Raw genomic sequence first — 57,671 nt, 5'->3', positions numbered from 1 at the left:
ATGTCGCCCCATACAACCGGGGGTTTTACGCAGCGTGTTCCGTAAGACTGCACCCAAGCGTTCTCAGTGAAGATAAAGCCATCCAAGCATTCGCCAAAGTATTCGACCATGTCGTTTCGCTCGAATTCGCCATGAACAATGACATCGATTCCGATTTCTTCCTGCTGCACGATGCATTCTGCGATTCGGTCAAAGTTGAATTGCTTATACTGTTGCTCGGTGATGTTGCCTTTCTTGAAGGCTGCGCGGTTCGCGCGGACGTCAGCCGTCTGAGGGAACGAACCAATCGTCGTCGTAGGTAACGGCGGTAGATTGAATTTCGCTTTCTGAATCGTTTCCCGCTCGGCGAAAGCAGGAAGTCTCGTGAAGTCGGCGTCCGTCAATTCCGCCACTCTCTTTTGTACCGAGTTGTCGTTCGTGAGGCGCGATGCACGGAACAGCTCCTCATTCTCCGTATAAAAAGCGGATGCTTCATGGCTCGCTTGCTCCAGGATCGACTTGAGTTCTGCAAGCTCGCGCAGCTTTTCTTCCGCGAACGCGAAATATTGCTTATTCGCCGCCGTCAGCTTCGTTTCGTGCTTAATCGTGTATGGGACATGAAGCAGCGAGCATGAAGTGCCGAGCACGACTTGGCTTGCATGCTTGCCGATCTCGTGAACGAGGGCAATTGTCTGCTTATATTGGTTTTTCCAGATGTTTTTGCCGTTGATTACGCCGGCGAACAGCACCTTGTCATTTGCGAAGCCATGCTTGCGCACGAGGTCCAAAGACTGCTTGCCCTCGACGAAGTCGATCCCGATCCCGTCAAACGGCAGCGCTTGAAGATCCTGATAGCAGTCGCGAATGTCTCCAAAATACGTTTGCGCGACAACTTTTACGCTACCTTTAGCGGACAGGATACCGTTATAAAGCTCTGTGAACAGCGCGATATCTTCCGCAGTCAAATCCGATACCAGTGCAGGTTCATCCAGTTGAAGCCATGCTGCGCCAAGAGTGTTCAATTGGTTAAGGACAGCCGTATAAGCTTCGATAATCGCAGGCACGAAATCCTTCGCTTTCTTCGAGCCGGTGAATCTCGCGAGCTTGAGCAGGGTGAATGCTCCGATTAGCACAGGCTTGGTTGCGATGCCGAGCTGTTTTGCTTCCGTAAATTCGTCGAACAGCTTCGATCCGGCTAAACGGATGCTTGTCGTGTTATCGATTTCGGGAACCATATAGTGATAGTTCGTGTTGAACCATTTTTTCATCGCCAGCGCTTTAACGTCGCCTTTTTCGCCTTGATAGCCTCTCGCCATTGCGAAATACGTCTCCAGCGGGCTTAGGCCGAGTTCTTGGTATCTTTGCGGAACGATCCCAAGCAAGCAAGCCGTGTCGAGCAGTCCGTCGTAGAAGGAAAAATCGTTGGACGGAATGAAATCGACGCCGTTCTCCTGCTGAAGCTTCCAGTTTGCCGATCTAAGCTGAGCCGCCGTTTGTTGCAGTTCTTCGACGGGAAGTACGCCTTTGAAGTATTTTTCGGATGCGAATTTAAGCTCTCTGAGCGCGCCGACACGTGGATAACCGATAATGGATGTTTTCAATTGTAACAGCTCCTTGAGTAAATGTTGGCTTTAGTATAGAGCGCGGAAGCTGCTATCGGGAAACACAAAAAAACTATGCCTTGGCATAGTTTTTGACTATGGCTAAAACGAAAAGTTTGTTAAATCAATATATTGATTAAAAAGTAAAAAAAGTCCAATAAACAAACTATATCGGCCATAAGGTGTTCGGCGGAGGCGGCGATGTGATCGCGCGGCAGCTGAAAGTCCCGCTCGTGCACAAGATCGACTTGCGCACGAGCGGAAGAATATGAGGCCAAAACAGCATTCCTTAATGGATACTGTTTTTATGAAATATTGAGATGTGCAAGTAAAACTCGAAAAGGAAAGAAGACGACAGATTGAAAAGGTAATCCTATTTGAAAACATCAGGTTAAAACTATTTGACTATGAAACAAGATATGATGATTAAATCTCATTTAATGATGCTAATACAAAGAGATACATGAATAAGCTTGGAAAGACAATCTTCAAAGTAAATAATAGAAAGAAAAAATAATTAGAAATAAGATTTTCAATCTGTCTTTTAGAGAGAATAAGTATTGTCTCAGAAATTCATATAAAATTAAGTGGTTAATCTCAACGAACGATATAAACTGTCTCAAGTTTATGATATAAAAACAGCCTTAAACGGGCTGTTTTTGTTTCAAAAGATGTTATAACTCACAATATGCCCGGATAGGATCAAGAACATTGATCTATCAGGGTTTTTCGCGTTTACAATCAAATGATAATTTATAATCGGCAGCTTGGTTATTTGAATAATAAGATCAAATTCCTGTTGTTCTTTATTCATCCTGTTTATTTGGTTGCTGTGCCATGATTGTAGATATTGCATGTTTGTAGACCACACTCTGGACCCCGTTGTATGCACGAATTAAAACAACATAATTATCAAATAATTGAATTTCCCCTTTAAGATGTACGCCATTCTTTGTGATGATCATGCATTCGAGCTCATTTTTCACAAAGTGATCAAGATGCCAATCTTGACTGCATTCAGTATGCACAGACGCTTTATTCATAAATAATTCCTCTCTCTCTCTTTATATAGAATTCATTACTTTTGAACGTTGATTGTTTTAATATAGCACACTCCTGTCAAGTACCAGCATGAGTAGAGGGTGAAAATCAAGTATTTTATTTTTTTAGAATTTTGTTAAGGATTGAAACATTTTTTTGCCGCTGATGCAGGGCTATGCTTTAAAGAACTAACGGCAAAATTATAGTTCAAAATCGTAAGCTCAATTGATTTAAGTTTCATGATTCATTGGGCTATATACGCAACGATATGTGAATGGAGTCTTTATTTTACCTCGAATCCGTATTTGGATTCGACGGGGATAGTTCGAGCATGAGTTGTAGGGAAATAACGATTTTATTCTTATTTTTGTACAACTAGGACTGAAGTATGTTTTTATCTTTATACTCACTAACAAAAGAAGGTGGAGCAGTATTGGATAAGCCAGTGAAAGGGGTAACTCAGCGTGTTTAACTGACAAATCTCTCTTGCTTCTTTGAGCCAAGGAAGCAATAACCTTAGCTTTGCTGTACAGAACATCTCCAGGATGTTGAAGCTGGGCGGACCATTGGATCAAAATTCAGCAAGTTGACATCATGCTTTCGTCCACTCCATATCATCTCTCATCTCATAATCTATAGTATGTTGAATAAGGAGATGATAGATTATGAGAAAAGTACCTTTGAGAAACAAAAAGGTAGCATTAAAGTCGGGGAAGAAGATCTTAAGCCGTAAAAGTCTCGTTGTAAGTATTAAAAAAGCCGTTCGAATTACGCAGCTTGGCGATGGTTTTGCGCGGTTTACCTTTGCACCAGTGACAATTCCTGCATTTAGTTCTAGAAACTATACGGTTAATGGAAACAGCTACAACATTATTAGTGGTTCTTGGTTTTTAACTGGCACACAACAAGGTTATTTGCTCAATAACTATTCCTCGGGAGAAAGCACATGGTTCTTCACTGCATGGAATCCATCGAACGTAGCCAGATCTGCTTATTACGTTGTTATTGCGAAGCTAAAACCATAATGTTCATTGGCTGTTGAGTATGTTCTATATGACAACCCCCTACCACGCAAATCTACGCGCAGCTCCGCGTTGAGCGTCGGGGAGAATTTTATCGACGATTTTTTTTTTGCCTATTGGCGGCGGGACCCGAGGACAACTTAATAACTAACCTGAACAGTCCCGATGAGCAGCAATATTTAATCGGGACTGTTTTTTATATTGACTACTTTACACGATAGAATGCCGCTGTGTTGTGCAGCTAACGTTCTCTGTTAGCTTAAGTATATGAGTTCACGTCCTTATTCTCTAAACCATGGCATTTAAAGTTATGATTAGGATTTTTCCTAACCTCTTCTTTCTGAAGTTCATACATGGCTATCTTATAGTTTATTTCCTCCAAGCACCTCAAGTCTTCTTCCATTTTCTTTTGCAATTCCAATTTATGCTTCACCAACATTTCTTGTCTTTCCAAGAAAGTAGCATTTCCTGCTCCATAAAGATCCTTATATTCTTTTATCTTAGCAAGAGACATTCCTGTCTCTCTGAGACAACGAATAAAAGAAACCCAATCTAGATGTTGTTCGGAATAAACTCTGCGGCCGTTCTCATTGCGAGATACATTGGGCAGTATTCCTTGCTCTTCATAAAATCTAAGTGTCTTTGCCGTTATATTTAATTTCTCCACTACATATTTCATTGAATACATCATTTATCTGTCCCACCTTTAGCTACAGTTACTGTAACTAGAAAGATATCATAAAGAATTCTGAAAATCCAAAAATCTTGTTTTAATCATATGAAAATTTATTCTTGACTTGCCCTAACGTCAATAGAATACACTGAGTCAGAACTTATGACAGGAGGCGATGGATCAGAAAGGTAGGAAAGCAACTAGACAAAGACGCTGTCGAAAAATATTGAATGGAGAGGTTATTAAAATGAATCAAAAATACAGTAAGCTATTTGAATCCTTCACGTTCAGAAACGGAATTACAATCAAGAATAGAGTCGTTATGGCACCTATGACAACTTGGTCAAGTAATGACGACCTTACCATTTCAGATGAAGAGGTGAAATATTACAAACAGAGAGTAAATGGAGTAGGGCTTGTCATTACTGGCTGTACTCATGTTTCACCTAATGGGCAAGGTTTTACGAATGAATTTGCTGGATACAACGATGAATTTATTCCAAGTTTACGAAAATTAGCGGATGCAGCCAAAAGTGGAGGTTCCCCTGCTTTGCTGCAGATTTTTCATGCAGGGGATAAAGCCTTGCCGGGATTGGATGCAGTCAGTGCGAGTGTCTATCAGCCGGAGGCTACTCCTTTTGGCCCAAGTGCAGAAACAAGAGAGCTATCACATGAGGAAATCCTGTCGACTATACGTGCTTTTGGCGATACAACGAGAAGAGCAATTGAAGCTGGCTTTGATGGCGTCGAAATTCATGGGGCTCATGGATTTTTAATTCAAAACTTCTGGTCTCCTGCAACCAATCAAAGGACAGACCAATGGGGAGGAACCATTGAAAATCGATTGCGTTTTCCATTGGCAATTATCGAAGAAATTAAAAAGGTCATTGAAAAGCATGCTACAAAACCGTTTATGTTAGGCTATCGTTTGTCCCCTGAAGAATCCTCTAAAGTGGACGGATTACGTATGGAGGACACGTATAAATTAATTGATTTCCTTGTTGAACAAAATTTAGATTATATACATGCTTCATTAGATCATGTGTTTTCCAAGCCTATAGATAGTCAAGATGAGAAAACAAAGCTTGAATTGATTCTTGAAAGAGTAAACGGTAAGGTGCCTGTGTTGGCGGCCGGTTCCATAATCTCACCAGATGATGCTCTTAAAACAATGGAATTAGGATTACCGTTATTCGCTATTGGGCATGCGTTAATTATGAACCCCGATTGGATTGAAAAGGTTGAAAATGGACGTGAAGCTGAGGTCGATTCCGTACTAAGCGTTTCAAAACTCGACCAGCTTCATATTCCAGAAAAACTTGGGAATGTTATTCAAGCAGCGCCAGGATGGTTTAATATCGTTGAGTAGAAAAGTGGCCCCATAGGGGCTGCTTTTCTTATTTATCTTGAGCTAATCTATCCGTTAGCTTCTTTTACTTAATTTCTTAAATACCGAGTATTCCTTATTGGACTTAATAAAACTTAATATCTTTTCGGCACATTCTATTGGATTCATTTCTTCTGTATTTACTTCGAGGTCATATTCATTAATGCAATATACTTTACTGAACTGTGAAGCTGCTAGTCCTATATTTCTATCTCCTCTTGCTTGCTCTCTTCTTATGAGTTCTTCTTTCGAGCATATTACACCTATAAATAACGTAGGCTGGTCGAAAAATAGATCAAGAGACTCATTAAACCGCTTGTCATTGTCGATTACAGTATCTACTATTACATTCAAGCCCATTTCTGAAAACAATTTAATTGTCGAATAGTACATTGAGAGTAAGGGATCAAACATGATTTGTGCGATAACTTGCTCATCTACTTCTCTTGCAGGTTCAATATCTGAAAATTTATTTCGAAAAAAATCCTTGATAAAATCATCTATTGATAAATGATGAAAAAGAATCTCTTTCTGATTCATCAGTTCAATAGAAATACTAGTCTTTCCTGAACTTGAAGTTCCGTTCATCAATACAATGATTCCTTGCTTCAAACGAATCACCCTCACATATAAGATTTGCGTATTTTTCAGATAATGTTATATTCACAAAGCACATTGCTCCCGCGCCATCGCTTAGGCTACGACCTCATTATATTCCATTTCCGATCACTGATAAAAGAACGTATACGCCATTTGAAAGTTGGTATTTCTCCAAAGAGACCTTTCTCCTTCCGATTTTACAGCCCAATCCACAAAAATACCCCTGCATAAAACTAAAAATGCCCCTTTGATTAATTGCGATTTTTAACGTATATTTTCGTGTAATTGGATATAAAGCTGTTCCAGTTTTTGTTCAGGTGCTCTTCGGTAGCGTCCATGCACCGCGGCATGTACAATAATAGATAGACAAGGCGTTTGACCTGGAAGGGCTAGGGGATGGAGCATATGAGCTGGATGCGAAGGGTAAGGTTAAAAGTAAAAAACATGAGGTTTCAATACAAATTATTAATGGGCTACTTGCTGGCCTGTGTTATTCCTTTAATATTTGTAAGCGTTATCATATTTCATCAATCGGCGGGAGCGCTGGAGGATTCCTCTCAAGAATTTGCTTCTCTTTACACGTCGCAGCTCAAGACGACATTGAACGAGTTTCTCGAGGAATATGACAAGGTCACCAAGTCGGTATTGGTTGACAATGAATTGATCTACAGAATTGGAGATAAGCGAAGCTTGCCAATGGATGAATTAATCGTTCAAAAAATGGAGGTTCAGCGGCTATTAATGCGCGTGGCCTTGCTCAAGCCAGAAATTAGTACCGTGATGCTAATCAGCCGGGATACCAACGTGTATCAATATACGACTACAACTAGCAGAGTGGTAGAGGATATTTTGTTGTCCTGTGAATGGTATAAACAGCTCAGCAGCACAAAGGATACTTTTTTTATTACCGGGCTGCATGATCGTTCTTATTACGAGGATAAGGGGGCAGGAGCTGTAGTAACGGTCGGACGGGTATTGTTCAGCTCGGACGGAGCCTATGCAGGCCTTCTTCTCATAGATTTGGACCCGTTTACCTTGCTGCGGCTTGATCATGAATTTGTTTTGGCTCGGGACAAATACGGCATGAGCGTCATCATAAGCAATAGCCAAAATGAAATCGTCTATCATTCCGATGCGGCCAGCGGCCGATTATCCTGGCAGCAAGTACTTGAATCCGGTACAGAGCTTCTGCAGGATAATGGCAGCGATGACAGCATTATTTTAACGGGCAGCACCACGCAGGGGAATTTGCTTATTAGAACCGAAATTCCCCGCTCGAAGCTGCTCCACAACATCAATCAAATCAAGGGAGTGACGGTGTCGGTCATTTTGATGAGCTGTCTCGTCATCACTCTTATATCGTTTAGTTTGAGCTATAAGATTACGAAGCCTATTAAAGCCCTCCGCAGAAGCATGAAGCAGGCAGAGGTAGGCCAATATTTGCCCATAGAGAAAGAGCAGGCTAACGATGAGATTGGCAGCTTGGTGCACAGCTACAACAAAATGATTATAACGATTCGAACCTTAATTAATGATGTGTATATTGCGGAGATCAAGCAGCGACAGGCCAAATTCATGGCTCTCCAGAATCAGATCAATCCCCACATTCTTTATAATACGTTGGAATCTATCCGTATGAAGGCGCTCGTTAAAGGGGACGAGGAAACCTCGAATATGATTAAAATTTTGGCGCGCATGTTTCGGCTGGCTTTAAGCAAAGAAGGCAAGCACCACTGCGTGAAGCATGAATTGGAATATACCACTAACTATATAGAGCTGCAAAATATCCGATTCGATAATAGGTTCAGACTGGATATCAGAATGCCCGAAGAGATGCTGAATTGCAGCATCATTCCCCTCATTTTTCAGCCCATTGTTGAAAATAGCATTAATCATGGATTTGAGGACTACAGCCGGATAATCAATATCGAGATTGAAGGCATCTGGACGGACGAAGGAGAAATGCTCATTCGGTTAATGGATGATGCAGCCGGTATTTCATTGGAGAAACAAGAAGAGCTGCGTGCCTTGTTGGAGTATGCTGAATCGGACAAATATAAATTAGGTGGAGCTGATGAATCGGAGGGTAACGGGATAGGCCTCAAAAATATAGCTGAGCGTATTAAACTCCATTATGGCGCTGATTATTATTTAACGATTCGCCAGAGACTTGATCGGGGAACGATCGTCGAAATATTAATTCCTAAACGGTAGGATATTGTTCGGCAGCAAAATAGAAGGAGAGGGGTTTTGGCATGAAGCTGGTGTTGGTTGATGACGAGAAAGGCATTGTGGATGGCATCAAACTCTTAATAAACCGGTATATCCCGGAATGTGAAGTGGTCGGCGTAGCCTATAATGGCTTGGAAGGTGGAAGCTTAATTCAGGAATTGCAGCCGGACATTGTAATTACGGATATTCGGATGCCTCAAGTTAGCGGCCTCGACATGATTAAGCTGCTGAAAGACAAGGGCAGCCAGACTACATTTATTCTCTTAAGCGGATATGCTGAATTTGAATATGCACGGAGAGGTATGCAATTAGGCGTACAAGCCTATATCAATAAACCGGTCGAGGAAGAGGAGCTTCAAAGCTGCGTTCATCAAGCCATGAAAGCGATTCGTGCAGATCGGGCTAAGCGGCAGGAAGTAGCTGACTTGAAGCAGGAGGTCCATCATCTTATTCAAGAGAACGCTCTGCGGGATATCCTAGATGTCGGCAGCGATAATACGGAGCTTATGGAAGAGTGGCTTGAAATGGCGCAAATCCCGACAAAGGGAAACGGGTTCGTGGGGTTTGTACTTGAATTTGATCGTAAATTCGATGCTCTAAAGGAAGTCGGTCTACAGCAGGTGCTCTGTCAAATAGATCTGGCTCTTGAGCAGTATGACGGAGTGTATCGGTTTCGTTATACAGGCGCGCAGGTTGCCGTGGTAGTTGCTCACGGAGGGCCTATCCGCTATACGGAGCTGCTTCGTGCGGTGCAGCGTCTCCAAGAGGAAGTAAACCTAAAGCTGGGGCTTTCTATGACCATCGGTGTTGGAACGATTCAGGAAAGGGCCGCTGGCATCAGCCAGTCTTTTGAAGAAGCCCGCTATGCGCTAAGCTATAAAGTCGTCAAGGGAGCGAACACGGTAATATCATTCACTGATATTACAAATCTGTCAGGAAGGATTCAATCTGTTCCAGAAGAGAGCATCGCCAAGCTGGAAGCGGCCCTTGAGAACATGGATGAAAAGGAATGTGTAAGCATCATACACGATATTTTTCGCTTGATGGATTCCGAACCAAGCATGACCCCCGCTGATTTACAGATGCATTGTGTGAACATACTGTTAGCGAGCATTCGGAAAATGTCCTTTCAGCAGCTGCAGCAAAATGATTTTTTGGGCCGTCATATTTTGTCATTGGACGGTATATCCCGATTTCGGACCTTAGAATGCTTGGAGGAATGGATGGTTCAAGCCATTAGAAAAATAATCGAGTTCAAGCTGGAGCATAACATACCTAAGAAGAAGGATATTATTGCAGAGGTGAAGGAATATGTATCTGCCCATTATAATGAACCGATTACACTTGCGGATTTGTCTGCGCGTTTTTTTATCAGCCCTTATTATTTAAGCCAGTTTTTCAAACAAAAGACGGGAGAAACCTATGTAAGCTTTTTGAGCCGAATTCGCATCGGTAAAGCAAAGGAGCTTCTTGAAAGAACCGATTTAAAGGTGTACGAAATTTGCCAAAGGGTAGGTTACTCGGATACGCAGCATTTTGCACGGCTTTTTGAAAAACTAACGGGCTGCAAACCAAGCGAATATCGCAAGCGGCTGCCAAGCAGCTAGCCTTATTTAGCCACTCCCTGAAGGAGTGGTTTTCTATTTTCCTTAAAAATGCCCTTGTTTATCCTTAAAAATACCCAATTGAGAGACACAACCCCTAGTTGTATATTATTCATGTAAGCGAATACAACAACGAGATATTGGGGGTGATCAGTTGAAAGAAGTTGCATTTTATCGAATGAAGGTGTATTGGCCGTTGTATGTGATGGCGATTCCGGGAATCGTTTTTCTCATTATATTTAAATATATTCCACTGGCTGGTGCTGTAATCGCCTTCAAGGACTATTCGGTGTTTCAAGGGCTGATGGATAGTCCTTGGGTAGGCTTCAAGCACTTTGAGACTTTGCTGGAGCATCCTGACTTTGCCCGAGTGTTCGGAAACACGCTGATATTAGGTTTTCTCAAGCTCACACTGGTTTTCCCGGTGCCGGTTCTTCTGGCGCTGATGATCAATGAAATTCGAAAATCGGCGCTCAAGAAAGGAATACAGACCGCTTTGTATATTCCGCATTTTTTATCTTGGGTTATCGTTGCCGGTATCGTTTTCGATTTTTTTTCATTAAGCGGATTGTTTAACATCGTTATCGGCTGGTTCGGCTTTGAACCTCTGCTGGCGATGCAGGAAAGCGAATACTTCCGGCCCATTTACGTGCTTTCATCCATCTGGAGGGATGCTGGCTGGGGAACCGTTGTGTATATAGCGGCGATCAGTGCGATTGACCCTCAACTGTACGAATCCGCGATGATGGATGGGGCGTCCAAATTCCGACAAATTCGCCATATCACCTTCCCGCTGCTGCTGCCTACCGTACTGGTATTGTTCCTGCTTGAAATCGGCAACTTTTTGGATCTTGGCTTTGATCAAGTCTATAATCTAATCACCCCGATGACCTACAACGTAGGAGATATTTTGGATACGTACGTGTTCCGGACCGGCATTCAGCAAGCGCAGTACAGCTTTGCAACGGCGGTTGGTTTATTCCAATCGATTATCGGACTGATACTGGTGTATATATTCAATCGAATGTCAAAGAAAGTATCGGATGGGGGGCTCTGGTAGACATGTTCGAATCGAGAAGCGAAAAAATATTTGTATCAGGCATTACGATCGTTCTCATCCTCTTGTCCGTCATAGCTCTCATCCCGCTGTTGTCTGTCATATCTACCTCGCTTAGCTCCAAAAACGCTGTGGATATGAATTTGGTCACCTTATGGCCGAAGCAGTTTACCTTCGACTCGTGGAGCTATATTATCGATCGTCCTGACTTATGGAAATCGTTTTTTCTAACTCTGGTCACGACGTTGATTGGAACGGTTTTGGCGCTGCTGATGACCGCGCTGCTTGCTTACCCGCTTTCGAAGTCGGAGTTCCGCTGGGGGCCCGTAATCATGATCAGCGTCGTAATCGCCATGATCTTCAAAGCCCCTATCGTACCTTACTTCCTGACGATTCGCGGCATAGGACTTTATGATAATCCGTTGGTGCTCATCATACCGCATATTCTGAATCCCTTTAATTTGATTATCATGAGAACGTTTTTTAAACAATTTTCGAAGGAGCTGGAGGAGGCGGCCTTGCTTGAAGGCTGTGGATATTTCCGGATGCTGTTTCAATTGGTGCTTCCACTGTCCAAAGCAGTTCTTGCGACACTGGCTTTGTTCTACGGCGTGGTGTTATGGAATCAGTTCCAGCATCCGCTCCTTTTCCTGCAAAATACCGACTGGTTTCCGCTGCAAATCAAGATTCGGCAGTTTATTACAGACGATAACGTCATTATGGCGGGCGCTGCATCAACGGTTGATCTGAACTACAACGAGCGAACCTTAAGAGCGGCCACGGTTATCTTCGCTATCCTTCCGATCATTATGGTGTATCCTTTCTTACAGAAGTATTTTGTTAAAGGGGCAATGATCGGTTCGGTAAAAGGCTAGTCATCCTTTTAGGTTTTTAGGCGAACAGCCTTAAACATATTACGGAAAGATATGGGGGAAAACAAATGAACGTTAAAAAAATGGGATTAACGATAGCGGCGGGAATTTTGGCTGTTACGGTTATAAACGGCTGCGGCGGCAACACGAACACTTCGAATGATGCTGCCCAGAGTCAAACGAGCAGTACAGATGGGGTAGTCGATATTGAAGTATGGGGCACCAACATCGGTTACAAGCCGATCACCAAAGGCAGCCAGCTGTATGAATTTTATAAGGAAAAGCTTGGCGTAGGCGTCATCCATCCTTATGTGGAATGGAACGGTGGAACGAATTACCTGAATCAGCTGAACTTGAAGATTGCGGCGAACGAAATGCCAGATTTGTTTACTCCCCAACAGGGCATGGAAGACAGCTTGGCCAAAAATGGCGCAATTGCCGACCTGACAGAGCTATTGCCGAAATATGCCCCGAATCTTTGGGAAACGATACCTACTGAAATGTGGGATGTTGTCAAGGCTAATGATCCAACCGGTCAGGGGAAAATTTATTACATCCCTGGCTCGGTCGACTACGGAAGATATGCGGGGATGATTCGTCAGGATTGGCTCGACAAGCTGAACCTGCCGATGCCAACAACGCAAGACGAGTACGTCAAAGTACTTGAGGCGTTCCGGGATCAGGACCCTAACGGCAACGGTCAGAAGGATGAGATTCCAACTGGCGGCCGTCAAGATGCTCGCTGGATGGACCACTTGTTCGCGATGTACGGTGTGGCCATGTTTGAAGGGTACCCGGAGTGGGATCTGTACGATGGCGAGCTTACTTATTCAGCCGTAACACCGAATATGAAAGCCGCTTTAGAGTTCATCGCCAAGCTGTATAAGGACGGCTTATTGGATAAGGAGACGCTTCTGAACGACAAGGCAAAGTGGGATGGGAAAATTACGTCCAATAAGGCCGGGAACTACTTCCACTGGGTGGAGCAGCTCAATCTCAATTTGGAAAACCTGCAAAAAAATACGGGTGTGAAAGCAGAATTTTCCGTGCTCCCTGTACCTAAAGTTGAAGGTTATGAGGGCTTTTACACCGGGAAAAGATTTGCTCCCCCGCAATGGGTCGTGAAGAACAATAAAGATGAAGAGAAACTGATGGCTACCTTAAAGCTGCTGAACAATATGTATGACAAAAATAATTTTAAAGCGCTATACCTCGGTGTGGAAGGCATGCACTATACAATGAAGGATGGCAAAGCCGTCAAGCTTCCGGACGATAAGAGTACGCAGGAAAATCTAGTTCTTAATCCATATTCAAGCTCGTCGACACTTGACTTTACCATTGATCTTTTCGAAAGCACCGCATCGGAAGAGAGTAAGTGGATCGTCGATCAGGTGACCAGCAATATGCAGGAAGCTCAAAAATATGCCAAGGTCATCGCCGGCGATGGCATGTCTGCCAGTGTATACGAGGGCTATCCGGATATTAACAATCGGACGCTGTTCGTGGAATATGCAGCCAAAATTATACTTGGACAATATCCAATCAGCAAATTCGATGAATTCGTAGACAAGTGGAACAAATCGGGTGGAGAAGAAGTGACGAAGCGTGCCAGAGACTGGTATGCCAAAGTAAAGAAGTAATCCAGTAAAAAATTAATCCACTAAAGATAAAGGCTTTGAATCAGGAGGGAGGCTAGGATGAGCAATCTTTTGAAGGAAGTGCTTGAGGGTCGAGAACATAATTATATCCTTCCCTTTCTCTGGCAGCATGGCGAGGAGGAGCAAGCGATTCGCGAAGAGATGGCACGTATTCATGAGGCTGGAATCGGTGCTGTTTGTGTAGAGGCACGGCCTCATCCGGATTTCCTTGGGCCGAAGTGGTGGGCGGACATGGACATCATTATGGATGAAGCTCGAAAGCGCGACATGAAGGTGTGGATGCTCGATGACGACCATTTTCCAACCGGACATGCGGCAGGCAAAGTGAAGGAGGCTCCAGAGGAGCTTCATCGCAAGTTCCTGGGTGAACGTTTTATCGATACCATCGGTCCTGCCAAAGGCACCTCTCTGCTGCTGGATACATTACTGATGAGCGGACTTCGGCCCACCATTTCGCAGAGCCAATACGCGACCGGCAAAAACAAGCTCATTTCCGTAGTCGCTGTGCGTCGAGCATCAACCAATGAAACGTTAACCAGTGAATGCATAGACTTAACTGAGCTAGTGCATGACGGCATTCTGTACTGGGATATTCCTGAAGGCTATTGGCGGGTATTCATCGTTTCAGAAAACAAGGATGGCGGCAGCAAGGCGCAGGAGGATTATCTAAACCCGCTCGTTCGGAATTCGGTTCGTATTTTGCTTGATACGGTTTATGAGGCTTTTTACAATAGGTATCACGCAGATTTTGGAAATACCTTTGCTGGATTTTTTTCAGATGAACCCGGGTTCTACAACGATAAGACGACCTTTGATTTCAATTCGAAGCTGGGAAAACAAGGCGTTTCCCTGCCTTGGAGCGATGAAATGCCGGCCCTGCTTGAACAGGCGTTGGGGGAGGATTACCGTAAGCAGCTGCATCTCCTCTGGCATGAGGCGGGGGAAAAGTCGAGCATGGTTCGGTATGCTTATATGAATATCGTCAGCAAGCTTTACGGGGAAAGCTTCTGCAGCCAGATCGGAGAGTGGTGCAGAGCCCACGGGGTAGAATACATTGGACATGTGCTGGAAGATAACAACGTTCATGCAAGGCTTGGCTCCGGCGCAGGCCACTTCTTCCGCTCGCTTTGGGGACAGGACATGTCGGGTCTCGATGTGGTGCTGTGGCAGATCGTTCCAGGCTTTGATGAAATGTCTTTTCGCTGGCCGGCAGGGGAGACAGACAGTGAATTTTTCCACTATGGCCTCGCAAAGCTAGGTGTGTCGCTGGGGCATATCGATCCGAAAAAAAAGGGAAGGACGATGTGCGAATTGTATGGAGCCTATGGATGGGCAGAAGGGCTAAAGCTGATGAAATGGCTCACTGACCATATGCTCGTTCGTGGCGTCAATTATTTTGTTCCACATGCATTCAGTCAAAAAACGTTTCCGGATCCAGATTGCCCGCCGCATCTGTATGCAGGTGGGGAAAATCCGCAATACCGCTATTATAAGCATCTGAATCATTATATGAATCGGATGAGTCACCTGATTTCAGGCGGGCGGCATGTGGCGACCGCAGCAGTCGTTTATCATGCTGAGGCCGAATGGTCGGGGGAGGCGATGTATTTTCATAAGCCAGTCAAGCAATTGATGCAAAATCAGATCGACTGTGATGTTGTTCCCGTTGATATTCTTGTGGAGGCGGCGAGTGTAAAGGATAGCAGGCTGCTGATTAATCAGGAAGATTATCGTTGCCTCATCGTTCCTTATGCAGAGGCGCTGCCAGCGGCAATACTCCGGTGTTTGGTCCAGTTCGCCGATCAAGGTGTTGCCGTCCGCTTTATTGATGACTGGCCTGCACGCTCGAGCGAAGGCAGTGACGTGTCTGCCGAGCTAACCAGTCTTGCTCATCATCGGAACGTAAAGCTTGTCGCATTAGACCAACTAGCCCAACAATTAATGGCTGATGGGTATTACGATATGAAAGCTGCTAGTTACGAGCCATATCTACGGAATTATCATTATGTTCATGAAAATTTGGCTGTATTCATGTTTTTTAACGAGCACCCGCATCAACGCATTCATACAGAAATCGTTTTGCCTGTCCAAGGCGAAATATATGCCTATGATGCTTTTCTGAATCGGTTGACCAAATGCAAGGCAAACAGGGAGACTGGAGCGGTGCAGCTTGAGCTTCATCCCTATGAATCGATTGTTCTTCTCCATGGGGCTGATCTTGGAGACTTCACCGTGCTTCCAGAGCAGCGGACCGTAACAGGAATGGATATAGCAGGTGAATGGACGATTTCCACCGCTGATGCTGAGCATTATCCTTCGTTCAATGAATGGGGGAGAATGACGGCTTTAACAAACATGAGCAAGCCAGATTATTTACCGCGATTTTCCGGCACCTTTCGTTATGAAACGGAGTTTGAATGTACGCAGCATTGGAATCAAGCCTTATTAAATCTTGGGGAAGTCTATGAAACGGCAGAAGTATGGGTAAACGAAGAGCAAGCTGGCGTGCGTATATGTCCACCCTACCAGCTAGAAATCGGCGGTCTGCTGAAAAAAGGAAAAAATAAGCTTGTCATTGAAGTTACGAATACGCTCGTGAAGGACCAGCGCGACTACTTGTCGGCTTTCTCGCAGCAGGAACCGAGCGGGCTCATTGGGCCTGTACGGGTGGATGTGTCAGAAGATTAACTTATTTAATGAAGGAATCCATATTTTTGCAGCAGGAGTCGCCTGGCATAACAGGCGGCTTCTGCTTTTTTGTCGCGAATAAATCAATTTTGAACCGGGGTCCCTTTTCATTGGTTTTGAGATTCATAAAGTATGGATTCAGCAATCGTTATGCCGGTACGGTGTTAACTTAATTTAGTGTATATGCTCAGGGTGACACTAACCTTTAACACAGTACCTGTACTAAAAGTGCGTACTTACATATTTATAGTGCAATCTTTATACTCAGAGCATGAAATAAATAATTTCTATACGCCTGGAAATATTGAAATTAAGAAAGAGGGATAATTTTATGTCAAATGTCTGGAAAATTTATTTATTAGCTGCTGTTAGCTTTTTGGTTGGAACATCCGAGTATATCATAGCAGGGATTCTCGACACAGTTGCAAGAGACGTTAATGTCTCCGTCGCTGCTGCTGGTCAGCTCATTACTGTTTTTTCACTCGCCTATGCTTTTGGAACACCTTTCCTTATCGCATTTACAGCACGAATGGAGCAGCGCAAGCTTTTAGTTTATTCACTTGGGGTATTTGTGATTGGAAATATTATCGCCGTGGTTTTACCTGGCTTTGGATTTCTTATAGTCTCACGCGTTATTCTTGCACTAAGCATGGGAGTATTCGTTGTAACCTCCTTTACTGTCGCTACCAAGATGACTCCACCTGATAAACAAGGAAGTGCAATTGCAACGCTCCTTATGGGCTTTAGCACCTCGTTGATTATCGGTGTTCCGCTAGGCAGAGTTATTGCTTCTGTTTATGATTGGAGATTAATCTTCGGAGGAATCGGTGCACTAAGTATTCTTGCGATGATCGTTATACTCTTAGTCATCCCACGCTCAAATGGCGATGAATCGGTTCCCTTGCGCAAACAGCTTGCTTTAATTAAGCAACCGAAAATAATGGCAGCCCTAATGATCACTTTCTTATGGATTTCTGGTTATTCTATTGTCTACACCTACATTTCTCCCTTCCTGCTGTCGGTTACAGGGATGAACAGTAAAACAGTCATCATTGCTTTATTCGCTTTCGGGATTGCCAGCTTATTCGGCTCAAAGTTTGGCGGCTATAGTACAGATAAATGGGGATTCCCTCGTACTTTATTTGTCAGTATGGTACTGCATGCAGTAGCCTTAGTTCTACTGTCATTATCAGGCCAATGGCCTGCTATCGCTTTCCTTGTACTCATATTTTGGGCTCTCTCCGCTTGGTCAACAAGTCCAACTCAGCAATATCACTTAATGACGCTTGCTCCGGCTGCTTCAGGCATTATGGTGAGTATGAATACTTCAGTTTTACAGCTTGCTATGGGTGCTGGTGCAGGAATTGGAGGCGTTGTCGTGGAACAAGCTTCCTTAGCTTTGATTAGTTGGATTGGAGCTGCGGTTATTGCCATCGCTGCAACAACCGTTATGGTATATTTAAGAGTAACCCGCTCTAAAACTCCATCAGAACTTAGAAAGATATAGAAAAAAACTAATATCTAAAAGATGGGTGCTTAACCAACTGCAAGACTGCTATAAAAAAGAAGTATTTCCCTGTTCAGGAGATACTTCTTTGTCATATATACAAAACAACTATGCCTACCGCTGTACAGCCTCCAGAGCTGGCGAACTGTTTTTCTCTCCCCACTCGCACATCATATTTAACAATGGAATGAGAGAAAGACCACTTTCAGATAATGAATATTCAACTTTTGGAGGTATTTGGGGATATTCCTTGCGTATGATAAGCCCATCTGCCTCCAGCTCTTTTAACATGATGCTTTGCGTTTTAAAGGAAATGGTACCGATAGATCGTTTCAGCTCATTAAACCGCATTACCTTATTTTCAGACAGCCAATACATAATGATCATTTTATATTTACCGCCTATTAAGGACAACGTGTATCCAAAGCCAGTTTCTTTTAGTTTCACGCCAGTTGGAATATAGGTTTCGCTCACAAGCTACACTCTCCTTTTGGTAAGTATATGATATAAATATGCATACTTAATAATACATCATTATGCAATCTTATTGAAAGGATCATGCTGCTTACCACATGCTGCCCGGCCCTGCTACCAGCCCCTCAAACCCACCCCGTAAATTCCAATATCGACGCCTTTGCTGATTGTGCTTCGGATTTCGCCCCTTTGCGCCATTCTTTTGGAGATGCTCCCATAAGCTTGGAGAAGCAGCGATTGAAGCTGGAAATGGAATGAAAGCCGACCTGCTCGGAGATCGAAAGGATCGAAAAATCTGAGCTCTTCAACAGCTTGCAGGCCTCTTCGATCCGGGTGCTGTTCAGGAAATCAAGAGGAGCGCTGCCCATGATTTCATGGAATTTAGTGTCAGATGAATGTTACAGGATGCTGTATTAGGCTAGTATTTTAGTGCCAAAATGATTTGGAACGTAGTTTTGTCACAACAAAGTCAGTCCTGATGATCAAGAAAACCTTGATGTATCAGGACTTTTTTTATAATCCTCCTCACTTAACTTTTCAACAGGTCTTTCCGTAGGTTCTTTCTGATTCGGAGGAAGACCGTCTATGGAAGATCTATGAGCTGAATGTCTGAAGCATCCCAAACGAAGCAGTATTATTATCGATAATGATTCAAGCAGTCCTCATCTTTATAAGGTGGGGACTGCTTGTGAAGTACAGGAAAAAGAGCTGTATGATCCTTAAACAAACAGTAAAATATTAAAGAAGTTACATAAAGTATATTGTGCGAAATTCCGTTAACTGGGATGATATAGATTGTCTGAAGATAATCAGCGCCTTAAAGATGGATGTACAGGAGGAATAAAGTTGAGCAAATACTTGCTGAAACTGCTCGCATATAGTCTTGTGTTGGGGATTCTGCCTACTATAATAATCGGCTTTGCTTCCTATTCTATTGCTTCCGGGGATATGGAGGGAAAAGTCAAGGAAATGAATATGCAGTGGCTGGATCAGACTCAGATGCGTGTGGAGCAAATATTGAAAACAACTGAAAAGTCAGCCACGCAGTTTGCCAACTCATCTCTTGTTAAGGAATCCATGAGCAGTCCGTTATCTTCCTATAACTTTGAATCTATCCGCCAACTTACCAAAAAGCTATATAATTTGCAATCGAGTGAGGCGATTATTACGCAAGCGTACCTGGTCAGCCTTGAACAGAATTGGGCGCTCAACCTGAATATCATGAAGCCGTTAGATCAGATGGAGAACCATCAGGAATTCATTGACAATTCCAAACAACCGAAAAGTATTTTTTGGTATACGGGGTTGTCTGCTTCCAATGCAGATTATTTCTATGAACCTGTGGAAACGATTACATTGGTTCATAAAATCCCTATTCTGCCACAAACCGATAAACCGCAAGGGCTCCTTGTCGTAAGTTTATTTTATCCGAAATTCAAGATGTTATGGGGTTGTCATCCAACGTATCGAGCCGGAATTACATCCTGGATCGGACCGGTGCGGATATTCTGGCTACTGAATCAGACAAGAAATTATATGAAGAGATTAACAGTGATGTGGTTAACCATTTGAAATTAGATACAGAGCGACAATCGGAATATTGAATACCAGACTGGGTGGGAAAGAAGTAGCTGCCATGTATCGTTCCTCGAACTATAACAGCTGGACATATATATCGGTGGTTGACACCGGGGAAATGAAAAGAGATACCAAAAAAATAGCTGGATTCACTATACTTGTATGTCTAACAATTTTGATGATTGTCGTTACTATAGCTTTGTATGGAAGCCGCCGGATGTATCTTCCCATCAGTAATTTGCTTAATGTAGCACGAAAATACGATTATTCAATTTCAGATCAACGAACCCCGCGGAATAGAGATGATCTTGAATATATCAAATACAGTATACAATCGCTCGCTGGATCACTGGACCAGTTAGAGAAGCAGATGATGGGCCAGACAAGTCATTTGAAGGAGTATTTCGTATTGAAGTTATTTACAGGCCAAATTAGTGAGAATGATTATTTGTTCCGCTCTGATATATATGGCTTTCCTGCTGGCTGGAAGAGCTTAGGTGTCCTTGCGCTTCAGATTGATAATCTGCAAGAAACCCGCTGCAGGGAATAGGATCGGGAACTACTGCTCTATCCGGTCAGTAATATAGCCCAGGAGGTTCTGCCTGCTTCGCTTCGTTTTCCTCCCATTACGCTGAACCAATCTCAAGTTACCCTTGTGGCCACGGATAAAGAAGACAGGGAAACCGTCAGGAACATTTTGTATGAGGCTGCAGAGTGTATAAAAATAAACGCCGAGAAGTATTTGCAGATTAAAGTAAGCATTGGAATCAGTAATCCTTATGTACAACTTACAGATACCGTTATTGCGTATGGGGAAAGCTTAAACGCTTTGAAGGTGCGGATCAGTCTTGGTCCGGAAATTATTATTCATTATGGCGATATCGGGAATCATTCAGCTAACGATCATTATGAATATTCCCATTTAAAGATACTGGAGGAGAGAGTAATATACGCAAGACACCTTGGTTTATAAGGATCGTACTTTGTATGAACATCAAACGTTGCTCCTGCAATTAGCCTCCAGACTTCTGCAAATCGTACAAGAGCAGGGTATGTCAATCAAGCAAGTATTGGGGGGGAAGGTGACATGGGGAAAATATTTCAACTGCAGACACGGGAGGAGATCATTCATTGGTTCGAATCTAAATTGTTTGGTCCCATAATTAAGATGCTGTCTGACAACTCTAAGATTCAATACGTGAAAATTGCAGACAGACTAATGAATATGATTCATGAGCAGTATGATCAGGAGATTACGCTGGAATTGTACTCGAAGATTTTAAATTATCATCCGGTTTACTTAAGCCGCATCTTTAAACGGGAAATCGGTATATCCTTTAGTGATTATTTGACTGACTACCGAATGAAAATAGCCAAAGTGATGCTTGAAACGACGAAATGAAAATATCGGAAATCAGCGAGAAAATAAAATACAAGAATATTAGTTCTTTTATCCGGAGCTATAAGAAGACCTATCAAATTACACCAGGCCAATACCGGAAGAATATGATGAACGGAGCCCAAGAATGAAGTTCATCGGTGAATTGAATGGAAGTGCAAAGACTGTGGAATTGGTGTTAAATGTCGGAGATACAGTATCCACACCGACGCCGATACCAACATCCACGCCAACAGCGACACCGATGCCAACGTCGGCTCAGACTGCAACAGCAACACTGAAACCGGCACCAGCAGCAAGCGGTTCTTCAATAACGCTAACTGCAACGCTTGATAGTACAACGGCTATAGCGAAAGCAGAGGTCACGGCAGCAGCCATCAATACTGCTTTTTCCAATGCGGCACCCGACAGTACTGGTGTCAAGACAGCAGATATCATCTTACTCCAAGTGGAGGGTGCCAAGGCGTATGAACCGGTATTACCGTCCAGTGTGTTTACTCAGGGAGACAAAAAACAGCTTATTAAATTGATTACACCTATAGGAACCGTTGAATTGCCCGGTAATATTTTTGAAGCCTATCTCACAGAAGGCAGCTCCAGCATTTCCGTTCTTATCGAATCGGCAGACAAGACAGCTATTGAGGATCCGTCATTGAGAGAAAGTGTTGGAGACAAACCAATCATTGAATTGACCATAAACGTAGACGGTAAAGCAGTAGAGTGGCAAAATAAAAATGCACCGGTCAAAGTATCCCTTCCCTACGTGCCAAACCAGGATGAGCAAAAGAATAACGAGTATCTTGTAATCTGGTATATTGACCAGGCAGGGAAGGCCACAAAGGTATCAAACACTAAATACAACTCAGCAACGGGTATGGTAACCTTTAGTACGCCTCACTTTAGCAAGTTTGCCGTTTCTTATGTATTTAAGACTTTTAATGATGCGTCTATATTTCCTTGGGCTCAGAAACCGATTGAAATTTTGGCTTCCAAGGGCATTATAAACGGGATTTCAGAAACGTCTTTCTATCCGGGGACTAACATTACAAGAGCTGATTTCCTGGTTATTCTGGTAAGAACATTAGGAATTACAGCCGACTTCAGCGACAACTTTAGTGATGTCAGCCCATCGGACTACTACTTTGAAGCACTGGGGATTGCCAAGAAGCTGGGTATCAGCAACGGAGCAGGGAACGACGTCTTTAATCCAAATGAACAAATCTCCCGTCAGGATCTGATGGTTTTTAGCAGAAGGGCACTTCAGATTTTTGAAGTGGTTATACCACAAGGCAGCGCCGCGGATATCCAGAAATTCGGTGACAGATCGGAGCTGGCGGCATATGCAGTGGAGGATGTTGCCGCTATGGTGAAGGAGAGGATTGTCAGCGGCAGCGGAAATACCCTTAATCCTAAAGCCTACGCGACCAGAGCAGAAGCTGCTGTCATTATGTACAGAATCTTTAATAAGCTGTAGGAGGTTTTTTTGCATTTTGTTCCTCCGATTGCACTGGTAATTTCATAACTTGGGAAGAAAAAGGTAAACCCAGCTTAAACAGACTCTTCAAAGGGTCTGTTTTTTTATGCACACCTTAACATTTCAACAGTTGCATAATTTGATTTCTATTTCATGAACTCTTTTGACCATATGAGGATAATAAAAACCAGCAAGGGAACTCTTCTATGTTAGGGGGTACTTTGCTATTTAATGAGGATGGTCATCCTAGGGGCAGCTTTTTTGTTTTTTGAATTAATGTTAATAAGAATTCAGCATCACTTCATATGAACGCTTGCAGGTATGGCCCTTTAATTTGTCGAATGATAGGTGCGATAATAGGTGGAGGTAAATGTGGCAAGAAGGGGGCATGTCCGTGGGAGGAATGTTTAAGCTGATTGTGAATTATATTCAGCAGGCGACGATGAAGAAGAGGATCATGTTTATTTTTGCAAGCGGCACCCTGGTTCCTTTTATTTGTGTCGCGCTGCTGTCTTATCATACGATGTCTTCGATTCTGTCGGGCAATTTGGAGAGCAGTGTGCGCAGTAATCTGAAGCAGGCAGAACTCTCTTTGGAAAAAACCATCAGCAACTTGAATCACGTCTCCCAGCAGCTTGCGCTGCAGGGCAGCATTGGCAAAAAAGTAGATTCGCTCCTCTCCTCCGATAATCAATTTGAAAGAGCTGTGCTGACGGAAGAGATTAATACGGAGCTTAATCTGATCTCTTTTACCAACCCGACCATTGGCCTCATGATGTATTATTCCCAAGCTAAAGGCACCTACATGTTCAACAGTACTACCGTAAAAGAGGATTATGAAATAAATGGCTTGCCACTGCTTGCTGAGTACTTTAGAATTTCTTATTTTGGGCCTCATATCAGCAATGAGCGCTATAATGACGAATATGTGATCTCGGCGCTCCGCAAGGTGGATTTGCCCGGAGATCCTGATGATATGTATGTGTACGTCGAGTCAGGCTTCAAGATGACCCCGTCTATTTTTGAAAATAAACTGGAGGATGCCTCCTATTATCTGATTTTGGATAACGACAAGAGGATTGCGTACAGCGATGTGCCTGCTGACTTTGCTATGAACCATTACTTTAATGACAGCAGGGGCAATAATGGATCCGGTCTGCTGAACGGGTATTATTGGTTTGAAAGCACCAGCAACCAGGGGTGGAGCGTAGTATCGCTCATTCCCAAAGACGAATATAACAAGGAGAAAAATCGCTGGGTCATCCAAATGATCTATTTGTTCTTATTGTTTCTTGCCGTCAGCTTGCTGATTGCCTGGTTCCTGTGGAAGATGGTATATATTCCGCTGCAGCAGTTCAATCATCAAATCAAATCCATTACGCAGCGGAACACAGCACTTGCCGAAGTACCGCGTATCAAGATTCCAGAGTTTGATTTCCTGCTCAAGCAGCTGCAAAATATGAAAAACCAGATTTCTGAGCTGATCCAGGAGGTGGAGGTCAAAGAGAAAGGGAGAGCCGACCTTGAGGTGGAGAAGCTGCTGTACCAGATCAACCCGCATTTTCTGATGAATACGCTGGATACGGTCCACTGGCTGGCCGTGATGAACGGACAGAAGGACATCGACAGGCTGGTGGTCTCGCTCAATAAGCTGCTGTATTACAATCTGGGCAAAAGAGGACAAGTCTCCACTATCCGTGAAGAGATCGACTCCATCAGGCAATACTTAACGCTCCAGCAGATCCGGTATGATTTCGCCTTTGATGTGCGGATCCATGTGGATGACGATGTGTTGGATATAGCGATTCCACGGTTTATTTTACAGCCGATTCTGGAGAATTCCCTTTACCATGGACTTCATGATGAGGGATATATTCAAGTGGAGGTGGGGAAGGACGAAGGACAAATTATAATAACTGTCTATGATAATGGCGCAGGCATTTCGGAAGAGGAGATCGCGAAACTGCTCCATCAGAAGCAGGTTGAACAGCAGAAGGCCGGGATGGGGATTGGAATGAGCTATGTCAAACGAATGATTGAGAACCAATATGGCGGTCTGGCCAGTCTTGAGATCCAAAGTGAATTGGGCAAAGGAACGACCGTCTTTCTGAAATTACCGAGCATGGAGGTTCTGCCGAATGATTAAAGTCTTAATTGTGGATGACGACAACCTGGTGCGCAAAGGATTGAGATCCATGCTTCCCTGGAAGGAATACAGTATGGAAGTGGTGGGAGAAGCGAAGAATGGTGAAAAGGCTCTGGAATTTCTCGCTGCGCAGAAGGTCGATTTATTGCTCACTGATCTGGCAATGCCTGTCATGTCAGGTATGGAGCTGATGCGGGCCGTCCGGAAGCAATATCCCCACATCTCTATAGTTGTGCTGACGCTCCATCAGGACTTTGAATATATTCAGGATTGCCTAAGACTGGGGGCTATTGATTATATCGCAAAGGTTGAACTGGAAACGGACAGCTATGATGAGGTAATGAGCAGAATCAGAGGACGAATACTGGAAGAGAAGACGAAGAATGCTGCTCCGGTCATAACCGATGAGGTGCAGCTAACAAATAACCGCTTCTATGATGCCGTTCCCGGTCAAAAACTGGATGACGCAAGCCAGGATAAATCATTTTTGCCCACGCCAGATAATGAAAATTTGCTCGCTGATCTGAAGAAGCAGGGGCTCGCCTTGGTCTGGGTTCACAAAGCATCCGAGTTTGACGAATTTCTGGAGAATTTGAAAAGGGCAGCTTTGCCGCCTGCAAGACTGACCGCGTTCCTGCATGCATTATTGCTGGGATGGAACCGGATCTACGCCTCGGTAACCAAGCAGCAAATCGAGCTGCCGGAAGCCTTCGGTGCATGGTTTGAAGTGGAGGAATGTCTGCGTAAGGCGAGAGCATCCCTGGCTGCTGCCATTGGCAAGCCCCAATATTCGGAGGAGGTCAAGGAATGCATTGCGAAAGCGGTGCAGGCCATGCATGAGGAATTAGCGGATCCGGTCATTGCTTCCGAAATGGCCAAAAGAGTGAATATGAGCCGCAGCTATTTCAGCCAGTGCTTTAAGGACATGGTCGGTATGACCTTCAATGAGTATTTACGTTCTATTCGGATGGACAAGGCCAAGGAATACCTGCAGTATACGCAAAAAAACATGCAATGGATTTCCGAGCATACCGGATATACGGATCAGAAATACTTCAGCCGGGTGTTTTATGAAAAAACAGGCATGCTCCCCAGTGAGTACCGGCAATCCGCCCAATCCGGGGTACAAATGTCCGATGTTTAGGGGGACAAATGTCGACTAACGCGGCTCTAACTTCCTCCATATCTCTACCCAAACTGAAAGCCGCTTTCTGCCACGAAGGCGGTTTCTATCCTGTATACTCAGGTAACAAGGCAATCTTACTGAAGGAAGGGAAGGTAAGATGAACAGAAGACATAGGATGATTGCTTTGATCGTCATCATACTGTTTATAAGCGCGTGCAGCAGCTCCAAGAGCTCCAATCCAGACACCGATCAAAATGCCAGGCTGCTTCCCGATTCATCCGGAAAATATGAGAGCCCCGTTACCATTAGAATTGGTACGACCGTCGAGTCTACTAAGTCACTGCTGGAGGGCGAAACCCTTGTCGATAATCAATATACCCGAAATATCAAAAATAATTTGAATATTATCGTCGACTATTCTTTCAAAGCGTCGCCGGCGAATTATAACCAGAAAGTAAGCCTGGCTATTGCCAGCGGTGATTTGCCGGATGCGATGGTTGTAGGTCCTGTTGAGTTAAAAGAAATGATTGAGGCCGATCAGCTCATGGATCTGACCGAAGTGTATCATACGTATGCTTCTCCGGTAATCAAGAGGATTGTGGACAGTACAGATGGAGAAGCGCTTAACAGCGTAACGTTTAACGGAAAAATTCTCGCACTCCCCAATGTACAGCTGCGTGCGGATGGAGTCCATCTCTTATGGATCCGCAAGGATTGGCTGGACAAGCTGCATATGGAGCCGCCCCAAACGATGGAAGAGCTGGAAGCGGCTGCGCAAGCCTTTGTGGAACAGGATCCGGACGGCAACAACGAGCGGGATACGATAGGATTGGCTGGACCAAGCTTGACGGGCAGGCTGTATGCGAATTTTCTTCATTCAACCAACAATTTATATGGCTTTGACGGAATCTTTGCCGCCTATGATGCCTATCCGGGCTATTGGCTGGAGGATAGCGGCAAGGTGGTATATGGCTCAGTCCAGCCGGGAACCAAGGAAGCTTTGGGGAAATTAAGAGAAATGTATTTGGCAGGACTCATTGATCCTGAAATGGGGGTGCGAGAAGATCCGGGAGAATCCATTATGAACGGAAAGACGGGGATGTTCTTTGCGCCGTGGTGGGCACCTTATGGACCTATAGACGATGCAGTCAGGAGCAATCCCGAGGCCAATTGGCAGGCCTATGCGCTCCCGCTGAACCGGAATGGCGAATATCGTCCTCACATGAGTACATCCACAAGTCAATTTGTCGTGGTCCGTAAAGGATATGAGCATCCGGAAGCCGCAATGTTAATTCTTAACAATCTGGTTCTTGGGGAAAGCGAGGGAACCTTCACAACCGAAAGGGGCCCGACAGAATATCCTTTACGATTAACTTATGCGCCGACCGATGAGACCGAATATGAAGTGAAGGCGCTCCGGCAGGTGTTGGCGGGAACCAGCACCGCTGAGGATTTCTTGGATAAGCCCGAATACAAAATGCTGCTATCGGATATCCGGAATATTGGCCCAGTCAAATTGGGACCTTATGACAAATACGATATCAAGTATTGGGCTCCTGATAAAAACAGGGCGATGTGGATACGCGGCTACTCCTTGATGGTGGGCGGTTCGCCGCTGGTAGACAACGAGATTAATGGAATATTCAGTGCCACCTATGCCCAAACCAAAACCATGGAAAGCAGGTGGCCAAAGCTTCAGCGGCTTGAAGAGGAGACCTTTCTGAAGATTATTCTCGGCGCAGCTCCGCTGGATGCCTTTGACCAGTTTACTGAGGAGTGGATCAAGCAAGGCGGGGAACAGATTACTCGGGAAGTAAATGAATTGAACCGATAAGCTCAGCATGAATGTTCCCAGCGTGGCGCTGGAGCAGCTTCCGGCGCCATAAATTGTTTTGAATAGTAGGAATAAAATAATGCTGGACCCGAGACTGCTTGGTATTGGGGCCCGGACGCGGCTTCGCACACGTTTTTAATGTTAATATTTTACTTAATAGTATATAAATTGAATTAAACGGTGGAGGAGAACTATGGACATCAATACGGCAAGTAAAACCATGGTGGATGCAAAATCCCCCAAACGGTTTCAAAGCAAAGACAAGTACTATTTATTTCTGATGGCATTGCCATTTCTGGTTCTGGCTTTTTTATTCTCGTACCTGCCGCTTTACGGATGGATCTATGCCTTCTATGACTACCGGCCCGGCATTCCGCTCTCTGCTTCCGAATTCATGGGCTTTGACTGGTTCACATCGATGATATCCAATGAAATTCAGCGTCAGGAAGTTCTGAGAGTGCTGCGCAACACCTTCGCCATCAGCTCTTTAAATATTGCGACTTCCGTTTTGCCGGTCATCTTCGCAGTCTTTCTAGTTGAACTCAGAAGCACTAGATTCAAGAAAATTGTACAAACGCTTACAACATTGCCGAACTTCATCAGCTGGGTACTCGTTTATTCCTTTGCCTTCATGCTGTTCTCGGTAGATAACGGGTTTCTGAATAACCTGCTGCTGGACTTGGGGTGGATTTCTAGGCCGCTGAATATTCTCGCCTCCGATGATCATACCTGGATGGCGATGACCTTGTGGAGTGTATGGAAAGGATTAGGCTGGGGCGCGATTATGTATATTGCCGCCATTACAGGCATTGATCAGGAGATCTATGAGGCAGCAAGAGTCGATGGTGCCGGACGCTTCCGGTTGATGTGGCATGTAACTGTACCGGGCATTATGCCTACATTCTTCGTGCTGCTGCTGCTCTCGATCGGTAACTTCATTAATAACGGGATGGAGCAGTTCTATGTGTTCCAGAATGCGATGAATACGAATCATATCGAGGTTCTGGACCTGTATGTATACAACATCGGCATGACGAACTCGAACTTCGGTTTCGCAACAGCTGTAAGCATGCTGAAATCACTGGTTAGTCTGTTCCTGCTGTTCGTAGCGAATAGCATGTCCAAAATCATCCGCGGTGACAGCATCTTTTAATCTGACAGACAGAAAAGGAGAGAAGCGACATCATGCCTGCCAAAGAGAAATTTACGTTGTTCCATTTCATTAACTATGCCGTGTTTGCGATCATCACGCTCATTTGTGTATTTCCATTTTATTATCTGTTCATTAATACGATCAGCAATAATGACCTCAGCAGCAGAGGACTGATTATGTTCTATCCGAAAGACCTCCATTTTACCAACTACATGGATGTCTTTAAAATTCCCGGTCTAGGACAGGCAGCGCTTATGTCGGTCGGGCGTACGGTGATTGGCACCATTTTGACGGTTGCCGCCTCCGCCTTTCTGGGATACTTGTTCACCAAGCAAATGTGGGGACGCAAATTCTGGTACCGCTATCTGGTCATTACGATGTATTTTAACGCCGGTTTGATTCCGTGGTATTTAACGATGCTGAATCTGGGGCTGACCAATAATTTTGCCGCTTATGTATTGCCGTTCATCGTCCAGCCGTTCTTTATCATTCTCGTCAAAACCTTTGTGGAGTCTACGCCGCTCGCCCTGCAGGAGTCTGCACAAATAGATGGGGCCGGTTATTTCAAGGTTTTCACAAGTATTATATTGCCACTGATTACGCCGATTCTGGCAACCATTGCAATCTTCTCGTCGGTCACCCAGTGGAACAGCTTCACGGATACCCTATTTCTGGTCACGGATCAGAAGATGTTCACGCTTCAGTTCATTCTGTACCGCTACATGAATGAAGCGACTTCAATTGCCCAACTAATGAAGCAATCTACAGGCGCGATGGATCTGGATCTGGCCAATATGGCAACGCCGACCTCCATCCGCACAACCGTGTCCATGGTCGTTGTGCTGCCGATCCTGCTCGTGTATCCGTTCTTCCAGCGATTCTTTGTCAAAGGCATTATGATTGGCGCAGTCAAAGGCTAAACGGCCGATGTTAATTGCTTGAAGGAGGTGAAGTTCTTCTACTGAACGTCTGTTTTATGCAAGAAGGACAGCCAAAGAGTATGAACAGGGGAGGATTTTGGAAATATGAAAAAAAGATGGTATGGCTCTGCGCTGCTCATCCTAATGTGCGCTATGCTCGTATTTACTTCAGCCTGCAGCAATAATAATGGAGGGAATTCGGCGGACGGCGGTACAAAGGCTCCAGCCGCTTCCGGTAACAACGAAAACCCAGATAGAGAAGAGATCACCATTGATGTGTTCTCGATGTTGGCTAACTATGCCGGGGAGCAGCCCGGATGGTTTGCCAAGCTTGTGAAAGACAAGTTCAATATTAAGCTCAACATCATCGCCTCCAATCTAGCTGGCGGACAGCAAAAAATCGCGACCATGATGGCCTCCGGCGATCTAGGCGATCTAGTTGTGTTCGGCACCAACGGCAGAGACTATCAGGATGCCATCAAAGCGGGTCTCTTGCTGGACTTTACCAAGGACGATCTGCTGAACCAATATGGTCAGGGCTTGCTGGCCAATGCCCCGGAAGCCATTGAAGCGAACAAGAAGCAATTTGGCGGCGGCACGGCGGTATACGGAGTAGGATTTGACGTGGGAACCGGTGAAGGTCCTTCCGAAGGCGCGACGATGAATTACGGGCCGAATCTCCGCTGGGACTTGTACCAGCAGCTTGGAAGCCCGGAAATCAAGACGCTGAATGATTATCTGCCACTGCTTAAAAAAATGCAGGAGCTCGAACCAAAGAGTGAAAACGGCCGTCCGACTTACGGTATTTCGCTCTGGTCCGACTGGGACGGCAGCTATATGACACTGGCCAAAGTCATTGCCCAGTTTCACGGATATAATGAAGGCGACGGCCTGAATCCGGCAGGGATGATTCTGACGCATCAGAATAAAGATGAATGGCAGGGCGTCCTTGATGAAGACGGATATTATCTTCAAGGTTTGAAGTTCTACTACGATGCGAATCAAATGGGGCTGCTTGATCCGGATTCCTTAACGCAGAAATTCTCGGATGTCTCCAACAAGATCAAAGACGGGCAAGTATTATTTTCACACTTCCCTTGGGTTGATAACGTTTACAATACCCCTGAACGTACAGCTGAGGGCAAGGGCTTTGCACTGGTGCCTTTTGCCGATGAGAAAGTCACCTCTTACGGGCAGAGCCCGTACGGCGGCAACCGGGTATGGGCAATCGGGGCGGATGCCAAGGACCCTGAGCGCATTATGGAATTCCTGAGCTGGCTGTACTCTCCGGAAGGCGTAATGGAAGCGAACTATGGCCCGAAAGGCTTGGCCTGGGATATCGACGGCAGCGGCAAGCCTTTCGTAACCGAATACGGCTGGAAGGCGCTGCCGGCGAATGCCGAGCCGGTACCAGCGGAATATGGTGGCGGCACATTCAAAGACGGTACGAATCAAATTAATAATACGACCCTGAAGCTGACGAACATCAACCCGGATACAGGGGAAACGTATGACTACAACCTGTGGCCTTCAACGCTGAATCATAATCCGGACCCGGTTACCAAAAGCTGGCGCGAAGCTACGGGTGTAATGACAGCGAAAGACTATTTTGTAAAGAACAACATGATTGAAGTCTCGAAGCCGTTCTTTACGACGGAAACCCCGGTTACCGTCCCTGCCCAGCTGCAGCAGAAGATTGACGGAATTGGAAAGATTATTAAGGAGTATTCATGGAAAATGGTCTTTGCCAAGAACGATGCTGAATTCAACAAGCTTCAGGAAGAGATGATTACGAAATCCAAAGGTCTTGGTTATGACGAAGCGGTAGCCTATGAAGTCGGAAATGCAGAGAAGATGGTGTTTCCTTTTAGATAAGGAATATATGAAGGATTAACTGCCGATTAAGTCCGGTGCGGGAATTTGCTCCAACCCAATGCATATCTTTAATTTCATACCATTAAAACAAAAAGCCGGTTTTCAGGATGTTCCTGAATAACCGGCTTTACATTTTTCTAGCAACCCATGTTTAGGAGAGATTTAAAGATATTCGCACTTGAAGTTTGAGAACTCAGCCTTAGCTTCTTCCCCATAAGCATATAAGCCGATGAGGACGCCTGTAAAGCCTCCTGCAACCTCAGAGGATAGGTATCTGGTTTGTGCCGTGCCTAAGAGAGTATCCTTGCCGTTTGCTTGAATAAGGAAGCTATAGCACTCATGACTTGCCCGAATAATCAGAGTAGCATGGTTGTCGCTTTCCAAATCTATTTCATATTCAATGGATTTAATATCTCCGATATTCAAACGCTCAATAACTATATACCCGGTTTCAGCTTTACGTATAGCCAAATCATAATGATGATTCTCATCCATATAAAGAGTTATACCGGCTTCGCCGTGGGTGAGGCTGACATCGCATGAAATGACGGCGTTGAAGTCTCTTTGTCTTATGCCGATAAAAGTCGGGGATGCTGGAATATCCAGCGTCACTGCGGTCCCTTTAAGCGTTGCTTTATCGGGTTCTAACAGATAATTCGCTGCAATAGGATGACGAAGATAGCACCAATCCAAATTCCAATCCGTGTTCTCGAAGGTATAAAGCTTTTTCTCCTGCTGGATGACAGGCCCCCAGTTCCGATCAGTGTCAAAACTCGTTAGAGTGGTGCCGTTGTGCCCTGCTGTAAACCAGCCATCCTCATCGAAGGCAACCGGTGTAAGGAAAACTTCGCGTCCGAGATGATGGTAGGTAAGCCATTGACCGATTTGACGGAAGCCCAGATGGAGCATCCACCAATTTCCTTCGTTATCCTGAACCAGATCGCCATGGCCAACCCCCTGCAGCTCATAACCGCCCTTATTGCGGTTGGTTAGTACGGGATTATTCGGGTAAGCTTCGAACGGTCCGGAAGTAGATTCTCCCCGCGCATAGATGACCATATGGCCATATTCCGTTCCGCCTTCAGCCGCCATCAGGTAATACCGGCCATTGATTTTATATAGATGCGGGCTTTCCAAATAGCGCCCGCCTGTTCCCTGCCAAATCGAGCGGCTCGGCGACAATTTGCTGCCCGTTTCAATGTCAATTTCACACTGAACAATGCCGCCTATCCCGTTATCATCTTTCCCGTTGCTCATAAAGAAGGCTTTTCCATCTTCAAAATACAAATCGGGATCGATTCCCCCCTGTTCCACATAGATCGGCTCCGACCATTCATCGTAAATATCGTCGGTCCATACATAGAAATTTTGACGAGTGGTGTCGTTGGTCGTGGTCATGTAGAATCTTCCGTTGTTGTAACGTATCGTTGGAGCAAAAACTCCGCCGGAGCTGCCCACCTTGCCGAGCTGAACCTGACTCTCTCTGGTTAGACAATGACCGATTTGCGTCCAGTTAATCAGATCCTTGCTCTCAAAAATCGGTACGCCAGGGAAGTACTGAAAGGAACTGCAAACAAGATAATAGGTGTCTTCTACTTTGCATACACTAGGGTCTGGATAAAATCCTTTGATAACCGGATTATTGTATTTCATATATCCTCCTCATTTGTTAATTCACATGTATGTGAATTTAATGTGATAAGCAGCTAATGAAATTAAACACTATTGCTGAAATTCTTGCAATAGATTGGGCTTGAAGGTTCCTGTTAATTCTATTAAATTTATATATATATGATTTCAATAAATGTGGTCAGGAGATTATGATGATAATCAAAGCGAACGGGGAAGCGAAGTTCATACCGTTATATGAAGCGTTGGCCAGTGAGGTTAGATGGAAAATTATGAGTCTCATTGCCGACAGCGAAATGAACGTGAAAGATATTGCGAATCACTTAGAGCTCAGTCCCTCTATCGTCACGATGCACATCCGAAAACTCGAACAAGCCGGGCTCATCGGAAGTCGCAGGGTGCGGTTGGGCGGAGGGACGCACAAAATGTGTTTTCTCAAACAGAAAGCCGTCGAGATTGAGCTGCCGTTCGCCAGCCAGACAGCGAAGGTCAGAGAACAAAGTATTTCGGTCGGTCATTACACGGCTTTTGAAGTCCATCCTACTTGCGGGCTTGGTACGCTCGAGAAAGAGATCGGGGTATGGGATGACCCTAGATATTTTCTTGATCCCGAGCGGGTTCACGCCGCCATTCTGTGGTTTGGGTGGGGCTATGTTGAATACAAAATGCCTAACTATCTGCTTGCAAATCAAACCGCAGAGGCCATCGAAATATCAATGGAGATTGCTTCGGAAGCGCCTGGCTTAAGAGATTATTGGCCTTCGGATATTGAGTTCACGTTCAACGGCATCTCCCTAGGCACATGGACTAGTCCGGCTGACTTTGGAAGAGCTGCGAGGGGGAGACTTACACCTGAATGGTGGCATCGGAATGTGAATCAATACGGGCTATTGAAGACGATTCGAATTGACCGAGCGGGTACATTTATGGATGAAGAACGTATGTCGGATGTGACCCTCGCGGATATTAAGCTGCAGGAACCGTTCTGGACGCTTCGTTTCGCCGTTGATGAGCATGCTGTTAATGCAGGAGGGTTGACCCTCTATGGTTCGGGATTCGGCAATCACGATCAGGATATTGTAATCCGCGTTCACCTGAACGAAGATTATTAATTCGATAATCTGATGGATGAAAAATTAGAAATAAAAAAAGAGATCCGGCTTATGACAGCAGATCTCTTTTTGTTGTTTTTGTTGTTGAACTCTTAGACGAATCGATAGAGGCGTACACCGTGCGGCTGTATCGTGGCCTGCAGCGAGCCTGCTTTTAACTCAGCTGGCTCTCCGCTCCACAGCTCTGTGCCTTCAGTAACGCTGGTCAGGCCGATTTGCTCAATGGCCAGATTCAGAGGCAACGGGTTCTCGCCAACGTTGAATACGGCAGCATAGCGGGCGCCATCGGTGTGTTCGGCTGTCCAGACGATGAGATCTCCCTGGCAGAGGGCTTCCTTGGCTCCATGGCTCTCCCGGTGCATGCGCAGAACCTCGCGGTTGGTAAGCAGCGAAAGCGTCCAGTCATCGTTATCCCGCAGTTCACCACCGAAGATAAGTGGCGAGCGGAAGATGCTCCAGAGCGACATCATCGTCAACTGCTCATCGCGTGTGAACCTGGTCCAACGGTCCGCCCCGCCGCCATCCACCGAGCGGATGCCGATGTGCCCGAGGGGCAGCATGTCGCAGTCCGGCCAACAGCCAGCCTCCGGGACGCCTTGCCATTTCCGGCAGCGGTCGAACATATCCAGCAGCAGCGGCCATAGATCCCAGAAATCGTCCGTAACCCGCCACATGTTGGCATGCTCGGTGAAGAACTCCGCGTATTCCACCGGAGCAGGACCAGGAGAAAGGCTCAGCACCATGGGCCGGCCGCAGCGCTCAATCGCCTTGGAGATCAGGGCTATCTCCGGCTGATGAGTGTCGTACAGCCTGGAAGCGGCGATGTCGTCTACCTTCACCAGGTCGACACCCCACTCTGCGTACAATTGAAAGAGAGAATCGTAATAGGCCTGAGCCCCTTCCTTTGACGCATCTACGCCGTACATATCCGTATTCCATGGGCAGATGGAGTTCGTATGCGCAATATCGCGTGCTGTCGCGGCTGTACCTAAGATAGGGGTAGCGGCGTGAGCGGCCTGCCGCGGAATGCCGCGCATAATATGAATGCCGAATTGCAGTCCAAGACTATGGACATAATCGGCTAATGGTTTGAAGCCCTGGCCGCCCGTTGCGGAAGGAAATCGGTTCTCGGCAGGCATCAGCCGGGAATATTCATCCATCACCAGCGGAACGAATGGACGGTATTGTGAAGAATTCGCAAAGGGCTCGTACCATTGAATATCGACGGTAATGTAGCTCCAGCCGAAGTCTTTGAGATATTCTGCCATGTATTCCGCATTGCCGCGGATTTCGTCTTCTGTTACGGCCGCGCCATAGCAATCCCAGCTGTTCCAGCCAAGCGGCGGAGTTGGTGCTGTAAGCTTATGATTCATCGTAAAGCTCCTTTACTGATTAATTATTGCTCTTTCTAAGTTCATCATAATAAAGGAGACTAGCGATATCTATAGTAATCTTACGAGTGGAATAGTACTATATTGCGGTTAATCAAAAAACAGCCTACGGTAGGTTAGGCTTTCGCCCCCACTCCGGAATTCTCCCGGTGTAAGCCCGGTCAGGCTGCGGAACGCCTTAATGAAATAACTCCCGCTGGAGTAGCCAATCCGCTCGGCTATGGCTTCAATGCTCAGACTGGTTCCTCGCAGCAGCTCCATGGCCTTCTCCGTGCGCACGCGGGTCAAATAAGCGCCGGGTGTCAGGCCCGTACTAGCCGAAAACCGGCGGATCAGGTGATATTTGGACAGGGAGACATGCTCGGAAAGCTGATCGATACTGATCATCCGTGAATAGTTGTGTTCTATAAATTCGGCTGCGAGCCTTATATTCTTTGACCAGTTGTCCCTGTCTCGCAGAGTGGTTACCTGCATTCTGGCCAGTTCTGTCACGAACTGATAAACGCAAGACGACGCAATCAGCGGATCTGAGATTCTTCCTGCTCCCGCATCAACCACAATCATCCGCGACAGCCGGACTGGCGCACAGTCTGTGGGCAAATGGGGAACTTCCCCCGCAACACGCAAAAATTTGCGCCAATGGGGCAAAATCAGGTTGGGCCGGAACAGCAGGAACAGGAATTGCCAGGGCTCTTTTGAATCCGGATGGTAGTAATAGCGGTGGGGTCCGGGAATTTCAGCGAGAAAAGCCTGCCCGGCAGTGACCCGGTGAGTCCGGTTTTCCGACTCAAACACGCCTTCACCGGAAATAGTGTATTGGAACAACAGAAGAGGCCCATCATTCCGCTCCAGGCCGTCCCAGCGGTAAGAGGGATCGGTGATAGCATCATATCCGGCCGCATATAATACGCACAACTGCAGCTCCTTATCTTCAGCAAACCGAAAGCCGTAGGTGCCTCTGGGGATGTCCATAAATGTCCTCCTTGTCGTGAAAATACTGCTTGTCTGCCAGCGGTCAATCGATTATTACCACATGATACCCTGCCCCTGTTACTACCACCTCAAACCCACCCCGTTAACTCCAAAATCGACGCCTTGGCCGATTGTGCTTCGGATTTAGCTCCTTTACGCCATTCTTTTGGAGATGCTCCCATAAGCTTGGAGAAGCAGCGATTGAAGCTGGAAATGGAATGAAAGCCGACCTGCTCGGAGATCGAAAGGATCGAAAAATCTGAGCTTTTCAACAGCTTGCAGGCCTCTTCGATCCGGGTGCTGTTCAGAAAATCAAGAGGAGCGCTGCCCATGATTTCATGGAATTTTCTGCGGAAATGGGTGGTGCTTAAGTGGCATAGATCGGCCAGAAAATCGATGGTAATAGGGGTCATATAGTTTGTCGTGATATATTCCAGTGCTGGAGAGATGACAAAATCGCCCTTCAGACCTTGTTCCGTTTCTTGTTCGGCCAGCATTTCATTCGTGGAATGAATTCTAATGAGCTCTATGTAAAGGGATAACAATAAGCCGTAGGCACTTTCCTGATAGTACGGATTTTGCTGCTTCAATTCCTCTACAACCGACGTGGCAAGGGAATAGATTTTGGGATACTGCTCCTTATTTAAAATACAGTGCTTTCCCTGGACCCTCCACAGGTTCGGCTCGAAGCTGCTGTAAGCACTCTTAAAGGTTTGCTGAAACAGATCCTCCGGTGAAAAAAAGAGATAGGACCATAGACTAGCTTCATTAGGCGAGCTATACGTGGTGTGGGGAAGATATCTGGGAAGGAAGGTCACATCGCCTGCCTTGAAAGGTACCGTTTCTCCTTTGATCTCCATGCTGCCGCTATCCGAATGGCAAATACCGATCTCCAAGTGGTTATGGAAATGAAGATGCTCGCTTTTGATATCCGAAATTCGCCAGCGTTCCCCGCTTAACAGCAGAACAGGGAAGTTGATCGGCAAGCTGTAGTGGCGGTATTCGATGACGGGCTTCTTTTTTCTAGGCATATTCCACACTCTCGTTCCCATTACGTTAATTTGAGTTGATTATAGGTGAAAGCACTGCCGAATTCAATGAGCGCACAAAAATAAATGATCGAAATTGCACATTTTTTCTGCGAATATGCTTAGATGTAGACTATTTTAATGCTTACAATAGAGATTATAAAGCGTTTACAATAACTCGGATGGCTCTCAGGCGCCTTTGGGAGACATGTGCGAAGGAGAGGGGTATTTAATATGCTTCAAATTACTTATGACAGGGAAGAGATTTTAAGCGTTATAGACAAAGTTACGAGAAAAACACTAGCTATGGATTTAACATGGGACTGGCCTTGCGGAGTAGCTTATTATGGTGTATCCAGAGCTTACCAGGCAACAGGAAATAAAGAGTATTTGGATGCGCTTATCAGTTGGGCGGATGAATATATTGAGCTGGGCTTGCCGAGCTGGACGGTCAACACCTGTGCGATGGGCCATGTGCTGATTACGTTGTATGAAGAAACCGGCAACCAGAAATATTGGGATATTGTGATGAGCAAGGTGGATTATCTCCAAAATAGTGCGCTGCGGTTCGGAGATCATGTGCTGCAGCATACGGTGTCCGTGTCCAACGATTTTCCGGAGCAGGCTTGGGCGGACACGCTGTTTATGGCGGCATTTTTCCTGCTGCGGGTAGGCAGCAAGCTGCAAGATCAGGCGATGATTCAGGATGCCCTGAATCAATATTACTGGCATATTAAATACCTACAAAACCCTAGCACCGGCCTCTGGTACCATGGCTACAATAATGTGAAGCAGGATCATATGTCTGGGTTCTACTGGGCGAGAGCGAATGCCTGGGGTGCTTATACGATGTCGCAGGTTAAGCCGCTGTTGAAGGAATGGTATTTGTATCCGCAGTGCATGGACGTGGAATGTTCGCTCCGGGACCAGTTGGCCGCACTGAAGCTTGTGCAGACGGAGAACGGCTTGTGGCGGACCTTGCTCGATGACGTGGAATCCTATGAGGAAGTATCTGCGTCCTGCGGAATTGCGGCGGCGATGATCAATAACGGCAATCCGCTGCACACCAAATATGTGCATAAAACCCTCAAAGGCATCATGGAAAATATAAGCGAAGATGGACGAGTGCTGGGCGTATCTGGTGGAACGGCAGTCATGAAGGACCGGGAAGGGTACCGCAATATTCCAAAAGACTGGATTCAGGGCTGGGGACAAGGCTTAGCACTCGCTTTTCTATCCGATATGCTTAAATAGGAGGGAATCCATTTGTCTAAACAAACGACGGGAGCCTTTACCCTGCCGGGTGAAGCTGGTTATGAGGCACTGACGCTGGAATTAGCGGAGCGCTGGGGCGCCGATGTCATCCGTGACAGTGACGGCACGAAGTTGTCAGATGAGATTATTAACGCAGGCTACGGTATCTATTCTACAATCTGTATCGTTAGAGACCATAATGAGTGGGCATCGCAGAATTTAGATAAGCTGCAGCAGTGTTTTTTAATAACGAATCCGAAGGTAGCGGTGCAGGATTATTTATCCGTTTATTTGATGGAGGACTTTTTCGCTGAGCAGTTCAGAGTAAATGATTCCAAAGAGGCGTTTAAATATTGGCAAATTGTTGACCGGACGACTGGGGAAGAGGTTCCGAGAGAGCAGTGGAATTATGACCGCGAATCGGGGAATGTGGTGCTTACCGGAATTGTGCCTTGGCATAAATACACGGTCAGCTTCATGGCCTACCGGATCTGGGAAGAGATCTCCATGTACAATCACACCACGAATAACTGGGACAAAGAGCATCTAATGCAGATTGATCCGATGTATCTGGAAACGCAGCAGTATATGCTCGACTGGATGGAAAACTGGTGCGCCCAGCATAAGGAAACAACGGTAGTCCGGTTCACCTCCTTATTTTATAATTTTGCCTGGATCTGGGGCAGCAGCGAGCGCAATCGCCATCTGCTCTCGGATTGGGGCTCCTATGATTTCACGGTGAGTGCCAAAGCGCTTGATCTGTTCGCCAAAAAGTATGGTTATTCGCTGACGGCCGAGGATTTTGTAAATGGCGGCAAATACCGCGTCAGTCATATTCCGGCGGAGCAGCGCAAGCTCGACTGGATGGCATTTATTAATGATTTTGTCATTGGCTTCAGCAAACAGCTGATTGATATTGTGCATAAGCATGGCAAGCTGGCTTACGTCTTCTATGATGACAGCTGGGTGGGCATGGAGCCATATAATGATCGTTTTCCGGAGTTTGGCTTCGACGGCATGATCAAATGCGTATTCTCGGGTTATGAAGCACGGATGTGTTCAGGGGTAAAGGTGGACACGCATGAAATCCGGCTGCATCCATATTTGTTCCCGGTCGGATTAGGCGGACTGCCTACCTTTATGGAGGGCGGCGATCCTACGCTGGATGCCAAGAAGTACTGGATTAATATCCGTCGTGCCCTGCTAAGAGAGCCAATTGATCGGATCGGATTGGGCGGATACTTGCATTTGGTGGAGCCTTACCCGGACTTCTGCGATTATATCGAGAAGATTGCCAATGAATTCAGGGAGATCAAAGAGCTGCATCAGCAAGGCAAGCCTTATCAGATCAAGACGAAGGTTGCGATTTTGCACAGCTGGGGCAAGCTCCGATCGTGGACCTTGTCCGGCCATTTCCATGAGACCTACATGCATGATCTGATTCATATCAATGAGGCGTTATCTGGCTTGCCGGTTGAGGTCGGGTTCATCGATTTTGAGGATATCCGCCAGGGAAAACTACAGGATTATGATGTGGTGATTAATGCCGGCTCGGCCGGTTCAGCATGGAGCGGCGGAAAGCACTGGAACGACAGCAAATGCGTGGACATGCTGACCAAATGGGTATATGAGGGTGGTACGTTTATCGGGGTTAACCAGCCTTCGGCGGTAGAAGGGTATGACAGCTTTTTCAGAATGGCCCATATTCTCGGTCTGGATGAGGATACCGGCGCCAGAGTCGTTCATGGCAAATGGACTTACGAGGCTCGTGACGAGCATGGACTGGTGCCTGTTGGGGCTAGCATTGCAGCTAAGAAGGGCATCTATCTTACCGACGGGTCAGCTGCGGTTGCGCATGAAACGGACGGACAAATCACGCTGTCTACGCATGCTTTTGGCAAAGGCAAGGGAATCTACCTTCCTTCGTTCGAATTCAGCTTGGAAAATACCCGATTGCTGCTGAACCTGATCCGCTATGCCGGCAATGAGCTGAATGAAACGAAATACATGACGGATAACTTATATACGGAGTGTGCATATTATCCGGAAAGTAAAATACTCGTTGTAATTAACAACAGCGATCAGCTTCAAAGCACGACAATTGATACGGAATATGGACAACAGACGCTTGAATTAGCTCCATATGACACGACGATCATGACGATTGCCGATTTATAAACATAGAATATTAATTAATGAATCCGCAAGGTTGTCAAAGGTTATCAAATGCAGAAAGCCGCTCTCTAATGGAGCGGCTTTCTGCTTCCTATACACGTCTCATGAGCAGCACGACTGTAATGCGGGCAAGAGGGAAACGAATTAATCAATCTCTAGCCATGCTTCGAAAAAATTACGCAGTTCTTGTCCTTCTTCCTTGGTTGAAACAAGATATTTGCAAATAATCTGACCTGGCTTGTACCCCAAACGTTGTGAAGTGCTCCAAAATTCCTCTGCATTCATTTGTTTGTCGCGGTTCATCCAGAGCAATCCATGCAAATAATTTCTTTCTTCATCGTCACCTTCGCGTATAATATTTTTTACCTCCGAATCTACAAACATGCCGCAGACCATCGAATCATTAAAAGGGCCAGCAAGTATATCTGCCGATAGACCAGGGTCATCCAAATACAACTGCACCATTTCTTTATCCTGAAAATTAAAAGAGCGGACTGGTGATAGCTTGGCTTTTATTACGCGTAGTGGTTGATCTTGCATATGCTGGTATTTTTCGAGCTTTTTTTCTCTTGCTTCGATTCGTTCGGTCACTTGCTGCAAATAGGCGATTTTCTGTTCCAATTCAGTCTTTGTTTCTCTCAATAATAAGTTTAAATCATCGGCACTCTTGGTGTTGATGATTTTGATTGTTGATAAGGGGAGCTCAAGACTTCTAAAAAAAATAATATCACAAATATCGAGCATCGTTTGGTATGAAAAATTCCGGTAGTTGTTATCGTCATTGCGTTCAAAGCGAATCAGGCCCTCTTTATCCCAAAACCTCAAAGTTGATGTAGGCACACCGAGAGCTTCCGAAACATCGCTGATCTTTATAAATGGTTTCATATCTTATTTCCTTTACTTAAGTTATTGACTTTAAAGTTGCTTTAAAGTTTATAATTTTTGATTGTAGCATATTAGAAAGGGGGAAAGCAACGATGGTTACGTTACTGCTAATTATTATTTATCTCGCATTTATAGGTCTTGGATTGCCAGACGCCTTGCTAGGCAGTGCTTGGTCAGTTATGAAACTCGATATTGGCGCCAGAACAGAAATGGCAGGTTATATATCGTTAGTGATCTCATTTTGTACGGTTATATCCAGTTTATTTGCAAGCAGATTGTTGCATAGATTTGGCACAGGTAAGGTAACTTTATTCAGCATCCTATCAACAACGATCGCCTTATTTGGATTTTCTTTATCAAACGAGTTTTTATTCTTTATATTCCTTGCAATTCCTTTGGGCTTAGGCGCCGGTTCTGTAGATGCAGCATTAAGTAACTATGTAGCGCTGCATTTCAAAGCCAAGCATATGAGCTGGCTGCATTGTTTCTGGGGAGTTGGAGCCATGTCGGGACCTATTGTTATGTCATTTTCGCTTGATAATGGAGGTGACTGGCGTGCAGGATACGTTACGATAGCGATATTACTTACTGTTATAGTGGTAATATTATTGGCATCGCTGTCTTTGTGGAGAATATTGGATAATAAAAAGCTAGGAAATGACGACGAAAAGAAAGCAGTCAGTAACAGAGAGGCTTTGCGAATCCGTGGTGTTAAAATGTCCATGGTTTCGATGCTTTGTTACAATGGTTCGGAAACAGCGGCAGGTCTATGGATGGCGTCCTTTTTTATAGCTAGTAAAGGGATTTCTCCTGGGAAAGCAGCGGCCCTGTCCTCCTTATTTTATATTGGCATCATAATAGGACGTATCTTTTCAGGATTTCTCTCGACTTATGTATCAAGTAAAAGCCTTATAAGATATGGTGGATTAGTTGGCTGTGTGGGACTGCTGGTTCTTATTTTACCGGTTCCATACGGGGTTGCTGCAGGAGCCTTGTTTGTAGTAGGGCTAGGTGGCGCACCCATCTATCCTAGTATTGTTCATGCAACACCGGAACGATTTGGGGAAAAAGCTTCTCCGAGTGTAATTGGACTTGAAATGGCAAGCGCTTATACGGGTTCAACTCTGATTCCATTATTAATGGGGATTATTGCAAGCCAATTCGGTATGTTCATGGTACCCATTATTTTGCTGATCCTGTTTAGTATTATGTTTGCATCTTCAGAAATGGTTAATAGAGTTCACAAGCATAAGCTTGTATAACGCAGTACTAATTCAGCAAATATCATCATCCTACATAGTTTTCTTTAAAATTCATGGCTGATCTGGCCTCAAGTTCATCCCTCTGCTTGTTCCTTCTCTTATCTGCGCATGATATCATCATTATTATTCGTAGTTTTGGAATCGAGCAAGCAGGGGGGCAAGGAATCAATGTGGGGTATAAAGCAATTCGTGCAGCAGCGCAAGTTGTTGTTAAAAATGATCTTCTCTTATTTAATCGTCAGTTTTATATTAATCGGTATTTTTTCATTTCTTGTCGTCGATAAAGTGACCGGGAATTTGACCGATGATATTTTCGACTCGGTGGAGACGATGAACAATCAATCCTTTAATACGGCGAATGTGCTGCTTTCATCGACCTATCATTATTTTTCATCCGTCTATATTGGCAACGAGCATATCATTAATGGGTTGTACGGGGAACAGTTTTCCGTTCTGGATACGTACCGAATTAATCAATATTTAATTGATTTAAAGGCAGCCAACCCCTTAATTGAATCGATATATATTTATAATTTTGAAAATGATGCCGTTTTCTCATCGGAGACGATGCTGCAAACCGTAGACGATTTTTATGATCAAGATATGACCCAAATTATTAAAAATACGAATACGTCCAAGCTGGGCATTTTTATACCGCGCCATTTGGTCGCCTTAAAATCGGATCTGAAAATAGATAAAAACCTGATCTCGCTCGTTTATTCCAAATATGCGACCAAAGAAATCGTGGACAGTACGTTTGTTGTAAATCTGGACCAGCAGACGCTGCAAAATCTAGTCACCAAGGGCATCGGCAATGAATCCCTTCAATCGATGATCATTAACGAGGAAGGAACCGTTATCTCTCATTCTGATTCCAGCATGATCAACCAAAATTGGGGGAGCGAGGCGCATATTAAGAAAGTGATTCAATCGAAATTCGACAAAGGCGAATTGAGGGAAGAGATTGATGGCAAAAGCTATCTGATTTCATATATGAAAGCGGATTCTTTGGGCTGGAGCTTCATTGGCATGGCGGAAATAAACAGCCTGCTCACAAAGGTAGATAAATTAAAGCAATTTATTGTATGGCTGACCTTTATTTTTATCGCGATTGCGGCGCTGACGGTGCTGTTCTCTATTCGCTTAATCTACACCCCGATACATCGGCTGATTAAACGAGTGGGCTCCTCTCTCGGAGAGCTGCGTGATGGCGCACAGCTTAATGAATATGAGTTTTTAACAAAATCCTTTCAGCATTTGGAAAGCAAAGTGAGCGATTTGCAGCATAATATTTCGGGTTATAAGCCTGCGAGAAGGAAGGAGCTGCTGACCTTTGTCGTGAAAGGCGGGTACGTTCCGCATGTGCATGACAAGCAGCTTTCAGAGCTGGGCATTCGTTTTAAAGGTGACCGGTTTCAGGTGTGCATGCTGCGCTTGGATGGTTTCGAGCAGCATTTTGGACGGATGGATTTAATGGATGTGTCCTTAATTAAGTATGCTGCGGCGAATATTGCCGAGGAAATTATTGCAGGCCAGCTTCAAGCAGCTGTGTTTGACGATCAGGATGATGGTATCGTTATGCTGCTGCATTGGTCATCCGAGAGCGAGATTACGCAGCATGCTATTTTGAAAATGATTCAGGATGTACAGGCTAGCATTTCCTCTTATTTGAAAATCAGTGTGACGGCTGCGGTAGGCAGCGTCGTTCATACGATAGAAGAAATTCCGCATTCCTGGAATTTGACCTATCATGCGTCCCGTTATCGTTTGATTTACGGCCATCATGCTTTCATCACGTCTGAGGCTATTCGCGCTAATGAGCAGCAGGAGCATGAATACCCGCTCGCTTTCGAGAAAGCGATAACGGACAGTCTGAAGATGGGGGAGCGGGAGAAGCTCCAGCAGGCGATTGGCGATTTTTTTCATGAATTAAAGGGTTATCCGTACGATGAAATTATGTTTTTCCTGTCCCAGCTTTGCGGAAGCATGATCCGAATTTTCAAAGGCATGCTGAACGAAGAGGATTTAATGTACAATGGCATCTCTGCCCTGCCGGAGAAAATAAGAAAGCAGGAAACGATTGAACAAATGGAAGTCGAATTTCAGGCGGTATGTGGGCAAATCATGGAGCGGAGAGATCAAAATTCATCGCAGAAAAACGTGAAGGTCGTTTTGATCATTACGGATCTCATTCAGCAGGAATACGCTAATCCGAATTTATCGGTGGAAGGATTGGCGGAGCAAGTGGGCTTATCTACCAATTATGCCCGCAAAATATTTAAAGATCAGACAGGCAAATCCATTACCCAATATTTGACGGATTATCGTTTTGAGAAGGCGAAGCAGCTATTGCTGGAAACGGATCATTTGGCAGGAACGATATGTGAAATGATCGGCTTGACCAGTAAAAATCATTTTTATGCCGCGTTTAAAAAGTATACCGGAAAGTCGCCGATTCATTTTCGCAAGGAATACCAATTAATCGATAAATTGAAGGATATCCAAACGCAAGAAGGCTGATTCAGCCATTGATTTCGCATGGAATGGGGGGATTAGTCGTGAAGGCAAGTCACTTATCAAATTATAGATTAGCTCTTATACTCGTGTTGGCCTGTCTTCTTCTTGCAGCGGGCTGCCAAGGAGGCTCTGCCAAAAGCCTAAAGAATGCAACAGCAAAGCAAGGAGAGAAAGCGGGTGATCCCGTCACCTTAAAGGTGATGTTCTTTGGGAGCGAGCCAGCCGATATGGACAAAATTTTGGCGGAATTCGAGCGTTTAACGAAAGATACCCTTCACATCAAGCTGGACATTTCATGGGATATGGCCGATACCTATAATCAGAAAATGAAATTGAAAATGGCGGCAGGCGAGCAGATTGATATGCTGTTCGATGCTTCGTGGATGAATTTGGAGCAAAACATTGGACAAGGCTACTACCAGCCCTTGGATGATTACTTTCAGAATGAGAAGTACCCGGGCTTGAAGCAGGCGTTCCCGCAAGCGGTTTTGGATGCTAATCGGATCAATGGCCGCCTGTATACGATTCCTTTGACGAGCAATTATGCGGATTTTGGCACGATTTTCATTCGGAAGGATTTGAGGGAGAAATACGGGCTGCCCCAGATTGAAAACATGGAACAGTTCAAAGTGTTTTTGGAAAAGGTTGAGCAAAACAATCCGGAAATCATTCCGTTCGGAGTTGGCAATCGCGGATTTTTTGATATGTTTTATAATTTTAACGATAAGCAAACCCGGTTTCGAGCAGTGCCTCATGTGATTTATGGGACGGGCGTTGAATTTAATTTAGTTTTGTCTGACGACGGCAAGCATGTTTTAGGCGCAACAACAATAGGGGATCCAGACGCGGACTACGCCAAGCTGCCTGCGCCGTTTAATCAATCCGATTATTTCTACAGCCACAATGATAAGAGAGTAGAATTCAGCCGTTTCATTCCGAGGGATGTGCTGAGCAATGTAGAGGATCTGGTCGTTACGGGGAAAGCGGCTGCGGGAGAAGGGGCCATAAGCGGCATTTCAAAAATCAAGCAGCGGCTGAATGCAGCCGTGCCGGAAGCGGATCTAGAGGTTTTTGTTTATAATGATGCGGCTCGCACGATGCAGCCGAAGGCGATAGGAACCTCCTATAAAGCGTGGAATAATATCGTCATCCCGATCTTTTCCAGGCATAAGGAGGAGTCGATGAAATTTATAAATTGGCTGTACGAGAGTGAGGCCAATCATGATCTATTCGAGCTAGGTATTGAAGGGCTGCACTGGAACCAGAAGGGCGACCATATGTATGAGATGACGCCGTATGCGAAGGATTATTTGTTTCCCGCCTACGAATTGACGCTTAACCCGTTATTATCCCGGCTGAATGCTGATCATGACGAGCAGACGCTGCAATATTTGCAATATCAGGCGAGCGAGGATTCTTATTATCGGGTAGCCTTAAGCGGCTTTACCTTTAATCCCGAGCCGGTGAAAATTGAAATCGCGAAAGTGCAGCCGCGCTACGATGCTTTTAATCTCATTACGCAGGCCGGGCTTGAGCCGAACTGGCGAGAAGAGGCAAGCAAGCTGAATGCCGAGCTTCGCAGGCTGGGACTGGAGAAGATCCGGGCAGAGTTTATAAAACAGGTACAGGCATATATCGATAGCGGTGGCCACTAGATAAGGGCTAGCCCACAAAGTCATTTCATGACGGCGGGGGCGGCCCTTTTTTGTGCGTTTTAGGTAGAAAAAGTGAGATTAGATAGTTCATAAATGGTAATAAACATGGTTTTCCCTAGATTGAATTCTAGCCTCGAACAGCCCGAAACGAAATAATAAAGGAGCCAGTTGGAGCTTATATAGTCAACAATCAGATAAAGGAGGTTCAGCATGGAAAATTCCATAGCGCATCAAGACCAAGCATTAAAGCGGATCACACTGAACAAGAAGCCCTCTTTTTTTAAGGAGATTCGAAAAAATCATTTGCTGTATTTGTTAACACTGCCCGGCATTCTGCTGCTGTTTGTCTTTTCCTATTTGCCGATGTTCGGGATTGTCATTGCCTTTCAAAATTACAATCCGGTAAAGGGGATTTTGAAAAGCGAATTCGTTGGCTTTAAAAACTTTCAGTTTTTTCTGGAATCCAGCGATGTGTATCGTGTTGTCTTTAATACGCTGTTTCTAAATTTCCTATTTATCGGCTTCGGCACCCTTGCTTCATTAATCATCGCCATCATCTTCTCGGAGCTGAAAGGAAAATATTTTAAACGGATCGCACAAACGATTGTAACCCTGCCGAACTTTTTGTCCTGGACGGTGGTCGCGACCTTTGCTACCTCGTTCCTCTTGTACAAAGAGGGGCTGATCAATCAAATTCTAAGGGATTTTGGTTTAGAAGGTTTCGCCTTCTATAACACGGCTGCGTATTGGCCGCTTATTCTCGTCATCATCAAGCTGTGGCATGCCGCAGGATTTGGCTCAATCGTGTATTTGGCTACGATATCGGGCATTAATCCGGAAATTTATGAAGCGGCTTCCATGGACGGCGCCACGCGCTGGGGCAAAATCCGCCATATTACGCTGCCGATGGTGAAGCCAACGGTCATGCTGCTGCTGCTGCTTGCCATGGGGAACATTTTCTACGGGGATTTCGGCATGATTTATGCGATTGTAGGAAAAAATGCGCTGCTCTATCCGACAACCGACGTCATCGACACCTATGTATATCGGGCGCTGGTGGATTTGGGCAATGTGAGCATGGCTGCCTCCGTCGGCCTCATTCAATCCATCGTCGGCTTCGTGCTGGTCGTAACGGTAAACCAATTGGCACGGAAATTTTCGCCTGATTCGGCGCTCTTCTAATAAAACTATCAGTAAAGGTGTGGCGTAGCATGATAAAAGAAAGCGCTGGAGACCGGCTGCTCCTATCGCTCATGTATGTCGGAATAACGGTATTTGCTCTCGTATGCCTGATTCCGTTTATGACCGTCATTAGCGGTTCATTATCCACGGAGGGCTCCATCATTAGAAACGGATTTACGCTGCTTCCGAAGGAATTTTCCCTTGAAGCCTACAAGCTATTGCTGAAGGACAGCACAATTTATAAATCCTATGGCGTCACGATTTTTGTGACGGTCGTCGGAACCGTATTGGCGATGATTGTGACCTGTGCCCTTGCTTACCCGCTGTCTGTCAAATCGCTCAGATATCGCAATTCGATTAACTTTTATGTCTTTTTTACGATGCTGTTTCATGGTGGTTTGGTAGCTACATACCTGCTCATTTCCAAATATTTAGGGCTTAAGGATACGATCTGGGTGCTGATTATTCCCGCCCTTATTAATCCATGGAATATGTTCCTCATGCGTAATTTCTTCAATTCCATTGATGAATCGATTGGCGAATCGGCCAAAATTGACGGGGCCAATGATGTTTATATTATGTTCCGCATTATGATTCCGATCTCCTTGCCCGCTATTGCGACGATCAGCCTGTTCTACGCGCTCGCCTTTTGGAACAAATGGTTTGAGGCGATGCTTTACATTTCGAATGAAGATTTGTTTCCGCTGCAATATTTGATTAAACGAATTTTGGATAATGCGGCATTTGCCAACAATCTTGCATCAGGCGTAACGGCTCCGGGCTATATTGTCCCTACTTTGACCTCAAGGCTCGCAACGACAGTCGTGACGATCGGCCCGATCATATTCCTCTATCCGTTCTTGCAAAAATATTTTGTAAAAGGGCTGCTCGTTGGCTCAGTCAAAGGCTAATCTCATCGCAGGATGATTTTAGATAGATGCAGATAGATTCAGCAGCACAAAAAAGGGAGGAAAAACAATGAAAGCAAAAATGTTTATGGCGGCAACGCTGGTTATGGTGCTATTTTTAATGGCGGCATGCAGTGGAAACAACGGCAGCACCGGAACTAACGGCAATGCGAGCGGGAAGCCTTCCCCAAGCAGCAGCGAGACGGCAGGTACGAGTAACCCAGATGCGGCAGCACCGGATCCGGTGACCTTGAAGTTCATGCTATTCGGCGATAAGCCTGCGGATTTGGATAAGGTTCTCGCTAAGTTTGAAGAAGTGAGCAAGGATTCGCTTAATACGAAGCTTGAATTTGAATACAACACGCCTCAGGATCATCGGCAAAAAATGCAATTGAAGATGTCGACAGGCGAAGCCGTTGACGTCATGTTTGATGCGGGGTGGATGAATTTGTACAATCATGTCAGCCTCGGCTATTATGCAGAGCTTGATAAATATTTTAACAATGATGAATATCCAGGGCTGAAAGCGGCATTCCCTGCGGAGTTCGTTGAAGCGAACAAAATTAATGGCCATCTTTATACGATTCCGCTTACTTACTACTATACAGATCTTAACGTCATCAGTATCCGCAAAGATATTCGCGAGGAATTGGGACTCGGCCCGATTACAACGTTGGAGGAATTAGAAGTTTATCTTCAGCAGGTTCAAGAAAAGAAGCCGGACTATACGCCACTCGCCTTAGGAGGCCGAGGCTTTCATAAGCTGTTCACGCCATCCGAAAATGGGCGGACCGATATTCGCCTAGCCGCGATTGGAAGCGATTCCTTTACCGGAGGCATTCCATTCAGTGTCGCGCTGTCGGAGGATGGCAAGAAGGTTATCGGCGCCGCAACATTGGGTGATCCGGATTCGGAATTTGCGAGCTTCCCTGCACCGTTCAATACGCATGCTTCGATTTACGGCCACTTCCAGAAGCGGGTGGACTGGAGCAAGTACATTAACAAGGATGCTCTAGCTCCAGCAACGGGTGTTGTCTCAGATAAGGGCGGCGCTGGAGAAGGCACGATTGGCGGCATTTCAAGAGATCGTCAAAAGCTGCAAGAAGCATACGGTACAGGGCTGGATATCGAGCCATTCGTGTATGAGAGCGACGATGTCCGCAATATGAAGCCAGGCGCTATTCGTACGGATTTCCGCGCGAACAACAGCGTCGTTATTCCGGCAAGCTCCAAAAATATTGATCGCACAATGAAGTTTTTTGATTGGCTGTTCAGCAGCAAGGCCAATCATGATTTATTCGAGCTTGGCATTGAGGGCGAGCATTGGGTAGCCGATGGCGACAATGGCTACAAAACAACGGCAAATACGACGAAATATCAATTCCAGCCGTATGAGCTAACCTGGAATCCGAGCTTATCGAGGCTGAATTCAGATCAGGACCCGGCTACGATGAACTATTTGCAGTATGCGCTTGATAACAAAAACTACTTCCAAATTGCGCTTTCGGGCTTTATCTTCGATTCCAAGCCGGTGGCGACAGAGCTTGCCAAAATCAAGCCGAAATTTGATGAGGTCGAGCAAATTCTCAAGGTAGGATACGAGAAAAACTGGCTGGAAATGGCGCAAAGCTTAAACAAACAAATGCGCGATTCCGGACTAGAAACGGTACGTGCGGAAGTGCTCAAGCAAGTGCAGGCTTATTTGGATGCAGGCGGTAAATAAGTAAAGGGAACAATGTTGCGTATAGCGGCAACATGTTCGATGTAACGGGAAATGCAGCACAAATAACAGCCCCTTCCGTCATTTGGTGACGAAGGGGCTGTTTCCTATTAATCGGACAAAAACGTAATGTTCTTGGCAAATGCATTGATGCGAAAATGGCCCTTAGAAGCATCACTAATCCATTGGTTATTGATGCGGAGGTTAACAAAAGTAATATTTTCGACAGGTCTTTGTTCATCAAAACCGTAAATCCGATTGGGATTGCTATTCTCTCCACTATAGGCGACATTGCGGAACGTAATATTTTCGATACGGTTGCCAGGTACAGGATTATAATCAGCATTGTGCACGACCCGAATGTCAATCAGCTGTCCTTGCTCGAATGGCTCGACGCGGATATTATCGTACAGCACTTGGCGAACAATATTTTTATCTCCTGCATTAATGGCCAGCGCTCCCCAATAATTTTCTTGAGGCTCGTGATGCTCAAGGATGTCCAAATTCATAAAGGTAATATCCTCAATCGTATCTCCGTCATGATGGTGATCGCCATGGGTCCCAATCATTAGCGGGTGAGCGACGTCCGCCCACAGCACTGAATTGCGGACACGCACGCGGCGCGTATTTCCTTTATAATCCCAGCGAGTGCCATAAATAGCGATGCAATCATCGGATGTCCGCAGAAAAACATCATCAATGTCAATATCGGAGCTAGCCATCATATCGATGCCATCTGACCAGCCTCTTGTGCTGAACGATTTGAAGTTGCTAATGCTTATATGAGAGGACTTTCCAATATAAATGCTGTAATGGGGCGGATCGAGCAAAATAAGCCCCTCAACCTGAATCTTTTGCGAGAATACAATACGTACGCCACGGAAAGCCGAATAGCGATGGAAATCGGACAGGTACAAGATGCCTCTTCCTCTAATGGTTACATCCTCAACATGCTCGCAGACGAGCGAGCCGACAACGATGGCACCCCCGGCAATATAAACTGTTTTGCCTGAAGGAATGCGGAGTATTGTTTCTTCTAAATAATGCATACCGGGAGCGAAATAAATGACATCGGGCGCGTGCCCCGTCTCAGCTGTCGGGGTCTCGGCTAATTTTAAAATATCCTCTGTTCGGTGAATGGCGGGCTTCCCGGCTCTCTCCAGCACGAGCACGCCTGGATCTCCGGGCCTAGGTGCCTCCAGCTCAGGCTTACCGGCAAATAGATGCAAATTGCGGAAGCGCTCGTCATTAACCTCAATTGATAACTTTTCAGGTCGATCCAATGTGAAGCGAATGGAATGGCTGCTATATTCAGTCTGAATGCCTGTCGATAGGGGGCGTACGATGACGCTGCTTATAGGCGTGAAGCAGCAGTCGATTTCTACCTCAACCGTGCCCTCCATATCAAAATAAGCCATGGAAGCTTTGCGAACGTTATGCATATCCACCTTGACTTCGTACACGAACAGCTCTTGCCAGTCGCCTCCAATTTCCCGTACGCGAACGCGATAGTTATCTGAACCAATGGCACCTTCCGGTGCTGGATAAATGATCGTCTGACTCATATGTACCTCCCAAATACGAAATAGTCATTGCCTGTATTCAGGTTAATATAATGGGGCGGCCGCTAACAATTGCATAAGTTAATGATAGCAATGAATTTTAATCATTTTGGGTTTTATTATTTATAGGATGAGTTGAACAGTGGATGGGGATGTTTATATATAAGAGTATGTAAGAGCGCTTGTATGAACAAGCACTCCACAAGCTTAGCAATGATTTTTCTTTGTCCAATGCTTCTTACCGATAATAAGAACTTTTTGACCAGGTTTAACAAAAATTACTTTAACCTTTTTCTTTTTGTCATATCCGTATCCCATTCAAATCATCTCCTTTCCAGCTAGTAATCTATTATATACATGGATTAATGGATTCGATTGGGCTATTTGACAAATTGGATAAAATTGGGTGTTTAGTTAGGCTTACGAATCAACATGAATAGTGGAGTTCATAATGTTGAATAGGGTGATTTATGGATGGACTGAGTAGCAAGCTTCAGCATGTAAATAATATTGGTGAAGGAGGGGGGAAGTGCGAACATATATGGAATTAAGAAAACCATTAATTGACTATATGAAAAAATGAAAGGAATTAAGAATCTTTATATCTACCGTTTTTTGATTTGAATGATGATACATATGAGGTGTTTATTTTAGAAGAATTAATGAGACAGCTAAATATAAGTTTCGATATAACGGAATTATATAACCAATATTTATTATGACTTCACTGATCAGCATAACATGGTGAAACTAGGAGTCCGTTGTGAAATTAAACATGAAAAGAAAATAAGGAATATATTATATAACATGTACTCAAGGGCAGAGATAAAAAGTAAAATAAAAGAGAGTAATGATGATTTACTGAAGTTGGGAATCAGCAGCATATGTAACCAATGCACACCATAATGTTCAGTTATTATAGAGGGGTATTATATGAAAAAATTCCGTGGTTTACGTCGGCATTATCGAAAGATAGAAAAACTGATTTTTACCCATCAATTTCATTTTGATGATGAAACGTGGTATAACCACTGGCATATGCACCTTGACTGGAAAGGAATAACGGATGAAAGTATCAGGCATAGAAGGAGACATTTTAAATATTACTTAAATATGTTAGACCAAATTGAAGAACAATCAGACGGGAATGAAATCGACTTTCAAGCTTGGATATATATTGATCCTGAATTTGGTTCGAGTGATGCAGTATTTATGCATACAAAAAATCCGTATAGTAAGTTTCCAGTACAACTATTAGAAATCGAATGGGATATTGAAGTACCTGAACTTTTAAAGAAATTGATCATGAGTAATGATTATGTAATAGGAAGAACGAAGCATGAAGCTTCTTATAGTTATTATATTTATAAAATAGGGATTGGAATTTCATTGAAGTAACGCAGGGAGGTTGAGCGATGGGCACCGAGTGGTACGACATGATCGCTAGAAGAAATGGCGGTTATAAAAACAATGCGATATTTACCATTGAAGGAATTTCAGCGGAACAGATCTTTGAAGAGAGACTGAGGGGCATGTTGCCAAATTTTAATTCAGTTTTAGATGCTGGGTGCGGACATGGGGATTTCACACTAAAGATGTCGAGACATGCTAAATCAATCATTGGATTTGACAACTCTGTTGAAATGGTAAAGATTGCTGAGACAATTTCAGAAGAAAGTAAAGTGAATAATGTAAGGTTTGTATATGCTACGACCAAAACTGACTTACCTTTTAAGGATGAACAATTTGATTTAATTTATGACAGAAGAGGGCCAACTTCTATATTAAATCATAGTAGAATCCTTCTTTCTGGAGGTGCGATATTCGGAATTCACTCGGGAGCATTAGACACAGTTAAAAACAGATTAAACAGTAATGGATTCATAAACATTGAAATCGAAGAGTTTAATAGCGCGATTATCTTTTTCCCTAATGAGATTGAATTTGCTAAGTTTATTTCAGGAATACCCGGCAATCCAGATTATACAAAGCCTGAATTACAGAAGGAACTAGAATTGAAGATTCAACAGAATATAATTAACGGAAAACTTGGATTGCGAGATTATAAATACATATGGAAAGCAAACAAACCTTAATGTTGTAAGTTACTTGAAGAAGATGGCGACATTTTCTAAAACCATAGACTATTAGGTTCATAAAAATAATCATGTTAAATGCAAGAGGTCGAAAGTTTATCAAAGTGGGTGATTTCATTGGGAAATTGGATAGAACTCGATTCGGAACTTTATCGAGTTGTTTGGGATAAGTTCTCTAAGGATTTCAATTTTAAGCCTGGTGGCCTTAAAGAAAATTCACCAACATTTATTACACCACGCCCGTTTGTTATTTATGATATTTCGCATCTTTATGGTAATGGTTTTGAATTTCGCTATAAGGATTTAGAAAAGTGTATTGTCAATGCCATGTTAGAATGCACGGATGAGTATGAATATATATATGTACTTGATTGGCAACATGATTCTTATCTATTTAACCCTCATTTAGAGAGTACAAAAAATGAATGGGGTGAATGGCCTATACCACTTTATCCAAATGGTGACTATTATTTTTTCCTAAACAAGACTATGACATGGGGGTATTTAGGCCACCCATGGGAGAATTCCATTTGTATCTTTGGCAATGAATTTTTAAAGGCCGTAGAAAGAATTAAACCTAAATTATTTAATAAAGTTATCAGACAAGGTTGAAAACAGGAGAGTTATAATAGATTTTCAAGGAAGCGGGTTCAACCTGATAATCTGCAAGACTAATCTCGCTTCTGAAATCGGTATGCTGGATAGCTATGTAGATTCGAACAATCCCCTAAGTTTTTCGATGTGGCGAATCTCAGAAAATTATATGCAATCGTGGTGAACAATTTAGGAGGTAATTTCATGGGGTAATTTTTACTGCTTTAATTCAATTTCCTCAAAATATAGATTGTAAGACCCTTTACCAAGATATTAAAAATAAAGATAGCTTTGTTTACTTAAATCTTTTAAATGACTTTGAAACAAAGGAAAGAGAAACTAGTGGAGAAATTAATGTGTTCATGGAGAAATATATTGAAATAGACTATGGATTAATAGATCTTACATTTAATAAAGATATGGTTTGTTGTGTTAGGGCAAATCGATACTGGGATCATTTTTTAACCCATTTAGAGACGAGAGATACTTTGAGAAAGATATGTATCGAGTTTGCAAAATATTTTAGAGAAGAAAAAATTGTGTATTTGCCAGATCATTTCGGTCTGGATTATGTATTTAGTGATATGGATTTAAACAATATTTTAGAGTCACTTGAATCTCGTCTTGGAAAAGATGCTCCAAGCATTGAATCCATATATAAAGAATTTGATGAGCATGTAGAAAGTGATGGATATTATATAGAAAGGTTATGATTTTGAATGCTATTTAGTTCCTTAAATCTATTGGAGTCGTAACTACACGAACGCTATCAGAAACTATCAAATAAATAATTTACTCATGAGGGTAACTACAATGAAGCTATTTAGATTACATGAATTAGAAAATTTAAATTACATTGAACTATTTCCTAGACGATACACTGGTGGTGGTTATCTGAAGCCGGAGTCAGTATACTTAACCGATGATGCTTTCAGTTTTATAGTCGCAGCAGTAAAGAGGGGCTTCGAAGGATATGAACCGTTCAACTGTTTTGTTTTAGAAAGAAGTCAATGGAAATTAATTATGAATGAAGTTAAGAAGCAAAATGAATTCTTAATCAAATATCAAGATGAAAAGTTAGAAGAGTACATTTCAATATTCTATAAAGAAAGAACTCTAAGAGCATGCAAAATAGAAGAGTTTCAAATGATTAGGCATGAGATAATTTCATTGCTTAAAGATTTTCTTGATTGGATCGAATCTCAGCTTGAAATCAATGAATTTATTACTTTAATAGGGATTTAATCAGTGCTAGCTTATGAAGAGGTTAACAGCATAAGCTAACAAAGTATTCACGCTGTGGACATTCGCTCTTGGTCTGGTAGCGTCTTTTGGCATGGAAGTTGAATCAACCAGGGTTTAAACTAGTACGTTTGGTGAAAAAGGGCTGACACTGATTAAAAAGTATCAAGAAATATACCCCAAAAGGCGTTGATTGTTTAAATGGAACTGACTATCGATCAATTTAAAGAATTACTTGAAGCTGGTCAAAAGACTTTTTCAGGGATAGAGGTAGAAGAAGGGAGCCTTCAAAACTATAATCTGAGTGGATGCTCATTTATAGAGTGCATATTTGCCCTTGATTTTTCAAATGCAAGTTTAAAAAACAGCAAATTTATAAATTCGAATCTGAAGACCTGTAATTTTACGGAAGCGGATCTGACAGAATCGGAATGAACAGGAAATATGTTATGTTCGGCTGTGTTTAATAAGGCAAAGTGGATTGTCAACAGAAAATTAGACAGCTTTTTTAAGGGCTGTAAGGCGATATTGAACAGGTGTCAGGTATCCCAGCGTTCCGTGAATTCGATGCTTGTTAAACCAGTTAA

The 57,671-nt window shown here is 44.4% G+C and carries 48 protein-coding genes (1 of these 48 running past the window's edge); 35 read left to right on the top strand and 13 right to left on the bottom strand.

The genetic code is table 11. The annotated features are described in order from the left end of the window. Both metE and AC6B99_RS30285 read right to left on the bottom strand, forming a co-directional pair. A protein-coding gene (metE, locus tag AC6B99_RS30290) for a 5-methyltetrahydropteroyltriglutamate--homocysteine S-methyltransferase (protein WP_496664927.1) crosses the window boundary here: on the bottom strand, positions 1 to 1,580 show its 5' portion. It extends 691 nt beyond the left edge of the window; only the first 1,580 of its 2,271 coding nucleotides appear in the window; it begins with the start codon at positions 1,578 to 1,580; its stop codon lies off the left edge, out of view. An 806-nt stretch (positions 1,581 to 2,386) separates the two neighbouring features. Beyond that, entirely contained in the window at positions 2,387 to 2,623 is a 237-nt protein-coding gene (locus AC6B99_RS30285) for an RNA chaperone Hfq (RefSeq protein WP_494863366.1), read from the bottom strand. Positions 2,624 to 3,286: 663 nt separating this feature from the next. Between AC6B99_RS30285 and AC6B99_RS30280 the strand changes: the two genes are divergently transcribed. Further along, on the top strand, positions 3,287 to 3,646 hold the full coding sequence (locus tag AC6B99_RS30280) for a hypothetical protein (RefSeq protein WP_056041042.1): 360 nt from the start codon (positions 3,287 to 3,289) through the stop codon (positions 3,644 to 3,646). A gap of 256 nt (positions 3,647 to 3,902) precedes the next feature. On the opposite strand, the gene AC6B99_RS30275 is transcribed toward AC6B99_RS30280, so the two are convergent. After that, complete coding sequence (locus AC6B99_RS30275; protein ID WP_056041044.1) at positions 3,903 to 4,334, bottom strand: MerR family transcriptional regulator; 432 nt, start codon at positions 4,332 to 4,334, stop codon at positions 3,903 to 3,905. Positions 4,335 to 4,563: 229 nt separating this feature from the next. Between AC6B99_RS30275 and AC6B99_RS30270 the strand changes: the two genes are divergently transcribed. Then, a complete protein-coding gene (locus AC6B99_RS30270) occupies positions 4,564 to 5,685 on the top strand; it encodes an NADH-dependent flavin oxidoreductase (RefSeq protein ID WP_056041464.1) in 1,122 nt (373 codons plus the stop codon). A gap of 54 nt (positions 5,686 to 5,739) precedes the next feature. Here AC6B99_RS30270 and AC6B99_RS30265 read toward each other — a convergent pair whose 3' ends face one another. Further along, positions 5,740 to 6,315: a chloramphenicol phosphotransferase CPT family protein gene (locus AC6B99_RS30265; protein ID WP_056041045.1), complete on the bottom strand. Its 576-nt coding sequence runs from the start codon at positions 6,313 to 6,315 to the stop codon at positions 5,740 to 5,742. A gap of 432 nt (positions 6,316 to 6,747) precedes the next feature. Between AC6B99_RS30265 and AC6B99_RS30260 the strand changes: the two genes are divergently transcribed. The 7 genes from AC6B99_RS30260 to AC6B99_RS30230 all read left to right on the top strand — a co-directional run bounded on the left by AC6B99_RS30260 (position 6,748) and on the right by AC6B99_RS30230 (position 17,921). Then, the gene (locus AC6B99_RS30260) at positions 6,748 to 8,517 is read left to right on the top strand and encodes a sensor histidine kinase (RefSeq protein ID WP_496664926.1); all 1,770 of its coding nucleotides are present in this window, start codon (positions 6,748 to 6,750) and stop codon (positions 8,515 to 8,517) included. A 41-nt stretch (positions 8,518 to 8,558) separates the two neighbouring features. After that, positions 8,559 to 10,142 (top strand): response regulator, encoded by a 1,584-nt coding sequence (locus AC6B99_RS30255; RefSeq protein ID WP_496664925.1) that lies wholly within the window; start codon positions 8,559 to 8,561, stop codon positions 10,140 to 10,142. 151 nt (positions 10,143 to 10,293) lie between these two features. Further along, entirely contained in the window at positions 10,294 to 11,199 is a 906-nt protein-coding gene (locus tag AC6B99_RS30250) for an ABC transporter permease (RefSeq protein ID WP_496664924.1), read from the top strand. A gap of 2 nt (positions 11,200 to 11,201) precedes the next feature. After that, complete coding sequence (locus tag AC6B99_RS30245) at positions 11,202 to 12,071, top strand: carbohydrate ABC transporter permease (protein WP_056041051.1); 870 nt, start codon at positions 11,202 to 11,204, stop codon at positions 12,069 to 12,071. A 65-nt stretch (positions 12,072 to 12,136) separates the two neighbouring features. Next, positions 12,137 to 13,708 carry a type 2 periplasmic-binding domain-containing protein gene (locus AC6B99_RS30240; RefSeq protein WP_056041052.1) on the top strand — a complete coding sequence of 524 codons (1,572 nt, stop codon included), beginning with the start codon at positions 12,137 to 12,139 and terminating at the stop codon, positions 13,706 to 13,708. Between the two features lie 57 nt (positions 13,709 to 13,765). Continuing rightward, the gene (locus tag AC6B99_RS30235) at positions 13,766 to 16,414 is read left to right on the top strand and encodes a glycosylhydrolase-like jelly roll fold domain-containing protein (protein ID WP_496664923.1); all 2,649 of its coding nucleotides are present in this window, start codon (positions 13,766 to 13,768) and stop codon (positions 16,412 to 16,414) included. Positions 16,415 to 16,745: 331 nt separating this feature from the next. Further along, the gene (locus AC6B99_RS30230) at positions 16,746 to 17,921 is read left to right on the top strand and encodes an MFS transporter (RefSeq protein WP_494879592.1); all 1,176 of its coding nucleotides are present in this window, start codon (positions 16,746 to 16,748) and stop codon (positions 17,919 to 17,921) included. 114 nt (positions 17,922 to 18,035) lie between these two features. Here the strand turns inward: AC6B99_RS30230 and AC6B99_RS30225 are convergent, their stop codons facing one another. Beyond that, complete coding sequence (locus tag AC6B99_RS30225; protein ID WP_056041055.1) at positions 18,036 to 18,395, bottom strand: winged helix-turn-helix transcriptional regulator; 360 nt, start codon at positions 18,393 to 18,395, stop codon at positions 18,036 to 18,038. Between the two features lie 125 nt (positions 18,396 to 18,520). Further along, entirely contained in the window at positions 18,521 to 18,766 is a 246-nt protein-coding gene (locus AC6B99_RS30220; protein ID WP_496664934.1) for a helix-turn-helix domain-containing protein, read from the bottom strand. Positions 18,767 to 19,241: 475 nt separating this feature from the next. Between AC6B99_RS30220 and AC6B99_RS30215 the strand changes: the two genes are divergently transcribed. From AC6B99_RS30215 to AC6B99_RS30165, 11 genes are all read left to right on the top strand, one after another. Continuing rightward, positions 19,242 to 19,967 (top strand): hypothetical protein, encoded by a 726-nt coding sequence (locus AC6B99_RS30215; RefSeq protein ID WP_496664922.1) that lies wholly within the window; start codon positions 19,242 to 19,244, stop codon positions 19,965 to 19,967. 64 nt (positions 19,968 to 20,031) lie between these two features. Then, a complete protein-coding gene (locus tag AC6B99_RS30210) occupies positions 20,032 to 20,523 on the top strand; it encodes a HAMP domain-containing protein (RefSeq protein ID WP_496664921.1) in 492 nt (163 codons plus the stop codon). Between the two features lie 537 nt (positions 20,524 to 21,060). Beyond that, positions 21,061 to 21,375 carry a helix-turn-helix transcriptional regulator gene (locus tag AC6B99_RS30205; protein ID WP_496664920.1) on the top strand — a complete coding sequence of 105 codons (315 nt, stop codon included), beginning with the start codon at positions 21,061 to 21,063 and terminating at the stop codon, positions 21,373 to 21,375. After that, on the top strand, positions 21,372 to 21,503 hold the full coding sequence (locus AC6B99_RS30200; RefSeq protein WP_081419060.1) for a helix-turn-helix domain-containing protein: 132 nt from the start codon (positions 21,372 to 21,374) through the stop codon (positions 21,501 to 21,503). Before AC6B99_RS30205 ends, AC6B99_RS30200 begins: the two co-directional genes overlap by 4 nt. Then, positions 21,500 to 22,846, top strand: coding sequence for an S-layer homology domain-containing protein (locus AC6B99_RS30195; protein ID WP_496664919.1), 1,347 nt, complete (start codon positions 21,500 to 21,502; stop codon positions 22,844 to 22,846). Before AC6B99_RS30200 ends, AC6B99_RS30195 begins: the two co-directional genes overlap by 4 nt. A 403-nt stretch (positions 22,847 to 23,249) precedes the next feature. Next, complete coding sequence (locus AC6B99_RS30190; protein ID WP_496664933.1) at positions 23,250 to 24,992, top strand: sensor histidine kinase; 1,743 nt, start codon at positions 23,250 to 23,252, stop codon at positions 24,990 to 24,992. Then, positions 24,985 to 26,136: a response regulator transcription factor gene (locus tag AC6B99_RS30185; RefSeq protein ID WP_496664918.1), complete on the top strand. Its 1,152-nt coding sequence runs from the start codon at positions 24,985 to 24,987 to the stop codon at positions 26,134 to 26,136. Before AC6B99_RS30190 ends, AC6B99_RS30185 begins: the two co-directional genes overlap by 8 nt. Before the next feature lie 139 nt (positions 26,137 to 26,275). Further along, positions 26,276 to 27,952: an extracellular solute-binding protein gene (locus tag AC6B99_RS30180; RefSeq protein ID WP_056041069.1), complete on the top strand. Its 1,677-nt coding sequence runs from the start codon at positions 26,276 to 26,278 to the stop codon at positions 27,950 to 27,952. A 193-nt stretch (positions 27,953 to 28,145) separates the two neighbouring features. Then, positions 28,146 to 29,105, top strand: a complete 960-nt coding sequence (locus tag AC6B99_RS30175; RefSeq protein ID WP_046232844.1) for an ABC transporter permease — start codon at positions 28,146 to 28,148, stop codon at positions 29,103 to 29,105. Between the two features lie 32 nt (positions 29,106 to 29,137). Then, positions 29,138 to 30,025, top strand: coding sequence for a carbohydrate ABC transporter permease (locus tag AC6B99_RS30170; RefSeq protein ID WP_046232843.1), 888 nt, complete (start codon positions 29,138 to 29,140; stop codon positions 30,023 to 30,025). 105 nt (positions 30,026 to 30,130) lie between these two features. After that, complete coding sequence (locus AC6B99_RS30165; RefSeq protein WP_056041071.1) at positions 30,131 to 31,900, top strand: extracellular solute-binding protein; 1,770 nt, start codon at positions 30,131 to 30,133, stop codon at positions 31,898 to 31,900. 162 nt (positions 31,901 to 32,062) lie between these two features. Here AC6B99_RS30165 and AC6B99_RS30160 read toward each other — a convergent pair whose 3' ends face one another. Then, on the bottom strand, positions 32,063 to 33,553 hold the full coding sequence (locus AC6B99_RS30160) for a glycoside hydrolase family 43 protein (protein ID WP_056041073.1): 1,491 nt from the start codon (positions 33,551 to 33,553) through the stop codon (positions 32,063 to 32,065). A gap of 173 nt (positions 33,554 to 33,726) precedes the next feature. On the opposite strand from AC6B99_RS30160, the gene AC6B99_RS30155 reads away from it, so the two are divergent. Next, on the top strand, positions 33,727 to 34,641 hold the full coding sequence (locus AC6B99_RS30155) for an ArsR/SmtB family transcription factor (RefSeq protein WP_056041467.1): 915 nt from the start codon (positions 33,727 to 33,729) through the stop codon (positions 34,639 to 34,641). A gap of 92 nt (positions 34,642 to 34,733) precedes the next feature. On the opposite strand, the gene AC6B99_RS30150 is transcribed toward AC6B99_RS30155, so the two are convergent. The 3 genes from AC6B99_RS30150 to AC6B99_RS30140 all read right to left on the bottom strand — a co-directional run bounded on the left by AC6B99_RS30150 (position 34,734) and on the right by AC6B99_RS30140 (position 38,035). Further along, the gene (locus AC6B99_RS30150; RefSeq protein ID WP_496664917.1) at positions 34,734 to 36,014 is read right to left on the bottom strand and encodes a glycoside hydrolase family 27 protein; all 1,281 of its coding nucleotides are present in this window, start codon (positions 36,012 to 36,014) and stop codon (positions 34,734 to 34,736) included. A gap of 108 nt (positions 36,015 to 36,122) precedes the next feature. Then, a complete protein-coding gene (locus tag AC6B99_RS30145) occupies positions 36,123 to 37,004 on the bottom strand; it encodes a helix-turn-helix domain-containing protein (RefSeq protein WP_496664916.1) in 882 nt (293 codons plus the stop codon). Between the two features lie 89 nt (positions 37,005 to 37,093). Beyond that, complete coding sequence (locus AC6B99_RS30140; protein ID WP_496664915.1) at positions 37,094 to 38,035, bottom strand: helix-turn-helix domain-containing protein; 942 nt, start codon at positions 38,033 to 38,035, stop codon at positions 37,094 to 37,096. A gap of 231 nt (positions 38,036 to 38,266) precedes the next feature. On the opposite strand from AC6B99_RS30140, the gene AC6B99_RS30135 reads away from it, so the two are divergent. Then, entirely contained in the window at positions 38,267 to 39,286 is a 1,020-nt protein-coding gene (locus tag AC6B99_RS30135) for a glycoside hydrolase family 88/105 protein (RefSeq protein WP_496664914.1), read from the top strand. Between the two features lie 12 nt (positions 39,287 to 39,298). Next, entirely contained in the window at positions 39,299 to 41,464 is a 2,166-nt protein-coding gene (gene gnpA, locus AC6B99_RS30130; protein ID WP_496664913.1) for a 1,3-beta-galactosyl-N-acetylhexosamine phosphorylase, read from the top strand. Positions 41,465 to 41,605: 141 nt separating this feature from the next. Here the strand turns inward: gnpA and AC6B99_RS30125 are convergent, their stop codons facing one another. Beyond that, positions 41,606 to 42,346: a MerR family transcriptional regulator gene (locus AC6B99_RS30125; protein WP_056041082.1), complete on the bottom strand. Its 741-nt coding sequence runs from the start codon at positions 42,344 to 42,346 to the stop codon at positions 41,606 to 41,608. 92 nt (positions 42,347 to 42,438) lie between these two features. Between AC6B99_RS30125 and AC6B99_RS30120 the strand changes: the two genes are divergently transcribed. The 6 genes from AC6B99_RS30120 to AC6B99_RS30095 all read left to right on the top strand — a co-directional run bounded on the left by AC6B99_RS30120 (position 42,439) and on the right by AC6B99_RS30095 (position 51,593). After that, positions 42,439 to 43,608, top strand: coding sequence for an MFS transporter (locus AC6B99_RS30120; RefSeq protein ID WP_056041083.1), 1,170 nt, complete (start codon positions 42,439 to 42,441; stop codon positions 43,606 to 43,608). A 168-nt stretch (positions 43,609 to 43,776) separates the two neighbouring features. Then, positions 43,777 to 46,128 carry an AraC family transcriptional regulator gene (locus AC6B99_RS30115; protein WP_496664912.1) on the top strand — a complete coding sequence of 784 codons (2,352 nt, stop codon included), beginning with the start codon at positions 43,777 to 43,779 and terminating at the stop codon, positions 46,126 to 46,128. A gap of 38 nt (positions 46,129 to 46,166) precedes the next feature. Then, complete coding sequence (locus AC6B99_RS30110) at positions 46,167 to 47,780, top strand: extracellular solute-binding protein (RefSeq protein ID WP_496664911.1); 1,614 nt, start codon at positions 46,167 to 46,169, stop codon at positions 47,778 to 47,780. Between the two features lie 210 nt (positions 47,781 to 47,990). Next, entirely contained in the window at positions 47,991 to 48,962 is a 972-nt protein-coding gene (locus AC6B99_RS30105) for an ABC transporter permease (protein ID WP_496664910.1), read from the top strand. Between the two features lie 29 nt (positions 48,963 to 48,991). After that, positions 48,992 to 49,873: a carbohydrate ABC transporter permease gene (locus tag AC6B99_RS30100; protein ID WP_430153717.1), complete on the top strand. Its 882-nt coding sequence runs from the start codon at positions 48,992 to 48,994 to the stop codon at positions 49,871 to 49,873. Positions 49,874 to 49,940: 67 nt separating this feature from the next. Further along, a complete protein-coding gene (locus AC6B99_RS30095) occupies positions 49,941 to 51,593 on the top strand; it encodes an extracellular solute-binding protein (protein WP_056041090.1) in 1,653 nt (550 codons plus the stop codon). A 107-nt stretch (positions 51,594 to 51,700) separates the two neighbouring features. On the opposite strand, the gene AC6B99_RS30090 is transcribed toward AC6B99_RS30095, so the two are convergent. Further along, positions 51,701 to 53,155 carry a glycosyl hydrolase family 28 protein gene (locus tag AC6B99_RS30090; RefSeq protein WP_496664909.1) on the bottom strand — a complete coding sequence of 485 codons (1,455 nt, stop codon included), beginning with the start codon at positions 53,153 to 53,155 and terminating at the stop codon, positions 51,701 to 51,703. A gap of 930 nt (positions 53,156 to 54,085) precedes the next feature. Between AC6B99_RS30090 and AC6B99_RS30085 the strand changes: the two genes are divergently transcribed. The 6 genes from AC6B99_RS30085 (at position 54,086) to AC6B99_RS30060 (ending at position 57,519) form a co-directional block, all read left to right on the top strand. After that, complete coding sequence (locus tag AC6B99_RS30085; protein WP_056041097.1) at positions 54,086 to 54,550, top strand: hypothetical protein; 465 nt, start codon at positions 54,086 to 54,088, stop codon at positions 54,548 to 54,550. A 17-nt stretch (positions 54,551 to 54,567) separates the two neighbouring features. Then, complete coding sequence (locus AC6B99_RS30080; RefSeq protein WP_056041098.1) at positions 54,568 to 55,248, top strand: class I SAM-dependent methyltransferase; 681 nt, start codon at positions 54,568 to 54,570, stop codon at positions 55,246 to 55,248. Between the two features lie 117 nt (positions 55,249 to 55,365). Then, the gene (locus AC6B99_RS30075) at positions 55,366 to 55,860 is read left to right on the top strand and encodes a DUF2716 domain-containing protein (RefSeq protein WP_056041100.1); all 495 of its coding nucleotides are present in this window, start codon (positions 55,366 to 55,368) and stop codon (positions 55,858 to 55,860) included. 338 nt (positions 55,861 to 56,198) lie between these two features. Continuing rightward, positions 56,199 to 56,555, top strand: a complete 357-nt coding sequence (locus AC6B99_RS30070; RefSeq protein ID WP_056041102.1) for a hypothetical protein — start codon at positions 56,199 to 56,201, stop codon at positions 56,553 to 56,555. Between the two features lie 100 nt (positions 56,556 to 56,655). Continuing rightward, positions 56,656 to 57,087 (top strand): hypothetical protein, encoded by a 432-nt coding sequence (locus tag AC6B99_RS30065; protein WP_056041103.1) that lies wholly within the window; start codon positions 56,656 to 56,658, stop codon positions 57,085 to 57,087. Between the two features lie 198 nt (positions 57,088 to 57,285). Next, positions 57,286 to 57,519: a pentapeptide repeat-containing protein gene (locus AC6B99_RS30060; RefSeq protein WP_056041105.1), complete on the top strand. Its 234-nt coding sequence runs from the start codon at positions 57,286 to 57,288 to the stop codon at positions 57,517 to 57,519. A 60-nt stretch (positions 57,520 to 57,579) separates the two neighbouring features. Here AC6B99_RS30060 and AC6B99_RS30055 read toward each other — a convergent pair. Then, positions 57,580 to 57,671: IS3 family transposase (locus AC6B99_RS30055; RefSeq protein WP_496664932.1), on the bottom strand; the 92-nt coding region annotated here is incomplete at its 5' end.

This window comes from Paenibacillus liaoningensis (assembly GCF_059609455.1).
The sequence above is the reverse complement of the archived record's forward strand: the minus strand, read 5'-3'. Positions and strand labels throughout refer to the sequence as shown.

Excerpts from the sequence above, each read along its gene's own strand:
- AC6B99_RS30060 (WP_056041105.1), top strand. The coding sequence starts at position 57,286 with ATGGAACTGACTATCGATCAATTTAAAGAATTACTTGAAGCTGGTCAA.
- AC6B99_RS30245 (WP_056041051.1), top strand. The coding sequence starts at position 11,202 with ATGTTCGAATCGAGAAGCGAAAAAATATTTGTATCAGGCATTACGATC.
- AC6B99_RS30090 (WP_496664909.1), bottom strand. The coding sequence starts at position 53,155 with ATGAGTCAGACGATCATTTATCCAGCACCGGAAGGTGCCATTGGTTCA.
- AC6B99_RS30190 (WP_496664933.1), top strand. The coding sequence starts at position 23,250 with ATGTTTAAGCTGATTGTGAATTATATTCAGCAGGCGACGATGAAGAAG.
- AC6B99_RS30120 (WP_056041083.1), top strand. The coding sequence starts at position 42,439 with ATGGTTACGTTACTGCTAATTATTATTTATCTCGCATTTATAGGTCTT.
- AC6B99_RS30080 (WP_056041098.1), top strand. The coding sequence starts at position 54,568 with ATGGGCACCGAGTGGTACGACATGATCGCTAGAAGAAATGGCGGTTAT.
- AC6B99_RS30085 (WP_056041097.1), top strand. The coding sequence starts at position 54,086 with ATGAAAAAATTCCGTGGTTTACGTCGGCATTATCGAAAGATAGAAAAA.
- AC6B99_RS30270 (WP_056041464.1), top strand. The coding sequence starts at position 4,564 with ATGAATCAAAAATACAGTAAGCTATTTGAATCCTTCACGTTCAGAAAC.
- AC6B99_RS30115 (WP_496664912.1), top strand. The coding sequence starts at position 43,777 with ATGTGGGGTATAAAGCAATTCGTGCAGCAGCGCAAGTTGTTGTTAAAA.
- AC6B99_RS30150 (WP_496664917.1), bottom strand. The coding sequence starts at position 36,014 with ATGAATCATAAGCTTACAGCACCAACTCCGCCGCTTGGCTGGAACAGC.
- AC6B99_RS30185 (WP_496664918.1), top strand. The coding sequence starts at position 24,985 with ATGATTAAAGTCTTAATTGTGGATGACGACAACCTGGTGCGCAAAGGA.
- AC6B99_RS30285 (WP_494863366.1), bottom strand. The coding sequence starts at position 2,623 with ATGAATAAAGCGTCTGTGCATACTGAATGCAGTCAAGATTGGCATCTT.
- AC6B99_RS30065 (WP_056041103.1), top strand. The coding sequence starts at position 56,656 with ATGAAGCTATTTAGATTACATGAATTAGAAAATTTAAATTACATTGAA.
- AC6B99_RS30235 (WP_496664923.1), top strand. The coding sequence starts at position 13,766 with ATGAGCAATCTTTTGAAGGAAGTGCTTGAGGGTCGAGAACATAATTAT.
- AC6B99_RS30100 (WP_430153717.1), top strand. The coding sequence starts at position 48,992 with ATGATAAAAGAAAGCGCTGGAGACCGGCTGCTCCTATCGCTCATGTAT.
- AC6B99_RS30145 (WP_496664916.1), bottom strand. The coding sequence starts at position 37,004 with ATGGACATCCCCAGAGGCACCTACGGCTTTCGGTTTGCTGAAGATAAG.
- AC6B99_RS30160 (WP_056041073.1), bottom strand. The coding sequence starts at position 33,553 with ATGAAATACAATAATCCGGTTATCAAAGGATTTTATCCAGACCCTAGT.
- AC6B99_RS30165 (WP_056041071.1), top strand. The coding sequence starts at position 30,131 with ATGAAAAAAAGATGGTATGGCTCTGCGCTGCTCATCCTAATGTGCGCT.
- AC6B99_RS30175 (WP_046232844.1), top strand. The coding sequence starts at position 28,146 with ATGGACATCAATACGGCAAGTAAAACCATGGTGGATGCAAAATCCCCC.
- AC6B99_RS30195 (WP_496664919.1), top strand. The coding sequence starts at position 21,500 with ATGAAGTTCATCGGTGAATTGAATGGAAGTGCAAAGACTGTGGAATTG.
- AC6B99_RS30260 (WP_496664926.1), top strand. The coding sequence starts at position 6,748 with ATGAGGTTTCAATACAAATTATTAATGGGCTACTTGCTGGCCTGTGTT.
- AC6B99_RS30255 (WP_496664925.1), top strand. The coding sequence starts at position 8,559 with ATGAAGCTGGTGTTGGTTGATGACGAGAAAGGCATTGTGGATGGCATC.
- AC6B99_RS30095 (WP_056041090.1), top strand. The coding sequence starts at position 49,941 with ATGAAAGCAAAAATGTTTATGGCGGCAACGCTGGTTATGGTGCTATTT.
- AC6B99_RS30140 (WP_496664915.1), bottom strand. The coding sequence starts at position 38,035 with ATGCCTAGAAAAAAGAAGCCCGTCATCGAATACCGCCACTACAGCTTG.
- AC6B99_RS30230 (WP_494879592.1), top strand. The coding sequence starts at position 16,746 with ATGTCAAATGTCTGGAAAATTTATTTATTAGCTGCTGTTAGCTTTTTG.
- AC6B99_RS30280 (WP_056041042.1), top strand. The coding sequence starts at position 3,287 with ATGAGAAAAGTACCTTTGAGAAACAAAAAGGTAGCATTAAAGTCGGGG.
- AC6B99_RS30275 (WP_056041044.1), bottom strand. The coding sequence starts at position 4,334 with ATGATGTATTCAATGAAATATGTAGTGGAGAAATTAAATATAACGGCA.
- AC6B99_RS30180 (WP_056041069.1), top strand. The coding sequence starts at position 26,276 with ATGAACAGAAGACATAGGATGATTGCTTTGATCGTCATCATACTGTTT.
- AC6B99_RS30200 (WP_081419060.1), top strand. The coding sequence starts at position 21,372 with ATGAAAATATCGGAAATCAGCGAGAAAATAAAATACAAGAATATTAGT.
- AC6B99_RS30240 (WP_056041052.1), top strand. The coding sequence starts at position 12,137 with ATGAACGTTAAAAAAATGGGATTAACGATAGCGGCGGGAATTTTGGCT.
- AC6B99_RS30135 (WP_496664914.1), top strand. The coding sequence starts at position 38,267 with ATGCTTCAAATTACTTATGACAGGGAAGAGATTTTAAGCGTTATAGAC.
- AC6B99_RS30125 (WP_056041082.1), bottom strand. The coding sequence starts at position 42,346 with ATGAAACCATTTATAAAGATCAGCGATGTTTCGGAAGCTCTCGGTGTG.
- AC6B99_RS30210 (WP_496664921.1), top strand. The coding sequence starts at position 20,032 with ATGTATCGTTCCTCGAACTATAACAGCTGGACATATATATCGGTGGTT.
- AC6B99_RS30205 (WP_496664920.1), top strand. The coding sequence starts at position 21,061 with ATGGGGAAAATATTTCAACTGCAGACACGGGAGGAGATCATTCATTGG.
- AC6B99_RS30105 (WP_496664910.1), top strand. The coding sequence starts at position 47,991 with ATGGAAAATTCCATAGCGCATCAAGACCAAGCATTAAAGCGGATCACA.
- AC6B99_RS30170 (WP_046232843.1), top strand. The coding sequence starts at position 29,138 with ATGCCTGCCAAAGAGAAATTTACGTTGTTCCATTTCATTAACTATGCC.